The sequence below is a fragment of the Pseudobacteroides sp. genome (assembly GCF_036567765.1).
In the GTDB taxonomy this organism is placed as follows: domain Bacteria; phylum Bacillota; class Clostridia; order Acetivibrionales; family DSM-2933; genus Pseudobacteroides.
In genome coordinates this window covers 1-50798 of record NZ_DATCTU010000115.1, presented here as the reverse complement: position 1 = coordinate 50798, position 50798 = coordinate 1, and the positions used below count along the sequence as shown (strand labels likewise).

Genomic DNA, 50798 nt, shown 5'->3' with positions numbered 1-50798 from the left:
AAATTATAATAGATATTTAATTTTTATTTGGGGACAATTTCAAGTTCCAATAAATAAAAAATAGGCTACCATAGAAAAAGCTGCTTAAGGGCGGCTTTTTCTATGGTCGGAAACATTTTGAAACTATAACGTTGCATGGTAAAAATATCATAATTGTTTATTATATAGAAATGGTGTAATATAGACGAGTACATATAAAGTGCAAAGAATTGGAGGGTAAAAGTGGGGCTAGATAGATATAAAAAGTTGCATTATGAGATTTATAAAAAGCCAAGTGCCTGGTCGTTTATACTTAAAAATATATTGCTGCTGCTTGTCGCGTGGATATTAGCTGATATTCTGACACCGGGTATATGGAGTAGTAATATTGGTTTATTCCATACAATATTTGAGCTTCTATGTGTTTTTATTTCTCTCTCAATTTTTATAATTCTTTGGTACACATATGATAACAGCTCATATGAGAATAGAATTATAGGATTTGCTTTTCTCAGTGTAGCGATCTTTAATTGTTTTCATATTTTATATTTTATTCCGCTTAACTTTACTCCAAATGGATATGATGATTTGTTCGTTAGATTTGGTGTGGCTAGCAGACTTACTGAGGCCATATTTCTGTTAAATGTTATATATGGATTTATTAGATTAAATGTGAATAAATGGGTTTTGTTAACAATAACTTTCATTGGTACCATATCAGTATCATTAACAATTCTGTGGTTTCCGGGATTGTTTCCAAAGCTTTTAACAGTTGAGGGAGCCACAGTTTACAGAGTTATCCTTGAAAGCATAATAATTATATTATTTATTCTTTGCCTTCAACCGCTAATGAAGAATGTAAACAGGACAGAGGTTCTAACATATAAGTATATTTTATCAGCGATAATTATTGCCATACCTGTAGAAGTGTTTTTTTCAATTTATGATAACATATCTTCATTTTATAACGCTTTAGGCCACAGTTTAAAAATAATATCATATTGTCTTCTCTTTAAAGGAATATTCATAAGTGCAGTTACTTATCCGTATAGAACTAAGGTAGAGGAGCTAAATATAAGCGAAGAGCGGTTTAGAAATGCCTTTGAATACGCAGCTGTTGGGATGGCTGTTATAGGGCTTGATGGCAAGTGGCTCAAAGTTAATGGAGCTATATGTGACATAACAGGATATATTAAGGAAGAACTCCAAAAAGGTATGTTAGAGAATATAATTCACCCTGAAGATGTGAAGTCCTATATTGATTATACAATGCAGCTTTTGCAAGGTAAAATAGGGTACTATCATATGGAAAAACGTTTTATTCATAAAAACGGTTATCCTGTCTGGGTTCTTCTAAGCGGTTCGTTAGTCAGGGACAATACTGGCTGTCCCATTTATTTTGTAATGCAGATACAGGATATAACCGAGTTGAAAAAGGCCTATGATACTATTGAATTTGACAGGCTTCGAACTGAGTTTTTTGCAAACATATCTCATGAATTTAGGACACCATTAAATATAATCTTGAATTCTATTCAATTATTTGATGTCTATTTGAAAAATTATCCCGATAATAGTAAGAGCAGAAGTCTTTTAAGCTCAATGAGACAAAACTGCAGCAGACTTATTCGCCTAATAAACAACATAATTGACACAACACGCATAGATGCAGGGTTCTATAGTTTAAACAAGGTAAACTGCAATATTGTAAATGTTGTTGAAGAAGTTATTTTTTCAGTTGCAGAGTTTATAAAAAGTAAAGGACTTCAATTGGAATTTGATACCAATACAGAAGAAAAGTTAATTGATTGCGATCCTGATAAGATTGAAAGAATTATGCTTAACTTGCTTTCAAATGCAGTAAAGTTTACAAAGAAAAACGGTAAAATAACGGTTAACATTCACGATAAGGAGGATGAGACAGTCATATCCGTAAAGGACAATGGGATAGGAATTGAAAAGGACAAGCAAAATTTGATTTTTCAAAGATTTCGTCAGGTGGATAAATCCCTTACAAGAAGCCATGAGGGGAGTGGTATAGGCCTATCTCTTGTTAAAGCTCTTGTGGAGCTGCATGGTGGAACGATAAAGGTTGAGAGCGAGTATGGAAAAGGAAGTGAATTTATAATAACTCTTCCAACGCCTGTAATATGCACTGAATCAGTCAGGAATGTTACTGATGATGTGGCAGTGACATCCGGCAGGCCTATGGAGAGCCGCGTTGAGACTATCAATGTTGAGTTTTCAGATATATATTTTTAAATAATATTGGTTGAACATACTAAATGAGGAGGGGCTATGAGAAGAAAAGATAAGGAAATAACTGATAAAGAGTTGATTGAAAAAATCCTGAAGGAAGCGGAAGTTATAAGAATAGCCATGGTTGATGAAGGAATGCCTTACCTTATAGCAATGAATTATGCATATGACGATGGAGTTATATATATGCATTCAGCAAAGGAAGGCAGAAAAATTGATATTCTAAAGAAGAATAACAAAGTAGCGTTTCAGGTAGATAAGGATGTAGAGCTGCGGCTTGACAAAGAAGCTTGCAGGTGCGGCACAAAGTATTTGAGTGTTTTTGGAACAGGAAATGCATTTTTTGTTACAGATAAGGAAGGGAGAAAAACTGCATTAGATTGCATAATGGCCAGATACACAGGTGGGTTAAGCTTTGAGTATTCTGAGGAGGTTCTGGAGAGGACCCTTGTTATAAAGGTGTGCGTTGACAGCATGACCGGTAAAAAATCGGGGTATTAATAAACAGGTTTTTTACAATAAAGGAATGAATTATACGATAATTTAAGAACTAGGAGGAAATTTTATGATTAAGCATATTGTAATGTGGCGTTTAAAAGAAACAGCTCATGGGAACTCAAAAGAGGAAAATGCAATTAAAATAAAAAACATGCTTGAATCCTTACGTGGCAAAATACCTGGGATGGTAAGTATAGAAGTAGGCATAGATTTTTCTTCTACTGACAGCAGCTCAGATGTAGTTTTATATTCTGAATTTTCCACCAAAGAGGATTTGGAAAACTATCAGGTACATCCGGAGCACAAAGCGGTGATGCCGTTTATTCTTGAAGCAAGGCTTGAGAGAAGAGTGGTTGATTATGAAATTTGACTTAACCAAAAAGCAGATGGAAAAGTAGATTATGGAGAGTGTAGTTATGGAGAAATTGAGTAAGCTTCCTAATATAGGCAAAGAAATGGAAAAACGGCTTGCCTCTATTGGAATATATGATGTGGAAACTTTTATGAGAACCGGAAGCAAGGAAGCTTTTACAAAGCTTCGCTTGCTTGAGGGGGACACCTGCTTTAGCTCTCTTTGTAGTCTTGAGGGTGCAATTCAAGGCATAAGATGGCATTATTTAAGCAGTGAAGCAAAACAGGAACTGAAAAGATTTTTTGACACCTTCAAAAATAAGTAAGTGTATATTAGAAGTGGTTAATACAAACAGTTTTAATATGATTACTCAAAGCTTTCGCAGTTGTATTCCACTTCTTTAATGTTGGTGAATTTAGCATAGCAATAATCACCTTCCGGGAAATTCCATACTGCTTCCCCATAACCGGGAAGCATAAGTCCGTTTATTTCTTTGTATTTCTTTATCGGTGTAGACCATTGGGTTTTTTTGCTGGGTGAACCATCAAGAGGAGTAAAGAATCTGTCTTGGCTGACAAAATTTATTAACTCACCTTTATCATTAAAGTAAAGCAATGCGGATATTTTACACCCCTCATTTTCAAAGGTAGCCTTTGCAGTCATTGAATCCACAGTTTCCCATTTTATCCTTTTGTCTATAAGAGCTGCTGGAGCAAAAAAGCACATGTCGTTAAAGAGTGTAGTGGTATCACCTATCCTCATTTCCTCACCTTTGGCATCTAGGACTGTAAAGAGACCCGCGGCTTTAATAAGCATCCCCGCTCCTTTCCGGGTATATGAATGAAGGCCAAACACAGGAATATGAAACATATTGACTTTCATGTAAAACAGTCTTGTCAGTTCATCATCAAAAAAGTTATACTGCATGCAGCTTATATCTGACCATTCTTCCTTATCGGGATTCATTTTCATTTGTCCTTCGGTAACAGCTCTAAAATTGTATACCTTTTCTTTACCTATAACACCAACATATTTAAGGTATTTTTGCACCGGTTCAGGCAGGTGCTTGATATCCGATTCCATAAGAATCTTATTTTCTATCTTTGAGGTGCGATCTAGAGCCCTTTCTGCTTCTCTTTTATAGGTTCTGGCAAGGCTTTGGGATTTATAGATAAGAAAAGGTATGCTTACAGCAATCAATATAATCAATGCCAATAATATATATTTTTTACTCATAAAAGTTATCTCCTTAATTAAAATCTAAAAAATATGGTTAAATTCGACTTGAATGTGAAGGCTCTTGGATATTTCTAAGAAGCATAACAAGGCAAATGCCTGTGATGACGGTGAATATGGGAAACATGACCATTAATAATAGGGGCATCTCCATTCCGTCTAAAACTTGAAAGACTGTAAGAATTGATATTAATAGATTCATAGATATGGACAGCGTAATGATAACTGAAGATAGGAGGTAGCCAAAAGACTTCCGCTTAAACACTAATATAGCTGATATAATTAATACAGGTACAATAAAGCCAAGATCTATAGCCTCATACCCTAACGAGCTATAATGGTCCAGGTCTATTGGAGGCTTACCGCTAACTAATGAATCTATAATACCGGGAAGCCATGTGGTCATTAGGCCGGCTGCTAATAACAGTTGATAGCCTCCAATAAACTTTATCGGCATTTTGGGCTTTATGTAAGAGCAAAATTTCTCTATATCAAATGACAGCATACATAGTATTAAGGCAAGGAAACTGGCTGACATCAGTATGGTATAAACGAGAAAAAGTTCATTGTACATCCTTAAAAAAGCGTAGGACATATAAGTGTATAAAAAATATCCCAGGGTGCCTGTGAGCAGAAGCCTTCCCCTTATGCTTCTTTTTAGGGCAAGAATTAGTGACATTATAAGAAGCGGAATAGCCAAGAACAATGTAATGGGATCATGGACCTTTAAGGATAATCTTTGATCAATAGATTCATATTGATACAATCCGCTGCCGCTTATTTTTATTGTTTCACCCCGGATACTCTTGAAGTTATATTCATTCATCTTTTCTCCGCTGTTGGTAATCATTCCCCAGATGCACGCGAGGATTGAAAGGGCGGTTATGACTATTACAAGAATGCTTATGTATTTACTGTATTTCATTTAAAACATCCTTTCTGACTTATAATGTTTGCATGAAAATATCAGCATATTATTTACCGTTCATAACCTGTACAAACCTATTGATATTTTCTTCTACAAGCATTGATACGTCTTTTTTCGGATCAATACCAGCAAGTTTGGGGTTACTTTTTGCGATTGTTTTTGTTACTATTTTTGTTAATGTTTTTTCAAAAAAGTTCATATCACTGAATATCATTTCTCCACCAAAGCTTTCCTTGACTGCGGCACTATTTAGAAGCTCTTCCGGAAATGCATTTTTAAGCTGTATTTCAGCAGAATCCATAAACATGCAGCATATGTATAGTCCAAGCTTTTTTTCTTTTAAGAAATTAATGTTTTCATTACAGAACTCACTTACCGCTTTCTGAATCCTTCCTGCATAAATTGAGCCTCCGATGATCACTTTATCGTATTTTGAAAGATCCGGCTTTGAAGCACTTTTTAAATCATGGAGTGAAACATCACCAGCAAGCCTTTCTTTCAGAATAGAAGCACACTTGCCTGTTGCACCGTGCTTAGTTGCATAAACAATTAATATACTCATTTTTCTACCTCCTGAATCAATATACCTGACTTTTCCATTTTTTCAATTTGATTATGAAGCTTGTTAAATCCTTTGTACATTGCTGCAAGTTCTTCCGTGTCAAAATCTTTAAATAGATCCTCTAAAAACTTATGGTCCTTATCCTCACGCTTTTCCCAGAAATCCTTGCATTTTTTAGTCAACTTAAGCCTGGTGGCCCGTGCATCCTGACCATCCTTTTCTATATTCAGAAAATCTTTTTCCTGAAGCTTGAGAGCCAGTTGCTTAACGTTTTGTCTGGAGCTTCCCATCAGCTGTGCAACCTCGCTAAGGGTTGGAGAGTTATCGCCGAACTGTGATGTTATAACTGTCAAAAACCATTGCTTTATAGTCATATCTTCCGATTGCAAATGCTGATCACCAATCACCTGAAGCTTGTTTGCCAGAAGAAACATACTGCCGAAAATAAACTTTTGCATATCAAGAGCATCCATACTAAAAGATATCCTTTCCGTTAAATACGTAATGTATTACCTTATATAAGTAATATATTACGTATCTGCGTTTTTGTCAATAGGCATTTGAATTATTTTAGCAATAGCACAAAATGGTATTTTATGATAGGATAATTAGAGATTATTTTTTCAACACATCTAAAAGTGCTTGATTTAATCAATAAACTTAAATATACTGTAAGAGGTGCTTCATGCAGCTTCTAATATAGCTTTTGAGGTAATATAAATTAAAAAAACATTACTTAAGTATGTGATTTTCAACATAAATAATGAGAGGATGAGTTAGATATGAAACCTGCTGTTAAACCACAAAACCCCAATTTCTCTTCAGGTCCTTGTTCAAAGTATCCTGGATTCAAGCTTGATGTATTGAAGGATGCCCTTTTAGGAAGGTCTCACAGGTGTGGAATTGCAAAAGAAAGATTAAATTATGCCGTTAAGAAGACAAGGGAAATACTTGGAGTACCTGAGAATTATATTATTGGTCTTGTTCCGGGCTCCGATACCGGTGCTATAGAAATGGCTATGTGGAACCTTTTAGGTCCAAGAGGCGTTGATGTAATTAATTTCGAGTCTTTTGGTAAAACATGGGCCAATGATGTTAAGAACCAGCTTAAAATTGAAAATATGCAGTCCATTTCTGCAGATTATGGGTATTTACCGGATCTGTCCAAAGTCAACTTTGATAATGATGTTGTTATGACATGGAATGGAACAACTAGCGGAGTTAAAATACCAAATGGTGACTGGATTCCGGATGACAGAAAAGGATTGACGATTGTCGATGCAACCTCAGCTGTTTTCGCAATGGAAATTCCATGGAGCAAGGTGGATGTTCTAACTTACTCCTGGCAAAAGGTCTTAGGAGGAGAAGGTGCTCACGGCATGCTGATCATGTCCCCTCGTGCCGTTGAACGTATTGAATCATATATGCCGCCATGGCCAATGCCTAAAATACTCCAATTGAGAAAGAAAGATAAGCTCATGATGGATGTGTTTGAAGGCTCTCCAATAAATACTCCATCCATGCTATGCGTTGAAGATTATATTAAAGCATTGGAATGGGCAGAATCAATAGGCGGACTTAAAGGTTTGATCCAAAAAAGCAATGAAAATCTTAATGAAATAGAAAAATTTGTTGAGACCCATGATTGGATAGATTTCCTTCCGGTCAGCAAGGAGATCCGCTCCAATACATCAGTTTGCTTGAAAATAAAGCTTGATCAGGATCAGTTAAATGCCCTTGTTAAGTTATTGGATAAAGAAGGTGCTGCATATGACTGCAAATCCTACAAGGATGCACCTGCAGGCCTAAGATTCTGGTGCGGTGCTACAGTGAATAAGGAAGATGTGGCTTGCATGCTCCAATGGCTTGAATGGGCATATGGTGAAGTAGCAAAAGCTTAATGAGATTTATAGATATAAAAGGGCCACCCAAAAAAGGTGGTCCTTTTGTTACTATTAACCGTTGTATGCCTTGATGTAAATGTCCTCCAACTCTTTTACAAGAGGCATTCTTGGGTTTGCAGTAGTACACTGATCTTCAAAAGCACGGTCCGCCAGCTCTGAAACCTTGGCCATAAATTTTTTCTTATCCACTTTGCATTCTGCAATTGTCATTGGAATATCAATTTTTCTCATTAAGTCACGTACTGCTTTAACCAGGCTCTTTACGCCTTCTTCTGTAGTTGATGCGGGTAATCCCAAAAACCTTGCTATTTCTGCATACTTTTTATCGGCTATAAATGTTTCGTACTTAGGAAATGAAACAAACTTTGTAGGCTTTTGAGCGTTATATTCTATAACATAAGGGAGTAGTACTGCATTTGCTCTACCGTGAGGAACATGGAATTCTCCTCCTAGCTTGTGTGCAAGGCTGTGATTGATTCCAAGGAAGGCATTTGTAAATGCCATTCCGGCTATGCATGATGCATTATGCATTTTCTCACGGGCCAGGCTGTTGCTGCCGTCTTTGTAAGCTAAAGGCAAATACTCAAAGACTAATTGAATCGCCTTCATTGCAAGACCATCGGTGAAATCAGATGCCATTATTGAAACATAGGATTCAATAGCGTGTGTTAGGACATCCATGCCGGTATCTGCTGTGATTGAAGCAGGAACGGTCATTACAAACTCAGGGTCTATTATAGCAACATCAGGTGTTAACTCATAATCCGCTAAAGGATATTTTATATTATTGTCTTTGTCTGTAATAACAGCGAAGGATGTAACTTCAGAACCAGTACCCGATGTTGTAGGTATAGCAACCATTTTGGTTTTGCTGCCCAAATTCGGATAAGTGAATACCCTCTTTCTGATATCCATAAACTTAAGCTTCAGTACATTAAAGTCCAGCTCCGGATGTTCATAATAAAGCCACATTCCCTTTGCGGCGTCTATTGCCGAGCCGCCTCCTAAAGCTATTATTACATCAGGCTTGAAATTGTCCATTGCCTCCTTGCCTTTCAAAACGGTCTCAATTGAAGGGTCAGGCTCAACGTTTGAAAAGATCTCGCTGTGAACATAATTCTGTCGTTTTCTCAAGTAATAAAGAACCTTATCAACATAACCCAGCTTAACCATATATGGATCGGTAACAATAAAGGCTCTGGTAATGTCAGGCATATCTTTTAAGTACTGTGTAGAGCCATATTCAAAATAAATTTTGCCGGGGATTTTAAACCATTGCATATTAATCCTTCTCCTTGCTACGCGTTTTTTGTTGATGAGGTTTACAGCGGATACGTTTGCAGTTGTGGAATTCTTCCCATATGAACCGCAGCCTAATGTAAGGGACGGTATATTTGTATTGTAAATATCACCTATTGCACCATGGGTAGATGGTGAATTTATTATAAGTCTTCCAGCTTTTATCCTCTTTGAGAAAAGGTCAATTATTTTCTGATCTTCGGAGTGAATTACCGCAGAGTGACCAAGGCCACCGAATTCAACCATTTCTTCAGCTTTCTTTATACCATCCTCAAAGTTATCTGCCACATAGTAGGCAAGTATGGGGCTGAGCTTCTCTCTTGACAGGGGATACTCAGGGCCGACCCCTTCCAGTCTTGCAATAAGTATTTTCGTTTCTTCAGGTACAGATAAGCCCGCCATTTTTGCAATGTTAAATGCAGACTGGCCTACAACCGCCGGATTCATGGCACATTTTTTCTCGTCTATAGCCAGCTTTGAAAGCTTTATAATTTCATCTTCATTTAGAAAATAACACTTGTTATCCTGCATGAACTTTTCAAATTCTGTAGAAACCTCCCTGTCAACAATAACAGCCTGCTCGGAAGCACAAATCATACCATTATCAAAGGTTTTGGATAGAATGAGATCTGTTGCGGCTCTTTTAACGTTTGCACTCTTTTCAATGTAGCAGGGCACGTTACCAGGACCGACTCCAAGGGCAGGTTTTCCGGTGCTGTATGCAGCCTGGACCATTCCTGCTCCACCAGTTGCAAGTATGAGAGAAATTCCTGGATGGTTCATAAGAAGGTTGGTTGCTTCTATGGAGGGTTCTTCAATCCATTGAATGCAATTTTCCGGAGCTCCCGCATCAACGGCAGCATCTCTAACAATCCTTGCAGCTTCTCTGCTGCATTTTTGTGCTGATGGGTGGAATGCAAATATTATGGGGTTTCTTGTTTTTAATGCTATGATAGCTTTGAACATAGTGGTTGATGTTGGGTTGGTAACCGGTGTTACGCCGGCAACAATACCCACAGGCTCAGCAACTTCTACGTAATCCTCATACTCATTTTCATTAACTATTCCAACAGTTTTTTCATTTTTTATGCTGTTATAGATGTACTCTGTAGAAAAGAGGTTTTTAATAATTTTATCTTCATATACTCCTCTTTTAGTTTCTTCAATGGCCATTTTGGCCAGGATCATATGCTTTTCGATTCCTGCTACTGCCATTTCCTTTACAATGGTGTCTATCTGTTCCTGGTTCATGTCCATCATTGCGTTCAATGATTCCTCAGCATTCGAAACAAGTATATCAATGGTTTGCTTTATATTTTGGTTTTCATTGTTTTTTACCTTTTCCATATGGTTTTCCTCCTTTTATGTTTGAACATGTTTTTTTAAATCTGCAATTTATATTAAAAAGTGCTGCTATTTCTACACTTCTTATTTTCGGGGTTTGAAATCTAGGATTTACTCAATTGTGTTAAATATTTAACACAATTGAGTAAGGTTAACCCTTCATTGTTGCTGCAATGTAATCATTCTATTATATTGAAAGATACATTATTTGCGGTATCAAACGAAAAAGTGACAACTGTTATTTGATATTGGATAATTATTTTAAACTAGTGTTAATTATTTAACAATTACAGGTGCAATAAAATGTAGTATTATTTAGTTTAAATTGTTAACTGAAAATATTATCTCTTGTTGAGTTAACCTTATATTTAAATTATAATTGATGTAACCACATAAATAAAATGCATATTAAACATAGGGGGTATAAATACAGATTATATGATGATAAATACTGAGTTATATAAAACTTTTTATATAGTTGCTAAAGAAGGGAGTATCACAAAGGCATCGGAGATTTTGTTCATTACTCAGCCTGCTGTTAGTCGTGCAATTCAGCAGCTTGAGGAGAAAAGCGGGTGTTCACTTTTCTTTAGAACACCTAAGGGTGTTAAGCTTACTAAAGAGGGACAGGTTCTGTATAAATATATAGAACAGGCATTTAACTTTATATACCTAGGTGAGAAAAAATTAGAAGAAATAAAGACCTTAGAACAAGGAGAATTCACAATAGGAGTTGGCGATACGGTATGCAAGCATTATCTTATTCCCCATCTAAAGGAGTTTAACCGTACCTACCCGGGGGTCAGGATTCATATAGTAAATCATACCACGCCGGTAATAATAGACATGCTTAAAAAGGGCAAGATAGATTTAGGAATAGCGAACCTTCCTATAGATGAGGCTGAGTATAAGGAATTGATTGTTCATAATATAATGGAGATACAGGATTGCTTTGTGGTTGGAGAAAAGTTCAAAAAGCTTTCCCAAGGACCGGTATCTATCTCTGATTTGGTGAAGTTTCCCATGCTTCTTTTGGAAAAAGAGAGCAATTCAAGGATATATATAGAAAAATACCTTGCTAAAAACAATATTGTAATTCGGCCTGAAATAGAGCTGGGGAATTTTGAGCTGCTGGTCCGATTTGCAATGATAGATTTTGGTGTGGCTTGTGTAATCAAAAATTTTGTTACTTATGAGCTGGATAGGAACTTTTTATATGAAATTACATTAAAGGAGCAAATTCCACCAAGAAATTTAGGAGTGGTGTATCTAAATTCCATACCTTTATCAGCTGCTGCAGGGAAATTCCTATCGTTCTTGAGCCCTTAATGCTATTAGTACATTTATATGTTTGTAAAACAGTACCGCTATACTAAAGCAGCATAAGTGTCAATAACATAGCGGCAAGGATATTTTAGGCGGTAATATCTTCTGCCTTTAATGAGTTAAGGTATCTAATAACCCCGTTTAAACAGGGCAGCTTTAGTGAAGAGGCACTATCACCCGGATTTTTTATGTCGGAATAAATGCTTTTGCCGGGCACAAGCTCTTTTAGAAGCCTCCTTAAAGATATTGATTAGGCAGGACTGACCGGATAGTTTAACTATAAAGAAGTTTCCTAGCTTTTGGTTTTTATAGAGCTCTAAAAGGTGTTTTCTGGTTATTTCATATATGTCACTGCTTATGAGGATCTCTATATCATTTACATTAAGCACAATGTCAGGGATAGCTGTTGTGCTTGTAAAGCTTCCGTTTTGAATAATTGAAAGGCTCCGATTTTGGAGGTCAATTTTACTGCGGATAACAGTCGAATTATTGAAGAATTTTATTTTTATGTTCTCTGCTGATTTCCCAAAGAAAGTAAAAGTTGCTCTGAACCTCCTGATAGTCTACAAAAAGCTTGTTTTCATAATCCTTATATCTTGTTGGAATAATTCTTTCTGCGTCTTCATAGCATTTATCCAGCTTATGATAAAAGTTAGAAATGCCATTTTTACATGAAGATATGTCTGTAGTTCCACCGCCGCAATCCAGTACTAGTGCAGTATGCTCCTGACCCATTGTGATAGTGCCCTTTTCAATACTTTCGGCAATGGTACTGTAAAGTACAGCTGTAGATTCATCTATAGATCTCTTTGTTACAATATTGTATTCGGGTAAGTTTATAGGAGTGAAAATATGCAGATTTTTAAATTTGCATTTAAATTGACTTTCAGCGGTATCAATAATATGCTTTAGAAAGGCTTTTCTGATTTCGATTAATTGTAGTTGTGTTTCCATAAACATCATACAATTGTTCTTCCTTCGTATAGCCATTGATCCACCTTTTTATTCCATGAAAGCAGCTGGCACTCATAGTATAATCCTTTTCAATCAGGTTTCTGGCATCATGTCCGAATGCATACTTAATATCATCAGGATCAGAACAATCACATATATAAACTATTGAAGGAAGCATAATTGATTCTGAATACGCTGTATTCACAGAATTTGTAAGTTTTACATAATTAATTTCATCAAGTTTAATTTTTGGGTTTAAAATATCGTTTGTATCAGGTGTATTTACATAATTGCTTTTTAAAAAGCCTCCTGCTGCACTATTTGAAGTTCCGAAATCGATAACTAGAACGGTATCTGTCATTTCAAACTTTGTTTTATCATTAATTTCATTAGTTGTGATGTTTTTTGACCTTCTGAAAAATAAGTGTGTTTTAATTTTCCTATATATTTATCCTGTGCTAAGCCAGCTGGAAAAAGAAGGACTTATAAGTTTGAATGACAGAAATGATGGGGTTAAGAGAAAGATATATGAAATTACCGATAAAGGCAGAAAGGAATTCTGCGAGTGGCTTATGCAGCCTTTTGAGCCTCAACCGCCCCGCTCTGAGCTGCTTTTAAAGCTGTCCTTTGGAAATTATATACCTAAGGAAAATGTAATTGAAATGATGAAAGATGTTAAAAAGCGTCATGAAGATAAACTAAAAGAATATAAGCAATTGGAGGAATCTTTTTTAAATGATGTAAATACCAAAAAACATCCTCAGTACGCTTACTGGTTAGCCCCGCTGCGTTATGGAATTTTAGCATCGGAAGCGGCACTTAAATGGTGTGAAGAGACTATAGAAAATATAATATAAACTACAATAAACAAATAGGGAGGTCAATATGGCAAAGGTGCTGTTTATAAATGGAAATGTTCATGGCCACATAAATCCCACGCTGCCGGTGGTTAAAGAATTGGTAAAAGCGGGGGAGGAGGTTTGGTATTTTTCTACAAAGGAATTTAAGGAGAAGATTGAGGCTGCCGGTGCTCGATTTGTAGACTATGGAAGCCGGATGTATGAGCTTTTCCAAGCCTTTAAACCCAGTGGCAATCATCCTTTCTATACACTTATAGAATTTATGTTGGAAATGGATAGGTTGGCAATTTCTCTGATCACAGAAAATGCTGCGGGTGAAGATTATAACTACATAATACATGATTCTATGTTTGGAGGAGGAAGTGTGTTGGCAAAATTGCTGAATATTCCTGCAATATGTTCCTGTACTTCCTTTGCCATGAACAGGCTTCCCATGCCGCCTCATATGTTCGAGCCAGGCTACAATCCTCAGTTGGATAATTTGTATGGAAAGGTAAAAGAGGCATCTAAGGAATGTGGTACTCAAAAGCTTGACATCATGGATATTTTCTTCAAAAAGGAAAGATTGAACATTGTTTATACATCAAAAATGTTTCAGCCTGAATCGGAGAGCTTTGATGACAGCTTCAGGTTTGTTGGACCGTCCATAGCTGAAAGGGAAGAGTGCTTGGACTTCAAAATAGATAAAGAGGGAAATAAACCAGTCATTTATATATCCCTGGGAACAATAAATAACCGATGTGTAGATTTTTATAAAAAGTCAATAGAGGCCTTTAAGGATGAAAACTGGAGGGTAATTATGTCAGTAGGTAATAAAACTGATTTAGGGTTGCTAGGTGACATACCGGATAACTTCATAGTACGGAATTATGTACCTCAGCTTGAGGTGTTGAAAATATGTGATGTTTCTATTAGTCATGGAGGCCTTAACAGTGTAGGTGAGGCATTATATTATGGTGTACCTGTTATATCCATCCCTCAGGTAAATGATCAATATATGGTCAGCAGACAACTGGTAAAACTCGGGGCTGGGCTGGAGCTCAAGATGGAGGACATCACAGTGAATATTTTAAAAGATTCGGTTAAGAGTGTTATGTCCGATAAAGGCTATAAAGCATGCAGTACTGAGATAGGCAGGTCATTTATTGAGGCTGGAGGCTATAAGGCAGCAGCAAGCTTTATATTGGATTTTATAAAAGAGATGTAGTTTACTGTCAATAATCTGCCCTCCTGGAGTTGTCCCTTCTCTTTATAAGCAAATTAACAGGGAGAATAACAAATGAATATTAAACTAACAGTGTTCTTTGAAGGACCTTTTTGGGCTGGGGTTTTTGAAAGAGTCGAGGATGGATTTCTTGAAACCTCAAGGGTTGTTTTTGATACAGAGCCAAAAGACTATGAGGTTTATTCCTATTTGCTCAAAAGCTATTCTAAACTGGTTTTTAGTAGACCTGTGCCAATTGATTGCAGGGAGGAGAAGATGATTAAGCTTGAAATGAAACAGGAAAAAAGAAAGAGAAAAAAAGGGGACATTGACTACTTATTATCAATCTCTAGGAACATATTAGGCAAGGTTGAAAGATATGAAGAGTGGAATCACTGCCTAAGACATAGTTTTATTCGCGAAAATCTCAATAAAAAGCCTGAAGATGTTTGGCTGGTTTTGTTATTTTTATCACATTTCATATAATTGCTCTAAACTAAGTATTAAAGAAACTTACTTTATATACGATAAATTATTGTAAATCTATCTAGGAATTAAATTTGAATCAAATAATTTCCTGGATATTGTTTGCCATGTGCTAGGGAGAAACTAATGGACTGACCAAATGGATAATATCAGTACTATTAATTCTAAGAAAGGAGTAGTAAAGATGGCACAGATATTGGAAGAAGCTTTGGAAATTGGAGAAGATGCACAGAAGGGAAAGTACCTGACATTTGCACTTGGTGGGGATGAGTACGGGATAGAAATCAGGCATGTAACTGAAATAATAGGATTGCAGGTGATTACAGAGGTGCCTGAATTCACCGGCTATTTAAAAGGAATTATTAACCTGCGGGGAAAGATCATTCCGGTGATTGACGTAAGGCTTAGGTTTAGAAAGGAGGAAAAGGATTATAATGACAGGACTTGTACAATAGTAATTCAGGTAAAGGGCATTTCTGTGGGATTAATTGTAGATAATGTAGCAGAGGTATTATCAATCTCTCAAGAAAACATTGTTCCGCCACCAAATTTATCTAGCGATTACCAAAATAAGTTTATAAAAGGTATAGGCAAGATTGATAGCAGTGTGAAACTGATTTTGGACTGTGACAGTCTGCTAAGTGACTTCGCTATGAAGACAGTAACGTTAATGGATGACTTTAGCTGTTAATGAAAACACAAAAGATACTATAAGGAGGCATAATAGACATGCAATGGTTTTATAACATGAAAATATCAGTAAAGCTCATAATTGGATTTATTCTTGTTGCAATGATTGCAGGTGTTGTTGGAATCACAGGAATTATGAACATTAAGTCAATTGATAATGATAATACTCAGATGTATAAGGAAAACACTGTACCCCTTGGATTTATGGAAAAAGCTGCTGTTGCATTCCAAAGAGCGAGAGTTAACGTAATGCTTATAATAGCTAATAATAGTGGATTTGATACATATATAGAAAAGATAAAAAATTACGATAAGGAAGTTTCTGATAATTTAGCACAGTATGAAAAGCTTATTACAAATGATACTGAACAAAAGGAGTTCGATAGCGTTAAATCAAATATAGAAAAGTATAATAGTCTTCGTGCGGAATGCATCAATTTGGCATTAGCCAATAAAGATAATGAGGCCTTGGAGATGACCAAGGGAGAATTTGGAGATTTGGTTGGCAAAATTGATGATTCAATAACCAGGCTCTATGATTTAAACCTTAATCAGGCTGAAGAGAGATCAAAAGAAAATACAGCAACTGCAAACCAATCGGTCTTAATGATGATCGTATTCATAGGAGTAGGAATGGTGCTGGCCGTAGTGCTGGGCTTGTTTATCTCCCGTGTTATAAGCAATCCTGTTAAAAGGATGGTTGAAGCTGCGGACAAGCTTGCAGTAGGTGATGTAAACGTGAATGTTGAGGCAACCTCAAAGGATGAAATCGGCAGCCTTATGCAATCCTTTGGAAGAATGGTGGAAAATATCCGAGATCAAGCACTTGCAGCAGAAAAGATTGCAGCAGGAGATTTAACAGTGAGGGTAAAGGTTAAATCGGATAATGATTTGCTTGGTAAAAAACTAAGTGAGATGATAGAAACTAATAATGAAATACTTACAAATATAAGTTCAGCTTCAGATCAGGTTGCTGCAGGAGCCAGACAGGTATCTGCTTCCAGCCAGATGCTGTCCCAGGGATCTACGGAACAGGCCAGCTCCATTGAAGAAATAACCTCTTCAATGACTCAGGTTGCTGCACAGACAAAACAGAATGCTGCAAACGCCAATCAGGCGAATCAGCTTGCACTAGCTGCAAAAGAAAATGCGGTGCAAGGAAACAGCCAGATGCAAAGCATGGTTAAGGCGATGGCGGAAATTAACGATTCATCCTCGAATATTTCTAAAATAATTAAAGTTATAGATGAAATAGCTTTTCAGACCAATATCCTCGCATTAAATGCCGCTGTTGAAGCTGCAAGGGCAGGACAACATGGGAAAGGTTTTGCTGTAGTTGCTGAGGAGGTTAGAAACCTTGCAGCAAGAAGTGCAAATGCTGCAAAAGAGACCACTGAAATGATAGAAAACTCAATCAGGAAAGTTGAAGCAGGGACAGAAATCGCAAATAATACAGCGGAGGCATTGGATAAGATTGTTGATGGAGTGACCAAGGCGACTCAACTTGTTGGCGATATTGCATCTGCATCAAATGAGCAGGCATCAGGAATTGCACAGATTAACCAAGCAATATCACAGGTAGCCCAAGTTGTTCAGACTAACTCGGCAACAGCTGAAGAAAGTGCATCTGCAAGCGAAGAATTATCAAGCCAGGCAGAGCTTCTAAAGAATGCAGTCAGCAGATTTCGCCTTAGCAAGGTGAAGCTAAATTCAGGCTTTGATGGCGGATTAAGTTCGGACATGGTTCGGATGATCGAAAATATTGTGGAAAAAAAGAAGCTGCACAGCCACAATGATAAATTAGCTGGCGTTGCTGCAGGAGATGCTTCCATGAAGGAAATATCTCCAAAAGCAACTATCTCTTTAGAGGACAATAATTTTGGAAAGTATTAATCTACAGAAACTAATAGAAAAGGGGACTAAAACTTGCCCCTTTTCTATATTAAGAAGTTGATAATCGTACATTTGTAAAGGTTTACATTTAATCAAAAAGTTGCATGGTGGGGAATATGAAACCTATAACAGAAAAAGAATTTAATCAGTTGGTGGATATTATTAAAAGCAAATATGGGGTTAACCTTCTTAATAAAAAAGCACTGGTTATTGGAAGGCTACAGAATTATACGGAGCAAAACGGCTTTAAAAGTTTCTCGGAATACTTGGCATATGTACTGACTGACAAGACTGGAAGGGCACTGACTACTTTGATTAACAAGGTAACAACCAACCATACTTTTTTTATGCGGGAGGCGGAGCATTTTAGCTTTTTCCAAAACAAGGTGCTTCCATATTTGGAGGCTACAGAGTCGGCAAAAAAAGATTTGCGTATATGGAGTGCAGGCTGTTCAACAGGTGAAGAACCATATACATTAGCTATGATTGTAGATGAGCACTTTGGATTAGAAAAAAACTTATGGGATACTATAATACTTGCAACAGATATATCGACAAAAGTTCTTGAAACAGCTTGTAATGGTGTTTATCCAAATGAATTGATTGAAGTGCTACCGCAAAAATGGAAGAATAATTACTTTGTAAGAGTAAATGAAGAAAACAGCAAAATAATCAGCAGGCTTAAAGATGATGTTATTTTTAAAAAGTTTAATCTTATGCAGGACATTTTTCCTTTCCGGCGTAAATTTCATGTTATATTTTGCAGAAACGTAATGATTTACTTTGACTTAACGACAAGAACTGAACTTGTGAATAAATTCTATGAATTTATGGAGCAGGGAGGATATCTATTTATAGGTCACTCTGAATCGCTTAATCGTGAAGAAACAAGATTTAAATATATTTTGCCAGCTGTTTATAGGAAAGAGTAAAAATAAAAGTTCAGTCCTATATGAATATTCTGAGAAATGAAAAAAGACTAATGGAAAATGTTGAAAAAAGTCACAAAAAGATATAAAATAGTAGTAGACTTGTTTTGTTTCATCATATTTTATTTGTCTTAATGTATATGTAAAGGCATATAGCCTTAGCATAATTAAAAAAGTGGAGGTGGGGTTAATGAATAATGAAGCAGCAATGGCAGCGGCAGCAGGTTCAATGCTTTTGTTCAGTGTTATTGGCTTAATTGTTGGTATACTGGTTATAGTCAGTGAATGGCGTTTGTTTGAAAAAGCCGGTGAGCCAGGTTGGGCGTGTATTGTCCCAATATACAATGCTATTGTAATGTTGAAAATTGGAGGTAATCCTTGGTATTGGGTGTTATTAATGTTTATACCTGTAATTAATATCATCATAGGTATCATGGCATTACAAGGCTTTTTAAAAGCATATGGAAGAGGCGATATAGGGTCAGTATTACTTGCACTCTTCTTCCCAGTAATATACTTTCCATATCTGGCATTCTCAAAAAACGTCCAATATGTTGGTTAATTAAGACAAGCAAAACGGTAGATGTTCATTCTACCGTTTTTTTTAATTCTTACGACAACGATCACGGTTGCAAATCGCTAGCGATTTAGCTTGTTTTTTGTCTTTATTATGTTTGTTTTCATGAAGATGATGTAAATTAAATAATATTTATATATAGTATATAGTTAATGCTTATACAATAAGTCCGCCATGAAACATACACTCATATATTTTCTTGTCAAATATATATATTTCTTCATACCCGCTAAACCATTCGAAATCACCCTCTATAGCACACTTGTATGTATAGTTGCCTTTTATATATTCACGCGGACCACGATATGGCATATCATATGAAACATTGACTAAAGATTCCTTCAAAAAATCTCCATCAAACTCAGAGGAAATAACCCGTCCACAATAATTCATTGCCCAAAATGGTTTTCCATTTTCCCATATTGCTTCTTCACCGGCAAACTTCTCACCACCAAGATATGTATCTATATACAATAAATCATTTTCCCCAAACTGTAAATCATGGGATTCAGGCCTTGATGGATTGAATTCTGAGCCTTTACCAGCATAAGTTGCTCTCTTTGCTTTTAATAAAAATAGTATGACTTTATCTTCCATTAACTCTTTCCTCCAATTGCTTGTTTATTCTATATTTTATCATATTGAGGCCATAATAGTTCATAAAGATTATTTTTTTGATCGCACCTAAACAATACGAAGCTAGATAAAAAATAAACTAAAGTATTAAGGATTGTATAATAGATTTATTATTGATAAAATACTGCCGAAGGAGTAATTATATTTAGCGGGAACAATTATCTCTGTTCTAACTCTTATTCCAGATCATCTTTGCACTATTCTATAATAGCAATATTTTTGGCCCAGCTAATTTCTCGCACCAATAGTGCGAGTTTTTCATTTTCATTGTATCACACTACTCTGAGGACAACCTTAAACACCGCACCATTATTGGAGCTTTTCGCTGAAATAGTACCTTTATGCTTTTCTATTACGTTTTTACTTATAGCCAACCCCAAGCCAAAATGTCCCTTCTTTCCTTTATAAAATCTATCAAAAATATAGGGAAGTTCATTCTGGTCAATCCCGGGGCCATCATCGCTGATCATGATTTCTATAGTATTGCCTCCAACTAGTTTGGAGCTTACATATATTGTGGACTTTGCATACCGTATACAGTTGCCCATTATATTTGTAAATGCTCTGGAGAGCTTTTCAAAGTCACCGTTTATTACTGAATTGCCGGTTGAAATATTAGATATAATGTTTATGCTGCTCTTAATAGCTATGCCGTTCATCCTCTCAATGCAGCTGTAGATAAGCTCATTAAAATCCAGACTTTCAAATCGGTAGTTTTCCTCGATGGTATCCAGTCGAGACAAATAAAGTAAATCCTCCACAAGATGAGTCATCCTTTTTGTTTCATCAATTATAATATCCGAAGCATTGTTCTTTTCCACCACATCATATTTGATACCCTCTGCATAGCTTTGAATAGACATCAGAGGGGTCCTGAACTCATGAGAAGCATTCTGGAGAAATGTCTTTTGTGCCTTGTCATATGACTCCAGCTTATCCGACATGGTATTTATGTTGCTGACAAATTCCTGTAGTTCATCATCCACAGGCATATGAATTTTTGCTCCGAAATTCCTTTCTGCAATTTCTCCAATATGCTTGTTTAAAGAGGTAAACGGAGCTGATATTTTCTTTGCCACAAGGGATGAAAATATGCTGATTATAAGTGCTGACAAAACAAGAATTATAAAAAGTATTATATTAATTACCAATTGCAATTGATGGACCTTCTTCATACTCGAATAAATGACTATCCAACCGAGGCCAAAATTATTTTTGTTGTGGACAGGTTTTATTACTGCAATATAGGAGGTGCCGTCCAGATAAAAATCCATATATTGCTGTTTGGGTTTATCGTTTAATTGTTCAACTACTTTGATCAATTTTTTCACAATGTTATCAGGCACTGAAAAGTACTCTCCATCAAGTGATGTTATTGGCTTGTTACTGCTATCGAGCAAAATATAATCTGCATTCAGAAGGGACGCCTGTTCACGCAATGAACGATCTAGGGACAAATAGAACTTGGAAGGATCAATGTTTCCAGGCCGGTTTGCATTTTGACCACCTTGAAGCCGTGGATGCGGCCTTTTATCACCTTCACGCGGAAAAAAGTCAGGACCCCTTCTCAAGGTTGTGGATTCTGCACAGGATGCTATGGAATTTAGTTGATCTTTGACATCGGTTTCAATATATAAACGGATTACTATATTGAATACTATTGTTGTAAGTGCTATAAGTACTATAATTACAATAATATTGTATTTAAAAATCCTCCATTTTATGGTGTTTCTCTTCATAATATCAATCCTTTTCTTCAACTTTGAAACCAAAACCCCATACAGTCTCTATTTTTAAGCTGGACCTGCTATCTGCCAGCTTCTTGCGAATTCTTTTTACCATATCGTCTGTTGCCCTAGTTTCCACTTCGCTTTCAAAGCCCCAGACCTTATCTAAAAGCTCGCCTCTGCTTACGGCTTTGTTTTTGTTTTGGGCTAAATAATGAAGAAGGGCAAATTCCATTCCTGTGAGCCCTATGTTTTTTCCCCTGACTTCCGCCTGCTTCAAATCGCTGTTGATTTCAACGTCAGCCAAAATTAATTTTTCTGTTTGTATATCCTTTGTTTTGTCAAGCTCGATTCTTCGGAAAATACTTTTTATCCTTGCCATAAGTTCCATAGGGCTAAAGGGCTTTGTCAGATAATCGTCACTTCCTAAGGTAAGTCCGGCAATTTTATCCGGCTCGGTATCTTTGGCAGAAACAATTATTATCGGCACAGAGTTTTTTTGTCTTATAGCAGAACATAGAGAAAAGCCGTCTAATTCAGGCATCATTACATCAATAACAAGCATGTCTGCAGGTTTTTTATTGAACGAATCCAGTATAGAACGCCCATCATTAAAGGTCTCGACTTCATAACCTTCTTTCATTAAGAAGGATTTAATTATGTTACAAATATTAACTTCGTCATCTGCTATATATATAAGCTTTTTATCAGCCATGTTTATTCACCTCAATATATATTTTATCATGTAGCAAGTAAAATACTATGTTTTAATAAAATGTGCCTTACTTTTGCCGCACTTTTTCTTTACTAAAACATGAGTGTAAAACTTTTTTAGTAAACTTTTTTAATGGAATAAATACAAAAAAATACCGTTCAATTAAATAATTCTTTTGAAACCAGCTATAGCAATGCTTAATGATCTTTAATACAGTTCTGCCTCATTTTAGCGGAGATTTATCTTTGATGATTGAGATAAAATAATATCGGAACAAAAAATTGTTTAACTTAATTTAAGAGAAAGAGGTGTTGTAATTAATGAAAATTACAAGAATTATTGCAACTTCAACAGTTGCGGCATGCTTGATAGCAACAAGCGTATTTGCTGTTAATACCCCAAGTCCGAGCACTTCCACAAAAACACCTACAGCAACAGTAACTCCAGGCAAACAAAAGACGAAGATGGCTAATAGGCAGAGCATGGCCAGAAAGGTCCATAAAGAGTTTCATTGCAATAAACTGGATGAGCTTGTAACAGCCAAAACTATAACCGCTGAACAGAAAACAGCAGTAGAAAACGCAATAAAGGCAGCAAGAGTAGCAAAGAAAGATGTTAAGGAAGCATTGGATGCACTTGTAAAGGCAGGAACCATAACACAGGCTCAGGAAGATGCAATAATGAAGTCAATACCGATGGTAAGGGGCTACAAAGGCCTTCATGGCAGCAAAATGGATGAATTGGTGACTGCCGGAACAATTACCCAGGGACAGAAAGACGCAATAGTAAATGCAGTAAGGACTGCATGGGAAGCAAAGAAAGATGTTAAGGAAGCATTGGATGCACTTGTAAAAGCAGGAACCATAACACAGGCTCAGGAAGACGCTGTGATTAAGGCTATGCTATCTGGAAAAGGCAAGCACATGAGAATGCATAAAGATAATGGCACTGTTAAGCCTTCAGCTTCTCCGACAGCAAAGGCACAGTAGGTAATAGTAAGGAAAATTTCATTTGATTAATTATATCTAGAAGTTAAAAATACTTATTGTATAAAAAAGGGCTGTTGCAAACCATACTTAATCACACCATTTTGTGTAGATTTAAAAAAATAAAGCACAATATAGGAGGTTAAAAGCTATTTGCTCCAGCCTTTTTTCCAAAACATCTTTATTCATATATTATCTTCTCCCTGTACAATAAATTTAGTTATTTGATCAGCAGCTTATACCAATGAACTGCAATAATCACATATAATACATTCCAGGCTATTTAACTATATTTTTTGCCTTTGCTGATTTAAGCCACTCTGGGAATTCTGTAAGTAATCGGGAGTATAAATCATTGTCATTTATCTCCTGTAAATCGTTAAGTTTGAAAAAGTTTGCATTATCAACAAACCTTCCGTTCAACTCATCTAATCTTTCCAGAAAGTCAAACTTTTCTTTGCCTATTCCAATGTATTGCCAGAAAATCGGATAAAATGATGCTTGCCTTAAGGTATCCTTTGTCAATGTTTTATCTGAGTTTGAACCATCAGTAATAAATATCACAAATGCTGGTGTGGCTGAATCTTTATAATATTCAATCACATCTGACATTACAGGATTATATTCAGTTCCTCCCCATGAACACGAAGGCCTTTTATCTAGTACTTCCTTTTGAATAAATGTATCAAAATTGTTTTCATTTACTTGAGGAAGCCGATTATATGAGCTTGCAAAAATCCACATATCAAGTAGCTCATCATCATCAAATCTTTTGGCGATTGGGAATATTCTTTCAACAACTTCTTGGATTATTCCTTCTTTATAAAGCTTTCGCATCGAGCCGGATATATCAATAACTAATCCTACTCTAGAAATGATGTTATTATCGGTTTTTTTCTCTAAAACTATTTTAAATGTTTCTTCTCTGCTTTTTAATAGGTTTATCTTTGGGGCATTTGAGATATTTTTATTGGCTTGTGCATTTTTTATTCTTTGAGTTATTTTTTTTATTAGTTCGGTGTCTGACATTGTAATCCTTCTTTCCTATAATAAATTTAAGCTTCAATAATTTTAGGCAGTTCTATTAAATCCAATTATACCATTCCCTTTTTTGTTGGAAAAGAGTCAGTCTCACCCCAAATAAGTTTTGTATTTTGGAAATAGATGGGCTATAATTGAAAAAGCACATTTAATAACAATTAATTGAAAGGGTGAGGTATATGCTAAAAAGATTTTCGGCATTATTATTGGTTTGTTTTATGGTATTGAATTTTTCAATTGGAGCCGATGCCTCCAAACACAGGGTTAAGTACAGTGAAAACAGCAGGTTTCATGTTTCGGAGATGGACAGGTTTAAAGATTATGCAAAAATAAACAAGGAAAGTAAGGCTAAAGACAATAGGCTCAAGAATCCCCATGCAAAAGAAAATGCAGAAATCAAAAAGAACCTTGAAGAGTATTTAAATGCTGCAGCTCAAAACAGAAACTTTCATGGATCGGTTTTGGTTGAAAAGGGCGGGAAGATAATATTGGCAAAAGGCTATGGAATGGCAGATTATGAGAACAGTATTCCCAACACGCCATCGACACGCTTTGCAATCGCATCAATGACAAAGCAGTTTACATCCATGGCTATTATGCAGTTATACGAAAAGAGAAAACTTAAGCTTGATGATAAGATTTCAAAGTACTTCCCGGACTTTCCGCGAGGCGATGAGATCACCATCCATCACCTGCTTACCCATACATCAGGCATTACCAACTATACAAATTTGCCTGAATATTGGTCTGTTGATCCTGAAAATGTAGATGTCAATGCAGTAATAAATTTGTTTAAGGACAAGCCCCTTGAGTTTAACCCGGGTGAAGCATGGAACTACAGCAATTCGGGGTATTTACTGCTGGGTGTTATTGTAGAGAAAATAACAGGCAAGAGCTTGGAAAGTTATCTGCAAAAGAATATTTTTGCACCTCTTAAAATGAAGAACACAGGTGTGATATATAAGAATGACAAAAAAATGATTGATACTGTGGGATATATTGGGTATCTTGATATTGAGCCTATTGATGATACACTTACGGCAAAAACCGTCTTTGGTGCGGGATACTTATACTCAACCATTGAAGATATGTATATCTGGGATAGGGCATTATATACTTGTAAGCTTGTAAGTAAAAAGACAATGGACATTATATTTACACCTCATGTGGATACAAAGCTGATAGGCAATTATGGATACGGTTGGGTTATAAACGGTGAAGGCACCGATAAGGAAATATTTCATGATGGTGCACTGCTGGGGTTTAGCTCCATTATTTCAAGATATGTTGAAAGGAATACCGGTATTATAATCTTAAGCAATAAAAATCATACCGGATCAAGCGTATTTAAAATCAAGGATGATATAAACTCAATATTGCTTGGAAAAGAAGTTGAGCTCCCGGCTCCCAAGAAATCAATAACGCTGGATTCAGCAGTAATAGATGGGCTTGTAGGCAACTATGAAGCAGCACCGGGCGTGAATTTCACAATAACCAGGGAAGACAACCGTGTCTATGCACAGATAACCGGACAGGGAAAAGTAGAGATATTCCCCCAATCTGATACCAGCTTCTTCTACAGGATTGTTGATGCAGAAATAATTTTTGTAAAGGATAATAATGGTCAGGTAGCAGGATTGATACTCCATCAATTAGGGGTTGATATTCCGGCAAAAAAGATTACTGATGAAAGTACTCAAGCCGCACATCAGGCTGCATAAAATATATATCAAGCACAATATTTCAGATAACGAACTGTAAATCTAGTTATATACAGTTCGTTATCTATAAAAGGATGGCGGGGATGTTCGAATTTATTGATGTTGAATTCAAAGGTATATTGGATTTGCCTGAACTAACAATTGAAGGTGGCAAAATTACAAGCCTTATCGGTGAGAGCGGCAGCGGAAAATCAACGGTTCTGAGGCTTCTTAATAAACTTATCTCCCCTACAAAGGGAAAGATATTATATAAAGGGATGGATCTTGGAAGCATTAATTCCGTTGTCCACCGAAGGAAGGTCACTATGCTGTCTCAAAAGTCCGTTGTTTTTGAGGGAAGCATCAGGGATAATCTTTCTATAGGGCTCAGGTTTCAGGAATTAGAACAGCCGACAGATGCCAACTGTAATAATATATTGCAGAGAGTTAAGCTTGAGAAGGATCTCGACAGTCCCGCCAACATCCTTTCTGGAGGAGAAAAACAGAGGCTTGCCATTGGAAGGGTGCTGCTATTAAATCCGGATGTATATCTTTTGGATGAACCTTCATCAGCACTGGATGATGCAACAGAGGAAGCGATTATACAAATGATAGCACAAGAATCGGCCAGCAAGAATAAGACTATCGTAATGGTCACCCATTCAAAAGCAGTTGCTGAAAAATATTCCCATACCATTATTGAAATATCAAGGGGCAGGATTAAGGGGAGGTTTGATAATGGGCGGAATAATTAATCTCACTGCCATCCAGGTTGGTTTGGCATATATATTTGTTTTGATAGTTCTTATCATATTAAGGGTAAGGGGCATTAAAAAAGAAAAAGAGATTTTCATATCATCTGTGAGAATGAGTCTTCAGCTAATCCTTACAGGATATATACTGGTATATATTTTTGATAATCCCAATCCCTTCGTAACGTCAGCAATAATTGTGATTATGGAGGCATTTGCGGTATTTACAGTGTTAAAAAAGTATAAGGGAAAGCTCTCAAAACCCTTAATGAAGGTAATTGCCCTTTCGCTTTCAGTAGGCACTCTTTCATGTCTCTTATACTTTTTACTTGTTGTCGTCCGTATTTCACCATGGTATAATCCTCAGTATTTTATACCCATTGCAGGAATGATCATCGGTAACTCTATGACAGGAGTGTCTTTAGCTGTAAAATCTCTTACAGAGGGTATGACAATACAAAGGGATTTGGTAGAGGAGGCTTTGATCCTGGGTGCAACACCCAAGGCTGCAACAAAAGCCATAATTGACAATACCTTTGATTCTGCTATAATGCCGACCATTAACCAAATGGTCGGGATGGGGATAATATTTCTGCCGGGGATGATGACAGGGCAGATACTTTCAGGTACTTCCCCTACTACAGCCATAGCCTACCAGATCGCTATCATGCTTGGAATCCTGGGGAGCGTGGCACTTTCGGTAATTGTAATGCTGCAACTTGGTTACCGTACTTTCTTTAATGAACAGGGCCAATTTTGATTCCTATCAATAATTGAAAAAATAAATAGTTTATGATATAGTTAAACGTAATAGTGGAATTATGAAGGTTCCCAAGGTTACTAATTATTTATCGATGTCTTGGTATGCAGACCCATGAAGGGACTGGAATTTAAAATTCACCCCTTTTTGGGTTTATTATTTTTGTAGAGGAGTCGATATTATGCATATGGCTGATGCATTGATTTCACCCCTGGTAGGTGGAGCTATGGTGGCGGCAACAACTGGAGCAACAGCTTATTCAATTAAAAAAGTACAGAACGATATGGATGAAAAGAAGATTCCATTAATGGGAGTAATGGGGGCTTTTATTTTTGCCGTTCAAATGATTAATTTTTCCATACCTGGAACCGGTTCGAGCGGGCATCTAGGAGGGGGACTGCTTTTGGCAATAATGCTTGGTCCTTATGGAGGATTTCTTACAATGGCTTCCATACTATTGATTCAGGCTCTTCTTTTTGGTGATGGAGGACTTCTGGCATATGGATGTAATGTATTCAACCTGGGTTTCTATACATGCTTTATTGCTTATCCTTTAATCTATAAGGCTTTTGTGAAGAAGAGGGTTAGCCCTGGGACCATAATGGCAGGTTCACTGGTATCATCAATAGTGGGATTGCAATTTGGGGCCTTAAGCGTTGTGTTCCAGACATTTTTATCGGGTAAGACAGAACTGCCTATAGGAACGTTCATCATGTTTATGCAGCCCATCCACCTGGCAATCGGAATAATTGAAGGGGTTGTTACCGCTGCTGTTGTGACATTTATTTGGAATTCCAGGCCGGAGATTTTAGATAAAGCAGCTTCAGGTGAAAAACTTGGTGAAGTACCCATAAAGAGAACATTGATTGGGCTTGGTGCTGCAGTTCTGATTGTTGGAGGAATTCTTTCGTGGTTTGCCTCAGCAAACCCGGACGGTCTTGAATGGTCTATGCTTAAAACTTTCGGTAAAACTGAAATTGAGACAAACAGTGATATCCATAAAATCATGTCTCAGGTGCAAAGTAAAACAGCACAATTACCCGATTATGGGTTTAAATCAGATGATAGTGTAAATACAGATAAAAATGAAAATGAATCTTCACAGGCCAGCGAGGCCTGGCCAGCAGTAAATACAGGAACCAGTTTTTCCGGTATAATTGGTGGTGCTGTGACCCTGGGGGTTGTAGTGCTTGCAGGAGGCATTATAAGTATCATAAAAAGAAGAAAATTAAATTATAAATCAAGGATTTGATCCAATATATGTCAGGCATTATAAATTCATTATATAATATGAGACACATGGATGATCTGGCTCGCAGGGAATCTCCCATACACAGCATCCATCCCCTTATAAAGCTCATAACCACAATTGTCTTTATAGTGGTTGTTATGTCATTTGGAAGGTATGAAATAGTCAGGCTTCTGCCTTTCTTCTTATACCCTGTAATAATTATTGCCATATCGGATGTTCCTAAAGCCCCTATATTTAAAAGAATTCTTTTTGTAGAACCCTTTATTATAGGTATAGGCATATTAAACCCTATGTTTGACAGTCAAACCATTCATATTGGCGGAATTGTCTTGTCCAGGGGATGGATTACATTTGGTTCTATTTTTGTTAAATCACTGTTGACCATTACAGCCGCACTGCTGCTTATAGCAACTACAGGAATAGACAGGCTGGCAGAGGCTCTAAGAATGTTAAGAGTCCCAAGAATATTTGTGCTGCAATTGTTATTGACATATCGGTATATATCTGTTTTGACCGATGAGGTTGGAAGAATGACTAGAGCATATACGCTGCGTGCTCCACAGCAAAAGGGGATTCATAGAAAGGCCTGGGCCTCGTTTGCAGGGCAGCTTCTTATAAGAACCTTTGATAGGGCACAGAGGGTATATCATGCTATGTGTGCAAGAGGGTTTGCAGGCGAGTACAACACCGGAAATGCTTTTAGTGTGAGATTGAGGGATTGTATATATTTGGTTTGTTGGACTTTGTTTTTTGTAATTGTAAGAATTCTTGATATACCTGTACTTATAGGTTCAATGATAACAGGGGTGGTTTTATAGATGAGTCATCACAAGCTTGAAATAAGAGATTTACATTTTTCCTATCCTGATGGCCATAAGGCGGCGGATGGGATTTCCATAAGTATCAGTCATGGGGAATCCGTTGGTATAATAGGTGCCAATGGGGCAGGTAAATCTACACTACTGATGCTGCTCTTGGGAATTATGTTTCCCGATAAGGGAGAGATTATTGTGGGAGATGTGCCTGTAAATAAAAAGACATTGCCTTTTATAAGGCAAAGGATCGGCATGGTTTTTCAGGATCCTGAGGATCAGCTGTTTATGCCCACAGTATATGATGATGTGGCATTTGGCCCCAGAAATTATAAGCTTGATGAAAAAACTGTTGAAGAACGAGTGCTTAATGCGTTGGATTTGGTAGGAATAACCCATCTTAAGGACCGTGCACCATTTAAGCTCTCGGGTGGAGAGAAGCGGGCTGCAGCAATTGCATCAGTGCTTTCCATGTTGCCCGATATTCTTGTAATGGATGAGCCTACTTCTGCCCTTGACCATAAATCCAGAAAAAAAATCATGGGAATATTAAAAGGATTTGAACATACGAAGATTATAACCAGCCATGACATGGATATGCTTATGGAGATATGCAGGAGAATTGTTGTAATTAAGGATGGAAAGGTATTTGCTGACGGTGTATCAATGGATATACTGACCGATGGAGTACTTCTTAGCAGTTGTGGCCTGGAGGTACCTCTTTCTCTTCAGAATTGCCCTAAATGTGGTATGAGTAAATAAAAATCATAACATATTGAATTATGTCGTATATAGGTATATAATTAGAATGCTAGTAGAATATTCGTTAGGTGAGGTTCCTATACAAATATACGCTACTGCCCGGAAACATCGAGAGATGCCAATGGGTCAACAGGTACTACCGAAATAAGGTTTTACTTAACGTAGCTGGATTAGTTTTTCCAACGTTGTATAGTGCTAAAGCTCAACGAGTGAAGGATAAATAAAGGCGTTTTTCCGTCACTCTTTTCTGGCGGATTTTTTATTGTCAAGAAAATTACTTACTCATTCTATTTTAACATAATTCAAAGCTAAATTATGGAGGTGAACGGTATGGACTATGACCCTGATAGTAGCAATTACATAGTATCTTTTCCAAGGTTAAAAGGTTTATTTGTCATGCCGTTGATCATAATTTGGTAAAATCCGTAAAGCGGACAAATAAACCCTCGCTTGCTTGTTCTATTATTTAAAAAGAGGGTGATTGTATGATTGAAATCTTCAAATCAGTTAATAACGAGATAGTACACACAACTACATTTGATGAAGGGGTGTGGGTGAATCTGGTCAACCCCAGTGAAGAAGAAATTGAAAAAGTGAGAAGTGCTCTAAATGTTGAGGTAGACTTTTTGAAAGCTGCACTGGATGAAGAGGAAAGGGCCAGAATAGAAAGTGATAACGGACAGACACTTATAATTGTTGACATACCAATTGTTGAGAAAGAGGGGAAAATGAATGTATATACTACCATCCCTCTTGCAATTATCCTTATAAAGCATTTTATTATTACTGTTTGCTTAAAGGAGGATACATTACTAAAGGACTTCATGAGCAACAAGGTAAAGACTTTTTTCACACAGTACAAAACAAGATTTGTTTTGCAGATACTTTATAAAAATGCTACACGGTATTTGCAGTTTCTAAAGCATATTGACAAGACCAGTATAAGAATAGAGCAGGATTTGCACAAATCCATGAAAAACAAAGAGCTTATCCAGATGTTGAAGCTTGAAAAGAGCCTTGTTTACTTTTCCACAGCACTAAAATCAAACGAGATAGTTTTGGAAAAACTCATGAAATACGAACATATTAAGAACTATCCTGAGGATACCGAACTTCTTGAGGATGTAATAATTGAAAACAAACAGGCTATCGAGATGGCCAACATATACAGCAACATACTCACAGGCACAATGGATGCATTTGCATCTATTATTTCAAATAACTTAAATATAGTTATGAAATTCCTTACATCTGTTACCATAGTAATGGCTATTCCTACTATGATATCAAGCTTTTTCGGTATGAATGTTGACCTTCCGTTATCAGGAGGATTTTCGTTCTGGATAATTGCTGCCATAGCATTTGCCATGTGTTCAGTAACGGGAGTTATATTGTACAGGAAAAAGATGTTTTAGCCGTTTTGATATATAGAAAGTGAATATTTACTTTGCAATATGTAAGTTTATATGTTAACTTTTAAAAAAATCCTGCATGAATAAATTTTATGTAGGATTTTATTTATGTCTTAGCAAGGGATTCTATTATTAAATCTTAAAAAATGTTATAAAAACTAAAAAATAGTGTATAATATAAATGCAAATACAAATGCAAATGCAAATCATTATTATTTACAATAGGAGAAGTGATTTATGAATAGGTACTATACAAAGTTATTTATGTTGATTGTAGGTGTTGCTTTATTGTTTACTTCTTGCGGTAAGTCTCCGGAAACTGCCAGCATCAGCAATGAAAAACAGTTTACAATAGTTACATCATTTTATCCCATATATGTGTCCGCATTAAATGTAGCAAAAGATATTCCTGGTGTCAGGGTAGTCAATATGACAGAACCGCAAACAGGCTGTCTCCATGATTATCAGTTGTCTCCTTCAGACCTGAAAACCCTGGAAAGTGCTGATGTTTTTGTAATAAATGGTGCAGGTATGGAAGCATTTATGGATAAGGTTTTAGGACAAATGCCAAAGCTTAAAGTTATCGAAGCCTCAAAAGGTATAGATATCATCAAAAATTCTTCGGATGGGGAAGAAAATCCTCATGTATGGGTGAGTATATCCGATGCAATAAATCAGGTCAGGAATATCGGTCAGCAGTTGTCTTCAGTTAACCCGGAAAATTCGGAAAAGTATAACAAAAACAGCGAGGATTATGTAAATAGATTGGAATCGTTGAGAGACAAAATGCACAAGGAACTTGACAGCATTAAAAACAAGGATATTGTGACCTTCCATGAATCTTTTCCGTATTTTGCGAAAGAGTTTAATCTAAATATTGTTACTGTAATTGAACGTGAGCCTGGCTCTGAGCCAAGTGCAGGTGAAATAGCGGATACTATTGAAAAAATAAAAAGGACTGGGGTTAAGGCTTTGTTTGCTGAGCCTCAATATTCACCCAAGGCAGCAGAATCTATAGCGAATCAAACAGGTGCTAAGGTTCATACCCTTGATCCGATAGTAACAGGTTCAAATGATGGGGATATTGACGGATATATTAAAAAGATGGAGCAAAATCTCAAATCACTGGTAGAGGCACTCAAAATATGAATAACGAAAACAAATTTCACAAAGACATCAAAAATAGTGTAGATCAAAAAAGTAAAGGTTGTAGGGATGCCTGCTGCGGGTTTTGCTGTACAAAACTAAAAGAATTTGGGGTAACTATAGGAAAAACTGAGATATTAAGAGATATAAACCTTCACATACACTGTGGAGAGCTTACGGCTATAATAGGACCTAACGGTGCAGGCAAAAGTACGCTGTTAAAGGCCATGCTTGGTGATATAAAGTCTGAGGGGGAACTTAAATATATTGATGCAAAGGGAAGACGCAATGGAAAGCCTCTAATCGGCTATGTACCCCAGTATCTCAATTTTGATGCCGGATCTCCTACCAGTGTGTTGGACCTGTTCATGGCATGCCGATTTAAATTTCCGGTTTGGATGTATACCCCCAAGAAAATTATACAACATGTTGAGGAAAGCCTTGCAAGGGTCAAAGCAGATCATCTCATAAAAAGAAGGCTCGGAGCATTATCGGGTGGAGAGCTTCAAAGGGTCTTGCTGGCACTTGCACTTGACCCTATACCTGATTTATTGCTTTTGGATGAGCCGGTATCCGGAATTGACCATAATGGGCTTGCAATTTTTTATGAGACGGTATCACAGCTTAGAAAAAACTATGACCTGTCCATAATATTGATTTCACACGATCTTGACCTTGTATATCAATATGCGGACAGGGTTATCCTTCTTAAAAAGACTGTCCTTGAGAGCGGTAAGCCTCAGGATGTTTTTCAAAGCGAGAACTTTAATGAAGTGTTCTCGTTGAAGTGGAAAAATATCGGCAGCCATGAAGGGGGGAATACATAATGGAGATTTGGTACAGGATCATTGAATTGCTTCCCTTTGAATGGACAGGGCATACATTTATGAAAAACGCACTGCTTGCAGTTATCTTGATTTCACCTGTTTTTGGCATACTGGGAACCATGATTGTCAACAACAGAATGGCATTCTTCTCAGACGCATTAGGGCATGGGGCGTTTACCGGTGTTGCTATCGGAGGGATTATGGGCTTGGTTCAGCCCCTTTGGTCTGCGATTGTTTTTTCTGTTCTTTTTTCAATAGGAATTGCAATTATAAAGCACAGGAGCAGAATGGCAAGCGATACGGTTATAGGGGTTTTTTCATCTACTGCTATAGCATTGGGTATATTTATTCAGACATCAGGGGGTAAAAGTTTCGGAAAGGCAATGACATATCTGGTGGGAGATATACTAAGCATTCTTCCAAGGGAGATTTTTTTGCTGTGGATGGTGCTGATCTTTATCGCCTTGTTGTGGTTTTTTGTTTTCAACAGGCTTATGGTAGTGAGTGTAAACCCATCTCTTGCAGGAAGCAGGGGAATACATACCTTCTGGAATGAGCTTGTCTTCAGTATGGTTATTGCAGTTGTGGTTACGGTATCCATGTCATGGATTGGTCTTTTAGTAATAAACTCATTTTTGGTTTTGCCGGCAGCAGCAGCAAGAAATATAGCAAAGAATCAAAGACAGTATCACCTTTGGGCGGTTTTGATTTCAGTTTTTTCCGGGATTGCCGGACTCCTGGCCTCCTATTATATTGAGACAGCTTCAGGTGCCACTATTGTATTGATCTCTGCATTTATATTCTTTGTTACTTTTATATATAGAAAAAGATTCGATTAAGGGATGACTAAATAAGTTTTTACATATACAGGAAGGATGTATCATGTTGGAAGTCAAGGGTTATAAGGATTTGTTGAAAAAAGAAAATTTGAGAAACACTAAACACAGGAATTCCATTCTTGAGGTTATAGAACAATGCGGTCAGCCAATAACTGCAGATTCAATCTATCTAAAGCTTAAGGAGCAAGGGGTATCTATAAGCCTATCAACCGTTTATCGGGTTTTAGATACTTTGATTGGAAAAGGTTTGGTGGTCAAGACCAGTGTAACAGATGAGAATAAGGGACTTTATGAAATAAATAGTATGGAGCACAAGCATCACCTCTTATGTGTGAAATGCAGGAAAATGCTGTCTGTAGACGGGTGTCCCCTAGAGGATTATGAAAGGGAATTAGAGCAAAAACTGGGTTTTTCTATAAAAGGGCACAGACTTGAAATGTTTGGGCTTTGCGACAAGTGTAAAGACGGTGATACATGAAGCTTGAGAGTCGGAGGGGTAATATGAGAGTTGCAGTTATTGATGGCCAGGGCGGTGGTATGGGAAGGGCCATAGTGGAAAAGCTTAGAATAGTATTCGAGAATCATATAGAAATTCTTGCACTTGGAACAAATGCATTAGCGGCATCCCTCATGCTCAAGGCAGGTGCAGATGAATGTGCATCAGGAGAGAATGCCATTGTTTTTTGCACTCAGAGAGTAGACGTTATAATGGGACCAATAGGAATTATAGCCGCAAACTCAATGCTTGGCGAGCTCACACCCAATATGGCAAAGGCCATAGCAGAATGTCGAGCCAGAAAGATACTTATTCCAATGAATAAATGTAACATACAAATTGCAAGTGTTCGGAACGAGCCTTTGCCTCAGCAGATTGATGACGCAATTGAGATGTTAAAAAGCTTAAAGCTATTCATTGAATAAAGGATTGATATCTTGCAAAATATAATTAGGAAAAATCGTTTGGAGGTAAATACAATATGCAATTAGCTGCACATGAGGCACTTCCTGTACCGGAAATGACAAAAATAATTGATAATTATACTCAATCCAACACCAATGCAAAATCCATAACACCACGCACTGACGTACAGTATTTAGATGACCGTGAAATTGCAACAGCATACCTTTTAACACTTAAGAGGGCTGGACGTGAATACGCCTGGGCAGCTATGGAAGCCAGCAATCCAGAGATACGTACATTTCTCGAGGATGCATTTAAAATGAGTTCACATCATGCATACGATGTGTGGCAGTGGATGGTCACGAAAGGATATTATCCTTTAGAACCTGCTCCCGCTGAGACATTAGGTACTATTGCAAGCATATACAAAGCCATACCTGAGTCAAACGCTACAATTCAATAAAAAAATGTGATATTAAAAGACCCGCCGATTTTTCGACGGGTCTTTTATCTGATATACTGATAATGGAGCTAAAGGGATTTGAACCCTCGACTTCTACAATGCCATTGTAGCACTCTCCCAGCTGAGTTATAGCCCCATAATTATCAATACTATTATAAACTGTTTTTGGAAGTTTTGCAATTGGAAAAGTATTTAGCTATGACATGAATATACTAGATTTGCTAAATTCCACAGGTCTGGTGACAAAATCAGAATAAAATGGTAAAATAGCGGCATTATATTCTCATTCGTATTATGGAGACTTTTGATATAATCTGGGAGGAGTATTTATGTTTGAACTGTTAAAATCAAGAAGAAGTATAAGAAAATTTCAAAATAAAGAGATAGAGAAGGAAAAGGTAGATACCGTTCTAAAAAGTGCACTTCTTTCTCCCTCGTCAAGATCAAGAAGACCATGGGAATTTGTTACCATTACAGATAAGAAACTTTTAAAAAGGCTATCGGAGTGCAGGGAACACAGCTCGGCTTTTTTAGAGGGAGCACCTCTTGGAATAGTTGTTATTGCAGATCCGGAGGTTTGTGATGTTTGGATTGAGGACGCTTCAATAGCATCAATAATTATACAGCTTTCCGCTCAATCTCTGAGTTTGGGCTCATGCTGGATTCAGGTGAGGGATAGAAACCATTCTGAAAATGTATCAGCAGCAAGCTATATAAAAGAATTATTGGGAATACCGGCCAAGTATAGTGTTGAATGTATCATAGCAGTAGGTTATCCGGCTGAAGAAAAAAAGGCCTATGATGAAGATGATTTACCCTATGAGAAGATTCATTATGACAAGTACTAGGCAGTGATCTAGGTAGGAGGAAGGGTTTTTGAAAAATGATAAGAGAGTAATTTTTGCCTATATCACTGTTTGCATATTATGGGGGTCTACCTATCTTGCGATGCGAGTCGCAGTAGGGAGTTTCCCACCGGAATTGTTTGCCGGAATGAGGTTTTTGCTTGCCGGAATTATTGTAATGTTCTATGCATTAGCAGCTAAAAAAGAATTTCCCCATAGCGGGAAGGATGTTGTTAAATCAGCAGTTCCTGGGGTTTTAATGCTGATGGGAAGTAATGGCCTTGTGATGTGGGCAGAGCAATGGGTTCATTCAGGAATAACTTCCCTTCTGTTATCTGTAACACCTCTGTTTGTTGCTCTAATAGAAGTAATTGTCCTGCGTGACACAAAAATAGGCCGAACAGGATGGACTTGCCTTATAATGGGTTTTATGGGTACAGCCATGCTTGTTGTATCTGGTGCGGGAGTGGGATCTGTTGATATTAAAGGCGGTTTGCTGGTATTAACGGCGGCTTTGTTGTGGTCCCTTGGATCTATTTATTCAAGCAGGGCAAAGTTTTCTGGAAACATTGCAACGCATATCGCTATTCAGATGTTAGCTGCAGGGATAGGGCTAACAATATTGGGGCTTATTTTGGGAGAAGCTGAAAGAGTAAGATTAAGCACCAATGTGGTTTTGGCACTGATCTATCTTGTAATTTTCGGTTCAATAGCCGGATATTCATGTAACATGTATGTGCTTAGCAAATGGCCTGCATCAAAAGCCATAACCTCGGCTTATGTAAACCCTGTTGTTGCTGTAATACTTGGGGTGGTAATTCTTAATGAAAAGATAAACCCTGCTATGGTTCTATGTATGATAATAACCCTTGGCTCTGTAGTCTTGCTTCATCTCATTAAGTATGGGATGCTAAAGGGTAAATAGTTTATATATTAGGAGGAACAAAATGGTCCAAGAGCTATTGAAAGCATTTTTGCTTATTTTTATTGCTGAAATGGGGGACAAAACCCAGATTTTAGCTATGGCATTTGCAACCAAATATCCGGCAAAGAAGGTTTTGGCAGGGATATTTGCTGGGTGTCTTATAAACCATGGCTTGGCAGTGCTATTGGGAAGTTATATTTCAAAGCTTATACCTTTAAATACTGTTCAGATTATTGCAGGATTTGCATTCGTAGGCTTTGCCTTATGGACGCTTAAGCCGGAATCGGACGAGGATGAGGATGAAAACAAAAAATCAAAGTTTGGGCCTGTTATTACAGTAGCAGCAGCCTTTTTTATCGGAGAGTTGGGAGACAAGACCCAGCTGACTGCTATTACACTAGCAACTGATGCGGTTTACCCTTTGGTAATATTGGCAGGAACAGTTTCAGGAATGTTGGTAACAGGTGGAATGGGTATAATCGTAGGCAAGAAGCTTGGAGACAAGATTCCTGAGTTTGCAATAAAGATAATAGCAGCTTCGGTATTTATGCTGTTTGGTGTAACAAAGCTGTATAATACCATGCCTGAAGAATACCTTGGAACAAAGTACATACTACCCTTTGCAGTAGTTATATCTGCTGTTGTTTTCTGGCTGATAAGAGGAACAATAATTAGAAGAAGAGAGGGTAAAGAGTCACCGTTAATAAAGACATCAAGGGAACTTTACAATTATTATCACCAGGCAAGGAAAAAGGTGGAGGACATTTGTCTTGGAGAAGGCAAGTGCGGGAATTGCCAGGGAAAAAACTGTATTATAGGCTATACCAAGCTGCTTATAGAGAATGGGCTGGAAAGTATGGATTCGGTGGAACTTGACGAAGGAGGAAAAAACTTTAATAAAGACTATGATAAGGATTCGGTATTGGAAACCCTAAGGATTACGCTTGCCATATTGAAGAACGACCCTAACAATGATAATTACAGTAACTTACATAGGATAAGAAAAAACCTTGAAATAATATTGCTTGGTAAAAGTCTTGGAAGTATGAATAATTGGCAGGATTATGTCAACAAGTTAGGAGCAATAAATAGGGATGTGGCAGATAAGTTAGTTAACGGAATAAAATAATGGTAACCTTCCTGCAGCAGGCTTAAAAGTCGGTTATGCATTTACGGGAGGCGGAACAAAAAGAACAGGGGGGACTTATCGTTGGGGGCTCCTTAGGGATTCAGATTGCTATAAGGGAATCATGACAGGAACAATGCACCCAAACTTCTGTGTATCGTTTGAAATGTCTGTTCCGTAAAGACAAAATAGATTTTTTATGAATATAAGAAAAAACTTCAGGGAGCAAAACGCTTTGTTCCCTGAAGTTTTTATGTATGTCTAGGAAATCATGTTGTGTCTTCGTTCCAATATGTAATTACATGTTAGCACTTGCAGTTGTTGTTACACCCACCGAAGCCTCCGAAAATCCCCGGGCAGAAGCACACAATAAGTATGAGTATTATAACAATCCATATAAAGTCATTTCCAAAGCCCAAAAAGCCGCATCCTCTTTCATTTTCCATTGAATTCACTCCCTTGCAATATATATATACAATTTATAATATGAAAAACAGATAAAAAACGTTCTATAGGAAAAGTGATTTTGCTTCTAAATAAGCAACTTTTTCCAACAATTTATATATAATACCAATAGGTTATATAAATAAGAGGTGCTCTTTATGATTATACCCATAAAACTTGCTGGGATTGCAATTGCATGTAAAACAGCACAGGCATACAGCTATAAACGGAAAAATTACTTCAAAGGTAGCCCTGATAAGTCAATAGAATACAAAAAAACTTATAAACCTGTAAACCACTACCAAAGGCCGGGGCCAAGCATATTAAGTGTTGTTTCTCAAGCTATTTCATCAAAAATCAAAGGTAGCCCGCAGGAAGATTACTTGGAAGTGGTTAAAAACACCATACCCCAGGATGCAAGGATTTTAGCTCCTACATACAGGGGGAAGTCAAAAGCATATGAGCTTTGGGATATTGACAGTGATAAGGAAAATGAGCTTATAGCAAGCTATATTCTTAACGATGAGATAACTACGATGATCATTAAAAAACAAAACGGCCTATGGAATATAGCTACCGAAATTAAAAATCCGGAATGTAAATCATTAAATTTCAGAACACTGGCAAATGTCACTGGAAAAGGTAAGCAGCTGCTTTTGGGATATGTAGATAAGGATAACAATAAGGAACTGTCAGCTTATAATCTTAAAAACTATGATGCAAATATGCTGTTTTCCCACAGATATAATAAGTTTAGCTTGCTAAAACTTCCTGACAATTCCAAAGGATATTCCAAAAATCATCTGCTATTCTGGAATAGGAATCAGCGTGGAAGCTATGATGTTGAAGTAAAAGTGTGGAACGGAAACTGCCTTGAGGCCGCTAAAAAACATAAGGATGCAATGTTAGGCGGAGTATTGCCGCTTTATGCAAAACGTCTTAGGACAAATCCCAAAAATCCCGATAACTGGTATGAATTGGCGGTAGCATTGGAGAATGCCGGATTTAATAAGGAGGCTTTATATATTATTAAAGCAGCTAGGATGCAAAAACTATCGAGAGAAAAATCAGAGGATTTTGATTCATTAGAAAATAGCATAAGACATATATAAAAACAATACCCCCCGTTTTAATAACGGGGGGTATTGTTTAAATCATACGCTATAGAGCTTGCTAAATGTAAGTATGTTCATGTCAAGATTGCAAAATCACTTGGTGATTTTGTATACGGGATTAGCAAACTGTATTATCGCATGCTGGTCCTTGACAGCCCCAGAAGAGCAATAAGAACAGGATAATAAAGAATAAAATTTCAGAATTATCAAACAAACAGCCGAAACCTCTTTTTTCGCTCATTAAAAACACTCCATCCTAATATGAATATTAATAGTATTTAAGCCTAATATAAAATATTCATTTTATGGATTTTAGTGCATGTATTACTATTAGATATTTATTTGAAATAGGTCTCTTATCTCTTTTTCACTCAGTTGTGTAACCAGGTTCTCACCTGCATGAATGACACTGCTTATAAGATCCTTTTTCTTTTCCTGGAGCTCTAGTATTCTCTCCTCAATTGTACCCTTTGCTACGATTTTGAATACCTGCACCGCCTTGGTTTGACCTATTCTATGGGCTCTGTCGGTGGCCTGATCCTCCACAGAAGGGTTCCACCAAGGATCAAAGTGTATTACTACATCAGCTGCGGTAAGGTTTAAACCTGTGCCTCCGGCTTTTAATGAAATTAGAAAAACCGGTTTTTCCAATGAGTTATAATCGTTTACCATCCTGAGCCTTTCTTCTGCCTTGGTGCTCCCGTCAAGGTAAAAATAAGGTGTTTTCCGTTTGTTTAATTCTACCCCTATAATTTCAAGCATAGATGTAAATTGTGAAAAAATAAGTATTCTATGACCCGATTGAAGGGAATCTTCAACCAGCTCTGTTAAAACTTCAAGCTTACCGCTGCCACCTTTATAATTTTCAATAAATGTAGCAGGATGACAGCAAAGCTGTCTTAGCCTGGTCAATATAGAAAGTATTTTTATTTTGCTTTTTTCAACCCCATTGTTTTTTATTTCAGCTGCCACTTCACCTTGTGCCTTCTTTAAGTACGCTGCGTACAGTTTTTTCTGATCAACTGCCATTTCAGCTACGACTCTGCTCTCGATTTTATCTGGAAGCTCCTTTAAGACATCCTTTTTAAGCCTTCTTAATATGAAAGGCTTTATAAACTGTGAAAGCCTCTTTAGAGCTTCCTTGTCATTATTTTTTACAATGGGGGACTCAAATTTCTTTATAAATTTATTATGGCTCATGAGATATCCCGGCATTATAAAATCGAAAACCGACCACAGCTCTGTGAGGGTATTTTCTATAGGCGTACCTGTCAAAGCAAAGCATCCTTTAGCTCTAATGTTCTTAACCGAGCCTGCATTTAATGTGGCAGGATTTTTTATATGCTGTGCTTCATCTACAAAAACATAGCTGAACTCCAAATTCTCATATAGTTCTATATCCCTCTTTAAAGAGCCATAGGATGTTATTGCCAGATCACAACTGCCGATTTCCTTTATGAGCATTCCCCTTTCGGCTTTATTGCCAGATATGACGGTCGCAGTCAAATCAGGCACAAATTTATCAACCTCAGCCTTCCAATTAAAAACAAGTGATGTTGGTGCAACAACAAGGCAGGGCTTGGTTTGATCTGTTTTTTCACTCTTAATAAAACTTAAGACCTGCAGTGTTTTTCCAAGACCCATATCATCTGCTAAAATACCTCCGAATCCATAATGAGAGAGGGTTTTAAGCCACTTATATCCGAACTTTTGATAATCCCTCAGCACTCCAACAAGGTCTGGAGTAAGCTTTATGTTGAGGTCGGTTGGATTTAATATTTCAGCAACAAGTTTTTCATAATCTGCATTTTTTGAAACAAGCTTGAATTCCTTTTCGTTTAAATAATTGTCAAGGAATAATGCCCTGTTTGAGGGAAGGTTTATCTTTGAACCTTTTATCTTTTTCTCATTTATATCCAAGTCGGAGAAAAGGAGAGATAAGTCCAAAAGCTGCCTGTTATCCAGTTTTAGAATGGATCCGTCCTTAAGCCTGTAATATTTCTTTTTTTCTCTGACAGAATCTAAAAGGTTTAATATATCATCATCTTCAAAATCATCTACGTGAAAATCAAATTCCAAAAGATTTGAATCAGTGTTAAGCCTTATGCCCATCCGGACATTATTTACATTCTTTATCCTGAGAGCCTTAAAAGCGTCGGAATAGAATAATTCGGCTACTTCCTGCAGCATGTCGATCTTTCCTGAAATTATTTCAGCAATATCATCATCTGTCTCATTGTAAAAGACTCCGCCTTTTTGGTACATGCCAAATGAGTTTAAAAGCTCTATAATCTCATTTTCCTTGTCAACATCCCGGAGCAGTATGCCGGATTGGTTTTGGGACATGCCTGGCTTTATTGTTTTATCTCCATATATGAATTCAACCTTTGCGGATATTCCCTTTGAGGTCAGGTCAAAATATATTTTACATCGAAGTACCTGCTCCATAACCTTTTGGGCAAGGTTGGGATCTATATCCACATGGCATGAGTCTTTTATTGATGGAATAAATTGTTTTAAAAATTGGACTCTATCTTCTTTCCTGATTCTGTATGTAGGGTTTCTTTTTTCTGCACGTGTAGCATGAACTTTATCAATCAGATACCTTTTTGCCTCGGGAATTCTGTATACCTTCAGTTTGTAAGGATCAAAAGCATACTCAAAATCCTCAGTAAGTGACATTATTTTTATATTTCTGTCATAATCGGCTTTCATCAAGAGGTCATCATCTTTTTGCTCAATACTTATCTTCATCTCTATATCATTTTCCAACTCTAGAGTAGAGCCGCTTACTTCTGAATAAAATAAGGGCTTCAAGCTGTCTTTTACTATTTCAAAGTATGTTTTTAAGTTATCTTCAAACAGTTTGACTATACTTCTTTCAAAGATGCTTCTAACATCATTATAATATGAACGATAACTTAAGTATTCGTTTAATGTATTTTCTTTTCTTAGCAGATCAGCTAGAAACTTAAGTACTTTTTTATCGGTTTCTTCAAAAAAAGTATTTCTGAAGTCCATTTCATACTTTTTAGTGAAATGATAAACTCCGTTTTGTTCCATTGCTTCAAGGAAAGCCTTTATATCCTTGACAACATAGGGTTTTGTTTCGCCGGCTTTTAGCTTGAGTTCAAGGCAAACCTTGTCATAGCCCAGTTGTGTAAAATCATGCACCAGCCACAAATGAGCTTTTATATGCTTTGCATGGTTTTTTGTGAAGGCAAATGGGATGAAGACATCTTTACTATTCTGAATTTTATCGGCTCCATACTTTTCCTGTGCCTTTTTAAGCAGTGCGACTATGTGTCTGCATGCACCATCGTTATTATAGAATTCCATGCACTGGCATGCAAAAGATTGAACTTTGTGATTTTCTGACAGTCTAACAAGGGCACGATAACTGTAGTCCTCTTCAACAGTTGCCGAAATCATATTGTCAAACTCCATAAATTCCAAGTTTCTTACGTTATTTGCCATTTGGCACCCATTTTCATAGGCCGATTTATCAGAAGCTATATCTTTAATGCTGATATCACTTAAATTAAACAATTTTACCCACCTTTTAATTAATTATCGTGGCGTTGATATCTGCTGGATTAAATCCCCAGCTTAATCAGAACCCCATCATATTATTTTACCCTATATTACAATTATGATTCAATAAGTAAAAGGAGAATAAATGTAATAGACTTACCACTTTTAATCCATATTGAGTATTATCTCCACCGGGCAATGATCCGAACCTGCTATGTCTTTATGTATTACAGCATCTGAAAGCGACTCTTTTATCCTTTGGGATATGCAGAAATAATCTATACGCCAACCAACGTTCTTGGCCCTTGCGTTGAACATATAAGACCACCATGTATATGCATCCTTTTCGTCCGGGTAAAGAAACCTGAATGTATCGATAAAGCCCGAATCTAAAAGCTCGGTAAATTTGCCTCTCTCTTCATCGGTGAAGCCCGCACTTTTGTGGTTTGAGGAGGGATTTTTAAGGTCTATTTCATTATGTGCCACATTCATATCCCCACATACTATTACCGGCTTTAAAGCATCCAGGGTTTTCAAATATACCCTAAAGGCATCCTCCCACTCCACTCTGTAAGGGAGCCTCTCTAAAGCCCTTTTTGCATTGGGAGTATAGACGTTAACAAGATAAAAATTTTGAAATTCGAGGGTGATAGTCCTTCCCTCACTGTCGTGCTCTTCTATACCAATGCCGTTTTTCCAGGAAACAGGCTCTTTTTTTGTGAATACGGCAGTACCTGAATAACCTTTTTTGACTGCGTAATTCCAGTATTGGTGATAGCCGGGAAGCTCAAGTTCAATTTGGCCTTCCTGCAGCTTGCTTTCCTGAATACAAAATACATCAGCATCAACATCTTTGAAAAAATCCATAAAACCCTTGCCCATGCAGGCCCTTAAGCCATTAACATTCCATGAAACCATTTTAATCATATAGCACCTCAGTATAATTTTAAATTCATATAAAAAGTGGTTACCACTTTTTATAAATGACTAATCAGTAGAATTTTCTACGCCATGCTTTTATAGTTCACTGCCTATAACAAGACTATATTTACTATAACAAACTTTAGGCAACAAAATAACTGAATATTTATAAAATATATTAGCAAAATAAAACCGAATACTATTAGCAATGAGCCGTAATTGTTATTTTACCGTTCCTTGTCTAAAAAATCGAGGTGCTCCCTATGAATGTAAATTTAAAATTGAAGTGTTACAATTGCGAATCGGTAGTGATTGAGATGCCAAGGTCGAAGCTTTCAAAAAAGGAGGGGCTAAATTACTTGTGCGAAAACTGCGGTCATTTTAATGTCCTGAGGCAGGAAAATCTTCATAAGGGTATAGATAGAAGTCCTCTGGTGAATATCTTCGGAATTGACGATAGAGATACGGCATTCTAGCATAAAATTTGCTAATTTGTTATTGACATTACCAGTCACATCTGATATGATATACTACAAAATCTCAAAACAATAATTGCGATGAGGGATACAAGATACATTTGATTGTATAAAGAGAGTCGGTGGCTGGTGTGAACCGACACATGATATGTATGTATAGCTCGGTCCTGAGCATTGCTACTGAAATCTTAAGTAAGATGCAACGTTGACCACGTTATAGTCAGGGTATAATATTATATACTCACTGAGGGTATGCTTTTATGCATACCAAATTAGGGTGGTACCACGTAAGAGTTTAAACCTTTCGTCCCTGCATGATTGCAGGCATGAAAGGTTTTTTAATGTCGTGATTTTGTTCTTGTCTAGGTGTTGAAAGGAGTGGATAAATATGCCAAAGCACTTGCTGTCTGTATTGGTTCATAATCACGCAGGTGTGCTTTCAAGGGTATCGGGATTATTCAGTAGAAGAGGTTTTAACATAGACAGTTTAGCTGTAGGTGTTACTGAGGATTCCCAGGTTTCAAGGATAACTATCGTGGTTGATGGAGACGATTATACTGTGGACCAGGTAACAAAACAGCTCAATAAGCTTGTTGACGTGCTTAAAATAAAACAGTTGGAAAAGGCTGATTCCGTCAGCAGAGAGCTTGCACTGATTAAGGTCACTGCAACTACCGAAACAAGGGCTGAGATAATTCAGATTGTTGAGATTTTCAGGGCTAAGATAGTTGATGTTTCAAAGAATACATTGACAATAGAAGCGGCAGGAAGCTCGGATAAGGTTAATGCTCTGGAGGATATGCTGAAGCAATACGGCATTGTTGAAATAGTCAGAACAGGTACCATTGCTATTGAAAGAGGAAACAAATATATAAAAGTAAATTATAATGAGGAGTGATAATCTATGGCAAAAATGTATTATGATAGTGATTGCAACTTGGGGTTATTGAAAGGAAAGACAGTAGCTATTATAGGATACGGAAGTCAGGGACATGCACATGCACAGAACTTAAAGGACAGCGGTGTTAATGTAGTTGTAGGATTGACTGAAGGGTCTGAAAAGAGACAGCAGGTTATAAATGATGGATTGAAGGTAGTAAATACTGATGAAGCTGCTAAACTTGGCGATGTAATTATGATCCTTGTTCCTGATCAAATTCAGGCAGCTGTTTACGAAGAAAGCATTAAGGCAAACCTTAAGGAAGGCGATGTTTTAATGTTTGCTCACGGATTTAACATTATCTTCAACCAGATAGTGCCGCCTAAATTCGTTGACGTTATAATGGTTGCTCCAAAGGGTCCTGGACATACAGTAAGGAGCCAATACCAGGAAGGAAGAGGGGTTCCTTCAATAATTGCTGTTCATCAGGATGCTTCAGGTAAAGCTAAGGATTATGCACTCGCATATGCTTCTGGTATTGGCGGAGGCAGAGCAGGTATATTGGAAACAACGTTTAGAGAAGAAACAGAAACAGATTTATTTGGTGAGCAGGCTGTTCTTTGCGGTGGTGTTACCGAGCTTATGAAAGCCGGTTTCGAAACTTTGGTAGCGGCAGGTTACCAGCCGGAAATAGCTTACTTCGAGTGTGTACATGAAATGAAGCTGATTGTAGACCTCATCAATCAGGGTGGATTTTCATACATGAGATACTCAATCAGTGATACTGCTGAATACGGGGATTACATGATAGGAAAGAGAATCATCACTGATGAAACCAGAAAAGAAATGAAAAAAGTTCTTACCGAAATACAGAACGGAACATTTGCTTCAAACTGGATTGCAGAGAACAAAGCAGGCGGAAGAGCGGAATTCCTTGCTATAAGAAGAAATGAAACAGAACACCAGGTAGAAAAAGTTGGGGCTGAGCTTAGAAAGATGATGAGTTGGTTAAAGAAATAATAAATACTAAGCTACTTATATATAAAGACTGTTTTTGGATGGGATGGATATCAATCCATCTCACCCGACTATAGTTTAAATTGGTATTAATTTTACATTTGATTTTTTAATAAGATATTTATGAATATGAGATTGATTAATTGAAAGGAGGGGGCAGTATGGCTACCCGTATAAAAATATTCGATACTACGTTAAGAGATGGGGAGCAGACCCCAGGTGTAAACTTAAATATACATGAAAAGTTGGAGATAGCAAAACAACTGGAAAAGTTGGGTGTAGATGTAATAGAAGCCGGCTTTGCCATTGCTTCGCCAGGTGATTTTGAAGCTGTTAAGGCTGTTGCTCAAAATATTAAGAATTCAACTGTTGCCAGTCTTTGCCGTGCGGTTGAAAAAGATATTGACAGGGCATGGGAAGCGGTACAGTTTGCTGCAAGGCCCAGAATTCATACATTTCTTGCAACTTCCGACATTCATATGAAATATAAGCTCAAGATGACGGAGGAAGAGGTCTTCGCAAGAGCTGTAGAGATGGTTAAGTACGCAAAGAAATATTGTGAGGATATTGAATTTTCAGCAGAAGATGCAAGCAGAACCAGAGTAGAATTTTTATATAGGGTTATTGAGGGGGTAATAAACGCCGGTGCAACGGTAGTTAATATTCCCGATACTGTCGGATACTCAACTCCTGAGGAGTTTGGGAGTCTTATTAAAGGCATAAAAAATAATGTTTCCAACATTGATAAGGTTGATGTAAGTGTTCATTGCCACAACGATCTTGGTCTTGCCGTTGCAAATTCCCTTGCAGCTATGGTAAATGGTGCAACCCAGCTGGAATGTACCATAAACGGATTAGGTGAGAGAGCTGGTAATGCATCGATGGAAGAAATTATAATGGGTATCAATACAAGAAAAGATTATTATAATACCTTTGAGCACAAAATTGATACCGTTCAGATTTACAGAACAAGCAAGTTGGTCAGCAGCTTGACAGGTATAAATGTACAGCCCAACAAGGCTATAGTGGGTGCTAATGCATTTGCCCATGAATCAGGAATACATCAGCATGGTGTGTTATCCGAAAAGAGCACATATGAGATAATGACACCGGAATCAATCGGTCTTACTCAAAACCGTATGGTGCTTGGCAAGCTTTCAGGACGTCATGCATTTGAGGAAAGACTGAAGGAGCTCGGGTATTCATTAGGTTCTGATGAAGTTCAAAAGGCCTTTGAACAGTTTAAAAGTCTAGCAGATAAGAAGAAGGAAGTTACCGACAGGGATATTGAAGCCCTAGTTAAGGAAAAAGTATCGGAAATTCCTGAAGTCTTCGAGTTGGAAAGCTTCCAGATCAGCAGTGGCAATAAGGTTATAGCCAATTCTGTAATAAGCTTGAAAAGAAATGGAAATATAATAACTGAGGCAGCTACAGGCGATGGTCCGGTAGATGCAGCCTTTAACGCAATGGATAGGCTTATAGGATTCAGTATGGAACTGGAAGAGTATTCCTTAAAGGCTGTTACCGAAGGAAAAGATGCCCTAGGGGAAGTTACTGTCAAGGTGCTGAAGAATGATAAATTCTTTATCGGCAGAGGTGTAAGCACAGACATTGTTGAGGCAAGTATCAAAGCTTACCTGAATGCAATTAACAGAGTCATCAGTGAACTTGGAGACAGCATTATTGTCGGATAAGAGGATAAAATACAGTTTGAAAATGTAAAATAAAGCTTCGAAATATAAAAGAGATGGCTATCTGTATAAACTACTTTATACAGATAGCCATCTCTTATTTATTCTGATACAATAACCTGAATGGTTGAGCTTTCCGAGCTGCCAAAGGAATTTGTGAAAACAGATTTGAATGAATATGTACCGGGTTTTTCTGCTGTTATTATCCTCATAACAGTCTGAGAATCAGGCGTGTAATCAGTTCTTCTCATTGAAGAGTTGACACTCCCGTTTTCAAACAGAGTCCACTCCGTTCCGTTATTGCCTCCTGTCATTGTAGAAGTAAGGATAAAGTCTTCTCCAACTCTTACATTGTATTTGTCACTAATTATTAATACATTTCCAGGCTTTCCGGAAGCTTTTATTTGCGTACTCTGGCTTGGAGCTTTGGTATTGATAATAGGCACATCAGTAGTCTTAGAACCTGTTGACGGCGTAGCAGAGATTGGTGTAGTTGAGGCTATAACAGTTGCAGGTTTGGTTTCCCTGACAGGATAATCTCTGACTTGGTTTCTGTCTTTTCCGCTCATTGGGTCATTTATTGCATTACCAGGGGTTGTTTTATTAACGGGTTTGGGTGTTGACAGTTTACTGGTGGCTTTATCCGCTCTGAGTTTAGTATCGTTATCATCTTTAGTTCCGGCTAAACTGGTATCTGTGTCAGGCGTTGATTCTGATGATATGGTATTATTACTGTCATGGTCACCTTCGCCTGAGTCATTATCTGTTGTATTATCTGACACAATACCCGAATCAGGTTCGGTATTGACTTCCGATAAAGTCTTATTATCTGTTGAAATGGGATTGTCTGGTGAAAATACAAGAAAGCCTGCAATAATAAATAAAGCTGTACATCCTGCTAAAATCATATATTTGATGCTTTTGGCTTTATTATTGGGCTTGTAATAATCCTTATATCTTATTTCGTTACCTGTGCTTGAATTAAAAGGCTTATAAATAGAGAGAAACCTGCAGTCCTCAGTCATAATAACAGCTTTGGTACCTTTAATCTCCAGAATAACTCCCAGGCATTCCGTCAAGTTCCAGCCCAAATCCACATTTTTAATATATCCTTTTATTATTTCAAGCCTGCTTTTCATTATTAGACAAAGGGCTATAACATACTTAGGATTTTCCTTGATTATTTTTCTGTCGGTTTCATCGGCTTGAATATAACCGAACTCAATTCTATTTGATGACATTGCCTTAATAAACTCGTTTGAGTTTGACAGGTCTTTTGCCAATCTTACTGCACGTTTTATCAGATGAGGGTTTTTAGGAGTGGAAGCGAGCAAATTCTCTAATGTTATTCCCAATTTCCACAAATCATTTTTGAAGAGAGAGAGTTCCTCGCTTAACTCGCAATTATTGTTATAACAATTATCGTTAAAAATGCCATTGCTTTGAGAGCTTGCCTGTGCACTCCTTATGAGAACATCCCTTACAGACTTTTTAATATTTCTTTCAGCATACTCGTAGAAATCGTGGTGACTTCCAATATTAAAATTATCAATAGAGTAGTTGAAAGCCATAAGCCCTAGATTGAACTCGTCACTGTTTTTTGTCACAGCAGATTTACCAAATGCGTTGCCTACAACTCTGATTATAAAATCCTTATTATCTTCAATAAATTTCTGCCTAAGGTCTGAAGAACCATTTTTAATTCTTTGTAGAACAATATCAATAGATTCCATAGCTTTATTCCTTCTCTAATTTATATAAGGTGAGATTATTATAATTATATAATATTTCATGGGAAAGATAATAGTTATTT

The 50798-nt window shown here is 37.1% G+C and carries 50 protein-coding genes, 1 tRNA gene, 1 riboswitch and 1 other annotated feature; of the genes, 35 read left to right on the top strand and 16 right to left on the bottom strand.

Annotated elements, in window-relative coordinates:
• Nucleotides 1-222 precede the first annotated feature (222 nt).
• From VIO64_RS19045 to VIO64_RS19030, 4 genes are all read left to right on the top strand, one after another.
• Nucleotides 223-2241, top strand: a complete 2019-nt coding sequence (locus tag VIO64_RS19045) for an MASE3 domain-containing protein (protein ID WP_331921209.1) — start codon at nucleotides 223-225, stop codon at nucleotides 2239-2241.
• Nucleotides 2242-2277: 36 nt separating this feature from the next.
• Nucleotides 2278-2739, top strand: coding sequence for a pyridoxamine 5'-phosphate oxidase family protein (locus VIO64_RS19040; protein WP_331921207.1), 462 nt, complete (start codon nucleotides 2278-2280; stop codon nucleotides 2737-2739).
• A 64-nt stretch (nucleotides 2740-2803) separates the two neighbouring features.
• On the top strand, nucleotides 2804-3106 hold the full coding sequence (locus VIO64_RS19035; RefSeq protein ID WP_331921205.1) for a Dabb family protein: 303 nt from the start codon (nucleotides 2804-2806) through the stop codon (nucleotides 3104-3106).
• Between the two features lie 46 nt (nucleotides 3107-3152).
• Nucleotides 3153-3413 (top strand): TfoX/Sxy family protein, encoded by a 261-nt coding sequence (locus VIO64_RS19030; RefSeq protein WP_331921203.1) that lies wholly within the window; start codon nucleotides 3153-3155, stop codon nucleotides 3411-3413.
• A gap of 41 nt (nucleotides 3414-3454) precedes the next feature.
• Here the strand turns inward: VIO64_RS19030 and VIO64_RS19025 are convergent, their stop codons facing one another.
• From VIO64_RS19025 to VIO64_RS19010, 4 genes are read right to left on the bottom strand one after another with little or no spacing between them, the layout of a single operon-like run.
• On the bottom strand, nucleotides 3455-4324 hold the full coding sequence (locus tag VIO64_RS19025; RefSeq protein ID WP_331921201.1) for a DUF6544 family protein: 870 nt from the start codon (nucleotides 4322-4324) through the stop codon (nucleotides 3455-3457).
• Between the two features lie 37 nt (nucleotides 4325-4361).
• Nucleotides 4362-5249 (bottom strand): hypothetical protein, encoded by an 888-nt coding sequence (locus VIO64_RS19020; RefSeq protein WP_331921199.1) that lies wholly within the window; start codon nucleotides 5247-5249, stop codon nucleotides 4362-4364.
• A 49-nt stretch (nucleotides 5250-5298) separates the two neighbouring features.
• Nucleotides 5299-5814, bottom strand: coding sequence for a flavodoxin domain-containing protein (locus VIO64_RS19015; RefSeq protein ID WP_331921197.1), 516 nt, complete (start codon nucleotides 5812-5814; stop codon nucleotides 5299-5301).
• Nucleotides 5811-6272 (bottom strand): MarR family transcriptional regulator, encoded by a 462-nt coding sequence (locus tag VIO64_RS19010; protein ID WP_331921195.1) that lies wholly within the window; start codon nucleotides 6270-6272, stop codon nucleotides 5811-5813. Before VIO64_RS19010 ends, VIO64_RS19015 begins: the two co-directional genes overlap by 4 nt.
• A gap of 324 nt (nucleotides 6273-6596) precedes the next feature.
• On the opposite strand from VIO64_RS19010, the gene VIO64_RS19005 reads away from it, so the two are divergent.
• A complete protein-coding gene (locus VIO64_RS19005; protein WP_331921193.1) occupies nucleotides 6597-7715 on the top strand; it encodes a phosphoserine transaminase in 1119 nt (372 codons plus the stop codon).
• Nucleotides 7716-7769: 54 nt separating this feature from the next.
• Here the strand turns inward: VIO64_RS19005 and adhE are convergent, their stop codons facing one another.
• Entirely contained in the window at nucleotides 7770-10364 is a 2595-nt protein-coding gene (adhE, locus tag VIO64_RS19000; protein ID WP_331921191.1) for a bifunctional acetaldehyde-CoA/alcohol dehydrogenase, read from the bottom strand.
• Nucleotides 10365-10799: 435 nt separating this feature from the next.
• Between adhE and VIO64_RS18995 the strand changes: the two genes are divergently transcribed.
• Nucleotides 10800-11690 (top strand): LysR family transcriptional regulator, encoded by an 891-nt coding sequence (locus VIO64_RS18995; RefSeq protein WP_331921189.1) that lies wholly within the window; start codon nucleotides 10800-10802, stop codon nucleotides 11688-11690.
• A gap of 483 nt (nucleotides 11691-12173) precedes the next feature.
• Here VIO64_RS18995 and VIO64_RS18990 read toward each other — a convergent pair whose 3' ends face one another.
• Both VIO64_RS18990 and VIO64_RS18985 read right to left on the bottom strand, forming a co-directional pair.
• Nucleotides 12174-12650, bottom strand: coding sequence for a hypothetical protein (locus VIO64_RS18990; RefSeq protein WP_331921187.1), 477 nt, complete (start codon nucleotides 12648-12650; stop codon nucleotides 12174-12176).
• A complete protein-coding gene (locus VIO64_RS18985) occupies nucleotides 12583-13002 on the bottom strand; it encodes a hypothetical protein (protein WP_331921185.1) in 420 nt (139 codons plus the stop codon). The genes VIO64_RS18990 and VIO64_RS18985 overlap by 68 nt, the downstream gene beginning before the upstream one ends.
• Nucleotides 13003-13039: 37 nt before the next feature.
• Here VIO64_RS18985 and VIO64_RS18980 point away from each other — a divergent pair, with 37 nt between their 5' ends.
• From VIO64_RS18980 to VIO64_RS18950, 7 genes are all read left to right on the top strand, one after another.
• Nucleotides 13040-13498 (top strand): PadR family transcriptional regulator, encoded by a 459-nt coding sequence (locus tag VIO64_RS18980; RefSeq protein WP_331921211.1) that lies wholly within the window; start codon nucleotides 13040-13042, stop codon nucleotides 13496-13498.
• A 28-nt stretch (nucleotides 13499-13526) separates the two neighbouring features.
• Nucleotides 13527-14708, top strand: coding sequence for a macrolide family glycosyltransferase (locus tag VIO64_RS18975; RefSeq protein ID WP_331921183.1), 1182 nt, complete (start codon nucleotides 13527-13529; stop codon nucleotides 14706-14708).
• Nucleotides 14709-14780: 72 nt separating this feature from the next.
• Nucleotides 14781-15191, top strand: coding sequence for a YjdF family protein (locus VIO64_RS18970; protein ID WP_331921181.1), 411 nt, complete (start codon nucleotides 14781-14783; stop codon nucleotides 15189-15191).
• Between the two features lie 184 nt (nucleotides 15192-15375).
• Nucleotides 15376-15882 (top strand): chemotaxis protein CheW, encoded by a 507-nt coding sequence (locus VIO64_RS18965; protein ID WP_331921179.1) that lies wholly within the window; start codon nucleotides 15376-15378, stop codon nucleotides 15880-15882.
• Between the two features lie 38 nt (nucleotides 15883-15920).
• A complete protein-coding gene (locus VIO64_RS18960; protein WP_331921177.1) occupies nucleotides 15921-17774 on the top strand; it encodes a methyl-accepting chemotaxis protein in 1854 nt (617 codons plus the stop codon).
• A 116-nt stretch (nucleotides 17775-17890) separates the two neighbouring features.
• Nucleotides 17891-18706, top strand: coding sequence for a CheR family methyltransferase (locus tag VIO64_RS18955; RefSeq protein WP_331921175.1), 816 nt, complete (start codon nucleotides 17891-17893; stop codon nucleotides 18704-18706).
• A 187-nt stretch (nucleotides 18707-18893) separates the two neighbouring features.
• Nucleotides 18894-19265, top strand: coding sequence for a DUF5684 domain-containing protein (locus VIO64_RS18950; protein ID WP_331921173.1), 372 nt, complete (start codon nucleotides 18894-18896; stop codon nucleotides 19263-19265).
• Between the two features lie 171 nt (nucleotides 19266-19436).
• Here VIO64_RS18950 and VIO64_RS18945 read toward each other — a convergent pair whose 3' ends face one another.
• The 3 genes from VIO64_RS18945 to VIO64_RS18935 form a co-directional block, all read right to left on the bottom strand.
• Nucleotides 19437-19877: a DUF5680 domain-containing protein gene (locus tag VIO64_RS18945; protein ID WP_331921171.1), complete on the bottom strand. Its 441-nt coding sequence runs from the start codon at nucleotides 19875-19877 to the stop codon at nucleotides 19437-19439.
• A 311-nt stretch (nucleotides 19878-20188) separates the two neighbouring features.
• On the bottom strand, nucleotides 20189-21655 hold the full coding sequence (locus VIO64_RS18940; protein ID WP_331921169.1) for a HAMP domain-containing sensor histidine kinase: 1467 nt from the start codon (nucleotides 21653-21655) through the stop codon (nucleotides 20189-20191).
• Nucleotides 21656-21659: 4 nt separating this feature from the next.
• On the bottom strand, nucleotides 21660-22358 hold the full coding sequence (locus VIO64_RS18935; RefSeq protein ID WP_331921167.1) for a response regulator transcription factor: 699 nt from the start codon (nucleotides 22356-22358) through the stop codon (nucleotides 21660-21662).
• Nucleotides 22359-22678: 320 nt separating this feature from the next.
• On the opposite strand from VIO64_RS18935, the gene VIO64_RS18930 reads away from it, so the two are divergent.
• Nucleotides 22679-23347 carry a hypothetical protein gene (locus VIO64_RS18930; protein WP_331921165.1) on the top strand — a complete coding sequence of 223 codons (669 nt, stop codon included), beginning with the start codon at nucleotides 22679-22681 and terminating at the stop codon, nucleotides 23345-23347.
• A 276-nt stretch (nucleotides 23348-23623) separates the two neighbouring features.
• On the opposite strand, the gene VIO64_RS18925 is transcribed toward VIO64_RS18930, so the two are convergent.
• A complete protein-coding gene (locus VIO64_RS18925; RefSeq protein WP_331921163.1) occupies nucleotides 23624-24373 on the bottom strand; it encodes a VWA domain-containing protein in 750 nt (249 codons plus the stop codon).
• A gap of 191 nt (nucleotides 24374-24564) precedes the next feature.
• Here VIO64_RS18925 and VIO64_RS18920 point away from each other — a divergent pair, with 191 nt between their 5' ends.
• The 13 genes from VIO64_RS18920 to VIO64_RS18860 all read left to right on the top strand — a co-directional run bounded on the left by VIO64_RS18920 (nucleotide 24565) and on the right by VIO64_RS18860 (nucleotide 36011).
• Entirely contained in the window at nucleotides 24565-26106 is a 1542-nt protein-coding gene (locus VIO64_RS18920) for a serine hydrolase (protein ID WP_331921161.1), read from the top strand.
• Between the two features lie 83 nt (nucleotides 26107-26189).
• Nucleotides 26190-26840, top strand: coding sequence for an ABC transporter ATP-binding protein (locus VIO64_RS18915; protein WP_331921159.1), 651 nt, complete (start codon nucleotides 26190-26192; stop codon nucleotides 26838-26840).
• The gene (locus VIO64_RS18910) at nucleotides 26824-27597 is read left to right on the top strand and encodes an ABC transporter permease (protein WP_331921157.1); all 774 of its coding nucleotides are present in this window, start codon (nucleotides 26824-26826) and stop codon (nucleotides 27595-27597) included. The genes VIO64_RS18915 and VIO64_RS18910 overlap by 17 nt, the downstream gene beginning before the upstream one ends.
• A gap of 181 nt (nucleotides 27598-27778) precedes the next feature.
• Nucleotides 27779-28849: an energy-coupling factor ABC transporter permease gene (locus tag VIO64_RS18905; RefSeq protein WP_331921155.1), complete on the top strand. Its 1071-nt coding sequence runs from the start codon at nucleotides 27779-27781 to the stop codon at nucleotides 28847-28849.
• A gap of 8 nt (nucleotides 28850-28857) precedes the next feature.
• The gene (gene cbiQ, locus VIO64_RS18900; protein WP_331921153.1) at nucleotides 28858-29667 is read left to right on the top strand and encodes a cobalt ECF transporter T component CbiQ; all 810 of its coding nucleotides are present in this window, start codon (nucleotides 28858-28860) and stop codon (nucleotides 29665-29667) included.
• The gene (locus VIO64_RS18895) at nucleotides 29668-30423 is read left to right on the top strand and encodes an ABC transporter ATP-binding protein (protein ID WP_331921151.1); all 756 of its coding nucleotides are present in this window, start codon (nucleotides 29668-29670) and stop codon (nucleotides 30421-30423) included. It abuts the gene before it with no gap.
• Nucleotides 30424-30476: 53 nt separating this feature from the next.
• Nucleotides 30477-30644, top strand: a riboswitch (M-box (ykoK) riboswitch).
• A 264-nt stretch (nucleotides 30645-30908) separates the two neighbouring features.
• Nucleotides 30909-31838 (top strand): magnesium transporter CorA family protein, encoded by a 930-nt coding sequence (locus VIO64_RS18890; protein WP_331921149.1) that lies wholly within the window; start codon nucleotides 30909-30911, stop codon nucleotides 31836-31838.
• A gap of 234 nt (nucleotides 31839-32072) precedes the next feature.
• Nucleotides 32073-32984 (top strand): metal ABC transporter substrate-binding protein, encoded by a 912-nt coding sequence (locus VIO64_RS18885; protein WP_331921147.1) that lies wholly within the window; start codon nucleotides 32073-32075, stop codon nucleotides 32982-32984.
• Nucleotides 32981-33808 (top strand): metal ABC transporter ATP-binding protein, encoded by an 828-nt coding sequence (locus tag VIO64_RS18880; RefSeq protein WP_331921145.1) that lies wholly within the window; start codon nucleotides 32981-32983, stop codon nucleotides 33806-33808. The genes VIO64_RS18885 and VIO64_RS18880 overlap by 4 nt, the downstream gene beginning before the upstream one ends.
• On the top strand, nucleotides 33808-34647 hold the full coding sequence (locus VIO64_RS18875) for a metal ABC transporter permease (RefSeq protein WP_331921143.1): 840 nt from the start codon (nucleotides 33808-33810) through the stop codon (nucleotides 34645-34647). Before VIO64_RS18880 ends, VIO64_RS18875 begins: the two co-directional genes overlap by 1 nt.
• 43 nt (nucleotides 34648-34690) lie before the next feature.
• The gene (locus VIO64_RS18870) at nucleotides 34691-35125 is read left to right on the top strand and encodes a Fur family transcriptional regulator (protein ID WP_331921141.1); all 435 of its coding nucleotides are present in this window, start codon (nucleotides 34691-34693) and stop codon (nucleotides 35123-35125) included.
• Nucleotides 35126-35148: 23 nt separating this feature from the next.
• Complete coding sequence (locus VIO64_RS18865; protein WP_331921140.1) at nucleotides 35149-35568, top strand: DUF3842 family protein; 420 nt, start codon at nucleotides 35149-35151, stop codon at nucleotides 35566-35568.
• A 56-nt stretch (nucleotides 35569-35624) separates the two neighbouring features.
• A complete protein-coding gene (locus tag VIO64_RS18860; RefSeq protein WP_331921138.1) occupies nucleotides 35625-36011 on the top strand; it encodes a spore coat protein in 387 nt (128 codons plus the stop codon).
• Between the two features lie 63 nt (nucleotides 36012-36074).
• Here VIO64_RS18860 and VIO64_RS18855 read toward each other — a convergent pair.
• A tRNA-Ala gene (locus VIO64_RS18855) sits at nucleotides 36075-36147 on the bottom strand.
• A 193-nt stretch (nucleotides 36148-36340) separates the two neighbouring features.
• On the opposite strand from VIO64_RS18855, the gene VIO64_RS18850 reads away from it, so the two are divergent.
• Genes VIO64_RS18850 through VIO64_RS18840 form a run of 3 tightly spaced genes read left to right on the top strand, consistent with a single transcriptional unit; the run spans nucleotide 36341 to nucleotide 38910 of the window.
• A complete protein-coding gene (locus tag VIO64_RS18850; protein WP_331921136.1) occupies nucleotides 36341-36859 on the top strand; it encodes a nitroreductase family protein in 519 nt (172 codons plus the stop codon).
• 28 nt (nucleotides 36860-36887) lie between these two features.
• Nucleotides 36888-37781: an EamA family transporter gene (locus VIO64_RS18845; protein WP_331921134.1), complete on the top strand. Its 894-nt coding sequence runs from the start codon at nucleotides 36888-36890 to the stop codon at nucleotides 37779-37781.
• 22 nt (nucleotides 37782-37803) lie between these two features.
• Nucleotides 37804-38910, top strand: a complete 1107-nt coding sequence (locus VIO64_RS18840; protein WP_331921132.1) for a TMEM165/GDT1 family protein — start codon at nucleotides 37804-37806, stop codon at nucleotides 38908-38910.
• Nucleotides 38911-39212: 302 nt separating this feature from the next.
• On the opposite strand, the gene VIO64_RS18835 is transcribed toward VIO64_RS18840, so the two are convergent.
• Nucleotides 39213-39353, bottom strand: coding sequence for a hypothetical protein (locus VIO64_RS18835; protein WP_331921130.1), 141 nt, complete (start codon nucleotides 39351-39353; stop codon nucleotides 39213-39215).
• 156 nt (nucleotides 39354-39509) lie between these two features.
• Here VIO64_RS18835 and VIO64_RS18830 point away from each other — a divergent pair, with 156 nt between their 5' ends.
• On the top strand, nucleotides 39510-40463 hold the full coding sequence (locus tag VIO64_RS18830) for a hypothetical protein (RefSeq protein ID WP_331921128.1): 954 nt from the start codon (nucleotides 39510-39512) through the stop codon (nucleotides 40461-40463).
• A gap of 33 nt (nucleotides 40464-40496) precedes the next feature.
• Nucleotides 40497-40649, top strand: coding sequence for a hypothetical protein (locus VIO64_RS18825; RefSeq protein ID WP_331921126.1), 153 nt, complete (start codon nucleotides 40497-40499; stop codon nucleotides 40647-40649).
• 147 nt (nucleotides 40650-40796) lie between these two features.
• Here VIO64_RS18825 and VIO64_RS18820 read toward each other — a convergent pair whose 3' ends face one another.
• Together VIO64_RS18820 and VIO64_RS18815 are read right to left on the bottom strand one after the other, a co-directional pair.
• On the bottom strand, nucleotides 40797-44015 hold the full coding sequence (locus VIO64_RS18820) for a DEAD/DEAH box helicase (RefSeq protein WP_331921124.1): 3219 nt from the start codon (nucleotides 44013-44015) through the stop codon (nucleotides 40797-40799).
• Nucleotides 44016-44165: 150 nt separating this feature from the next.
• A complete protein-coding gene (locus VIO64_RS18815) occupies nucleotides 44166-44927 on the bottom strand; it encodes an exodeoxyribonuclease III (RefSeq protein WP_331921122.1) in 762 nt (253 codons plus the stop codon).
• Nucleotides 44928-45469: 542 nt separating this feature from the next.
• Nucleotides 45470-45712: a binding site (T-box leader), on the top strand.
• 73 nt (nucleotides 45713-45785) lie between these two features.
• On the opposite strand from VIO64_RS18815, the gene ilvN reads away from it, so the two are divergent.
• From ilvN to VIO64_RS18800, 3 genes are all read left to right on the top strand, one after another.
• Entirely contained in the window at nucleotides 45786-46295 is a 510-nt protein-coding gene (gene ilvN, locus VIO64_RS18810) for an acetolactate synthase small subunit (protein WP_331921120.1), read from the top strand.
• A 6-nt stretch (nucleotides 46296-46301) separates the two neighbouring features.
• Nucleotides 46302-47297 (top strand): ketol-acid reductoisomerase, encoded by a 996-nt coding sequence (ilvC, locus tag VIO64_RS18805; protein WP_331921118.1) that lies wholly within the window; start codon nucleotides 46302-46304, stop codon nucleotides 47295-47297.
• A 158-nt stretch (nucleotides 47298-47455) separates the two neighbouring features.
• A complete protein-coding gene (locus VIO64_RS18800; protein WP_331921116.1) occupies nucleotides 47456-48988 on the top strand; it encodes a 2-isopropylmalate synthase in 1533 nt (510 codons plus the stop codon).
• A gap of 98 nt (nucleotides 48989-49086) precedes the next feature.
• On the opposite strand, the gene VIO64_RS18795 is transcribed toward VIO64_RS18800, so the two are convergent.
• Nucleotides 49087-50718, bottom strand: a complete 1632-nt coding sequence (locus VIO64_RS18795; protein ID WP_331921114.1) for an anti-sigma factor domain-containing protein — start codon at nucleotides 50716-50718, stop codon at nucleotides 49087-49089.
• Nucleotides 50719-50798 lie beyond the last annotated feature (80 nt).

Coding starts and splice junctions, on each gene's coding strand:
- VIO64_RS19020 (WP_331921199.1), bottom strand. CDS start 5,249: ATGAAATACAGTAAATACATAAGCATTCTTGTAATAGTCATAACCGCC.
- VIO64_RS19025 (WP_331921201.1), bottom strand. CDS start 4,324: ATGAGTAAAAAATATATATTATTGGCATTGATTATATTGATTGCTGTA.
- VIO64_RS18970 (WP_331921181.1), top strand. CDS start 14,781: ATGAATATTAAACTAACAGTGTTCTTTGAAGGACCTTTTTGGGCTGGG.
- VIO64_RS18945 (WP_331921171.1), bottom strand. CDS start 19,877: ATGGAAGATAAAGTCATACTATTTTTATTAAAAGCAAAGAGAGCAACT.
- VIO64_RS19040 (WP_331921207.1), top strand. CDS start 2,278: ATGAGAAGAAAAGATAAGGAAATAACTGATAAAGAGTTGATTGAAAAA.
- ilvC (WP_331921118.1), top strand. CDS start 46,302: ATGGCAAAAATGTATTATGATAGTGATTGCAACTTGGGGTTATTGAAA.
- cbiQ (WP_331921153.1), top strand. CDS start 28,858: ATGTCAGGCATTATAAATTCATTATATAATATGAGACACATGGATGAT.
- VIO64_RS18885 (WP_331921147.1), top strand. CDS start 32,073: ATGAATAGGTACTATACAAAGTTATTTATGTTGATTGTAGGTGTTGCT.
- VIO64_RS18890 (WP_331921149.1), top strand. CDS start 30,909: ATGATTGAAATCTTCAAATCAGTTAATAACGAGATAGTACACACAACT.
- VIO64_RS19035 (WP_331921205.1), top strand. CDS start 2,804: ATGATTAAGCATATTGTAATGTGGCGTTTAAAAGAAACAGCTCATGGG.
- VIO64_RS18915 (WP_331921159.1), top strand. CDS start 26,190: ATGTTCGAATTTATTGATGTTGAATTCAAAGGTATATTGGATTTGCCT.
- VIO64_RS18955 (WP_331921175.1), top strand. CDS start 17,891: ATGAAACCTATAACAGAAAAAGAATTTAATCAGTTGGTGGATATTATT.
- VIO64_RS18950 (WP_331921173.1), top strand. CDS start 18,894: ATGAATAATGAAGCAGCAATGGCAGCGGCAGCAGGTTCAATGCTTTTG.
- VIO64_RS18940 (WP_331921169.1), bottom strand. CDS start 21,655: ATGAAGAGAAACACCATAAAATGGAGGATTTTTAAATACAATATTATT.
- VIO64_RS18905 (WP_331921155.1), top strand. CDS start 27,779: ATGCATATGGCTGATGCATTGATTTCACCCCTGGTAGGTGGAGCTATG.
- VIO64_RS18880 (WP_331921145.1), top strand. CDS start 32,981: ATGAATAACGAAAACAAATTTCACAAAGACATCAAAAATAGTGTAGAT.
- VIO64_RS18800 (WP_331921116.1), top strand. CDS start 47,456: ATGGCTACCCGTATAAAAATATTCGATACTACGTTAAGAGATGGGGAG.
- VIO64_RS18960 (WP_331921177.1), top strand. CDS start 15,921: ATGCAATGGTTTTATAACATGAAAATATCAGTAAAGCTCATAATTGGA.
- VIO64_RS18980 (WP_331921211.1), top strand. CDS start 13,040: ATGTTTTTTGACCTTCTGAAAAATAAGTGTGTTTTAATTTTCCTATAT.
- VIO64_RS18920 (WP_331921161.1), top strand. CDS start 24,565: ATGCTAAAAAGATTTTCGGCATTATTATTGGTTTGTTTTATGGTATTG.
- VIO64_RS18865 (WP_331921140.1), top strand. CDS start 35,149: ATGAGAGTTGCAGTTATTGATGGCCAGGGCGGTGGTATGGGAAGGGCC.
- VIO64_RS18990 (WP_331921187.1), bottom strand. CDS start 12,650: ATGATGTTTATGGAAACACAACTACAATTAATCGAAATCAGAAAAGCC.
- VIO64_RS18930 (WP_331921165.1), top strand. CDS start 22,679: ATGAAAATTACAAGAATTATTGCAACTTCAACAGTTGCGGCATGCTTG.
- ilvN (WP_331921120.1), top strand. CDS start 45,786: ATGCCAAAGCACTTGCTGTCTGTATTGGTTCATAATCACGCAGGTGTG.
- VIO64_RS18910 (WP_331921157.1), top strand. CDS start 26,824: ATGGGCGGAATAATTAATCTCACTGCCATCCAGGTTGGTTTGGCATAT.
- VIO64_RS18965 (WP_331921179.1), top strand. CDS start 15,376: ATGGCACAGATATTGGAAGAAGCTTTGGAAATTGGAGAAGATGCACAG.
- VIO64_RS18815 (WP_331921122.1), bottom strand. CDS start 44,927: ATGATTAAAATGGTTTCATGGAATGTTAATGGCTTAAGGGCCTGCATG.
- VIO64_RS18975 (WP_331921183.1), top strand. CDS start 13,527: ATGGCAAAGGTGCTGTTTATAAATGGAAATGTTCATGGCCACATAAAT.
- VIO64_RS18870 (WP_331921141.1), top strand. CDS start 34,691: ATGTTGGAAGTCAAGGGTTATAAGGATTTGTTGAAAAAAGAAAATTTG.
- VIO64_RS19030 (WP_331921203.1), top strand. CDS start 3,153: ATGGAGAAATTGAGTAAGCTTCCTAATATAGGCAAAGAAATGGAAAAA.
- VIO64_RS19010 (WP_331921195.1), bottom strand. CDS start 6,272: ATGCAAAAGTTTATTTTCGGCAGTATGTTTCTTCTGGCAAACAAGCTT.
- VIO64_RS19005 (WP_331921193.1), top strand. CDS start 6,597: ATGAAACCTGCTGTTAAACCACAAAACCCCAATTTCTCTTCAGGTCCT.
- VIO64_RS18795 (WP_331921114.1), bottom strand. CDS start 50,718: ATGGAATCTATTGATATTGTTCTACAAAGAATTAAAAATGGTTCTTCA.
- VIO64_RS18850 (WP_331921136.1), top strand. CDS start 36,341: ATGTTTGAACTGTTAAAATCAAGAAGAAGTATAAGAAAATTTCAAAAT.
- VIO64_RS18995 (WP_331921189.1), top strand. CDS start 10,800: ATGATGATAAATACTGAGTTATATAAAACTTTTTATATAGTTGCTAAA.
- VIO64_RS18985 (WP_331921185.1), bottom strand. CDS start 13,002: ATGACAGATACCGTTCTAGTTATCGATTTCGGAACTTCAAATAGTGCA.
- VIO64_RS18835 (WP_331921130.1), bottom strand. CDS start 39,353: ATGGAAAATGAAAGAGGATGCGGCTTTTTGGGCTTTGGAAATGACTTT.
- VIO64_RS18830 (WP_331921128.1), top strand. CDS start 39,510: ATGATTATACCCATAAAACTTGCTGGGATTGCAATTGCATGTAAAACA.
- adhE (WP_331921191.1), bottom strand. CDS start 10,364: ATGGAAAAGGTAAAAAACAATGAAAACCAAAATATAAAGCAAACCATT.
- VIO64_RS18875 (WP_331921143.1), top strand. CDS start 33,808: ATGGAGATTTGGTACAGGATCATTGAATTGCTTCCCTTTGAATGGACA.
- VIO64_RS18935 (WP_331921167.1), bottom strand. CDS start 22,358: ATGGCTGATAAAAAGCTTATATATATAGCAGATGACGAAGTTAATATT.
- VIO64_RS19015 (WP_331921197.1), bottom strand. CDS start 5,814: ATGAGTATATTAATTGTTTATGCAACTAAGCACGGTGCAACAGGCAAG.
- VIO64_RS18925 (WP_331921163.1), bottom strand. CDS start 24,373: ATGTCAGACACCGAACTAATAAAAAAAATAACTCAAAGAATAAAAAAT.
- VIO64_RS18840 (WP_331921132.1), top strand. CDS start 37,804: ATGGTCCAAGAGCTATTGAAAGCATTTTTGCTTATTTTTATTGCTGAA.
- VIO64_RS18895 (WP_331921151.1), top strand. CDS start 29,668: ATGAGTCATCACAAGCTTGAAATAAGAGATTTACATTTTTCCTATCCT.
- VIO64_RS18860 (WP_331921138.1), top strand. CDS start 35,625: ATGCAATTAGCTGCACATGAGGCACTTCCTGTACCGGAAATGACAAAA.